Source organism: Shewanella fidelis ATCC BAA-318 (assembly GCF_000518605.1).
Lineage (GTDB): Bacteria > Pseudomonadota > Gammaproteobacteria > Enterobacterales > Shewanellaceae > Shewanella > Shewanella fidelis.
Genome location: NZ_JADX01000005.1, coordinates 403,701 through 461,371, shown reverse-complemented (window position 1 = coordinate 461,371; position 57,671 = coordinate 403,701). Strand labels below are relative to the sequence as shown.

The window sequence follows — 57,671 nt, the reverse complement described above, 5'->3', positions numbered from 1 at the left end:
GCAAGGCCTGTTTTAAGATATTGTCACAGCTTGCAGGGTGGCCTAATCAGTCGCTACTTGGTTTACCGCTACTGAATGAACACTACGTGATTTTCGACCGCTCCGCCCATCAAACCGGCGTGATCCACTTCGCTAAACAACGTTAATTAGAGAGACACCATGGCTAGCTCAGCACACCAATTTGAAACCGAACGACTATCCATGCGCTTACTCGATGAGCGAGATAAAGACTTGTATTGCTCCTTGTATACCGATCCGGTTGTAATGAAAAACATCAGTCAGCCATTGAGCCCAGCAAAGGCAGAAAAATGCTTTCACACAACACTAAAACTCACTCAAAAGCCCATACCATTGCTATTTGTTTGGGTAATTTCAGAACTGGACACAGGTGAGCTATTAGGCATACAAAACATCAGCAAAGATAAACAAAACACTCAACAAGCAGAGTTTGGAATAATGCTTAGCCCTAAGGCTTATAGAAAGCACATTGCATTTGAGTCAATTGGTGCGCTTACTGAATACGGCTTACGACACCTAAAACTCAATAAAATGTATTCAATGTTTCTACCAGAGAACAAAGCAATTTTAAGAATTGCCCAGAAACTCAATTACTGCATAGATATAAATAACTTAGATCCAGCTACAGGCCAAGCTAGTTGCTATAAACAAAGTGACCATGCCATTGCAACATTCATAAACTCATAGAATAGCCACCAGACCAGAAACATAATATTTAAAATACCGCAACAAGCTGTTATCTTCTCTTTCTGAAAGGCCACTACACATACATAGCCTTGAGCTTTAGAGCGCCAGTTGAATATATAAATAATAAAGGGTAACCATGTCAGGTAGTTTAGCTTGTGTTGGAATAGGAATGACTTTAGGCGCACATATTTGCCCGTTAGCAAAAAGCTATATTGAACAGGCTGATGTGGTATTTTCTGGAATGTCTAACGGCATCGTTGAACTCTGGCTGCAAGAGATGCACCCCGATGTACGCTCGCTACAAGGCTTTTATCATCCCGGAAAATCTCGCCATATTACCTACCGCGAAATGGTCGATTCAATTATGACCGAAGTGCGCGCTGGCAAAAAAGTCGTCGGTGCATTTTATGGTCACCCTGGGGTATTCGCCCACGCACCACATAAATCAATCGAAGTAGCCAAGGCTGAGGGTTTTCAGGCTGTCATGGTACCGGGTATATCGGCAGAAGACTGCCTGATTGCCGATTTAGGCATCGACCCCGGCCAATATGGTTGCCAGCAGTTTGAAGCCAGTCAGTTTATGTTTTACCAGCGCCGCTTTGACCCCTCATGTTACCTAGTGCTGTGGCAAATCGGCCTAGCTGGTGATAAGAGCCTGACCAAGTTTGCTACGGGGGCTGCACACCGCCAAGTACTGATTGAACTGCTGAGTAAAGACTACCCACTTGAGCATCAAGTGATTTTATATGAAGCCGCCGTACTGCCAATAGACACAGTGCGTAAGCAAACCCTCCCCCTAGCAGAACTGGCCGATGCCGATATTTACATGCACACCACACTGGTTATTCCGCCAAGCCAAAAGATGCAACCTAATCAAGCGGTATTAGACCGCCTAGCGCAAGTAGAAGCTCAGCTGCTAGCAGAGCAAAATGATGTGCTTGCTTAAGCAAATAGTGAATGAATTAAATCAACAAGTTGATAAACAAGTAGATAAAGAAACGGATAAACAAAAGCTAAAAGGTCGGTCTCCGTAAGCAGGCAAGTCCTTCCTAAGAAAGAGAAAATAGAAAACCATAAACGACAATCAACAAGGAAATAGTATGTCAAACATCATTCAACTGCTGGAACGTATGGGCCAAGATGCAAGTCTGCAAACAGAAACTAACTTTGAGCAAGCGATAGCCGAATCAGCACTAACTGAATCATTAAAACAAGCGCTAATCAACAAAGATGATATTAGCCTTAAGCGCGAGCTAGATGTCTGCCCAGATGTTGTTTGTATTTTAATTCCTGCTGAAGATGAAGATGAAGAAACTGATGATAAAAAAGAAAAAGACGAAAATAACGAATCCACAACAATAAAATAGCCTAGCATTAAATGAGTGCAGTTAAATTTATTTGCCTATTTATTATCTTGTTTGGGATAATAAACATTACTTCAGCTAAAGAAGCTGACAGTTTCATTCCTAAGCTGATAGCTGCCGAAAAAATAAAAAGTAGTGATAGAGCAAAATTTACCGCCATGATTGAGGCTCTCTCTTTAAAGAGAGCCTCGCTAAGCGGTTACCCAAAAGATTATTTAGATTACCTAATCTCCTATAACCTCACGTTTAAGGGAAACTTTAAAAGCGCATTAACTATTTCAAAAAGATTACTTTCCGCTGAAATTGATAATGAAATTAGATACAAATCTGGTTTATTAATAGTAAATACGTATGCAATATCAAAAAACTGGTCTGAAGGTTTAGATGTTCTTCAGCAAACGTTAAGCCTCACACCAAAAATATCCTCACCTCAACTTATAGACCAAGGATTATTAGTATCTGCTATGTTCTATAATCAACTAGCTGAGTATAAAGTCGGGCTTAATTATTCCAATAGACTATTGGATAGGCCCTTAAATGGCCGCAACCTCTGCATCGCTCACAACTTAAAATTAGAATCCCAATTCAAACTGGGGCAGCTCAGTGAAGACTCACCACAAATAGTTCAAGGCTTACAAGCTTGCCAGCAGAGCAACGAAGTGGTGATGGAAAGCGCTATTTACAGCTATTTAGCTGAACTGCATTTAGATAATAACCAACCACTGCAAGCAATCGCCACGCTAGAAAAGCAGCTAGTTGCAATTGAGCAGACAAAATATGCGCCAGCTCTAGCTCGTTACTATTCATTATTAGCGCATGCTCACCATAAGAATAGTAACCAGCCTGAATCAGAAAGCTATGCGTTAAAAACACTCGAACAGTCTAAGGGAATTGGCTCTAATCGACCGTCTGTCACCGCTTATAACATCCTGTTTCAAATCGCTGAATCTCGTGGTGAGCACCAACAAGCTTTGGCATATCATCAAGAGTATGCCGCTGCCGACAAAGCTTATTTAGATGAAGTTAAAACCAAGCATCTCGCATTTCAGCTAGCGCAGCATCAGGCCACTGAGCAAAAAAACCAGATTAAATTGTTGGATGACCAAAACCGTTTACTGCGCTTGGAGCAAAAACTCAGCCGTAGTGAAACTGAAAATAACCGCTTGTTCATTTCACTGTTAGTGGTGTCGTTAATGTTATTGGTTGGCATGGTGTATAAGTCACGTACCACTCAAAAACGCTTAAAACTATTAGCTGAATATGACGCTCTTACAGGTGTGCATAACCGTGGCCACTTTACCCAATTAGCGCTAAGCGCCATTGACTACTGCAGCAAGAACAAGCAAGTGGCCAGCTGTATCTTGTTTGATTTAGATAAGTTTAAAAGCATTAACGACACCTACGGCCATGCAACGGGTGATTGGGTGTTAAAACAAGTCGCCAATGTGTGCCGGTCGCAATGCCGCAAGAACGACCTGTTTGCCCGCCTAGGCGGTGAAGAGTTTTGTATTTTCTTGCCTAGCTGCGATGTGGGCACCGCTGCACAATTGGCAGAGGAATACCGTAAGCTGATAGCAACTATTGACAGCAAAGACTCAGGCTTTGAGTTTGCGATTAGCGCAAGCTTTGGAGTAACAGACTTTAGCTTATCGGGGACTAACCTAGATAAAATGGTGGCCGACAGTGACCACGCTATGTATGTCTCGAAAAAGACTGGTCGCAATCGAGTGACCATATTCTCAGATGGTATTGCCGAGTTTAAACGCAATAAGCAGGCTAACAGTGCCATAAGCAACCAAGCCACTGAGGTAAGAGTATAACGCTTATCCTAAGACGGAAACGGTTGATAAAACAATAAGCCTGACATGATGTCAGGCTTATTTTTGCTCAACGCTTTAGCGCTATTTCAACTTACTTAGTGCTTCAACTAACGCAGCTTTTAACTCTGGGTTACGTAGCGCTTGTGCTTCCATATCGAAGTTATCGAAAAAGCTCGGAATAGACAGGGTTGCTTTAACATCTGCAGCAAAATAAGGCGCTGAACCTGATGCTGCGGCCAATACTGTTGCCGCACCGCCTGGGCCTGGTGAGGTTGCTAGCAATACCATTGGCTTGTTTTGGAACACTTTCATGTCGATACGCGACGTCCAGTCAAACAAGTTCTTGTAGGCCGCCGTGTATGAGCCATTATGTTCTGCGAATGAGATAATAATGGCATCGGCTTCACCTAATTTGGCAAAAAACTTTTGTGCTTGCTCAGGCTGGCCTAACGCTTCTTCGCGGTCTTGGCTAAAAAGCGGCATTTCGTAATCGTTAATATCGAGCAGTTCAACATCCGCGCCGTCAACAAGTGAGGCGGCATAGGCGGCAAGTTGCTGGTTAATTGATTTTGAGCTGCTGCTGGCTGCAAAGGCTAATAGTTTCATAATGGTCTCTCTTACTGTTATTGGGTGCTATTGCCAAACTCAACTTCAAGTTAAAGATTAACTTTTGAGCGACAACTCGATGTAGAGCAGTGTATATTGATGACGGATAAAGATTAATAACCTAAATAGATAATAACTATTTCCATATAACTGTTAATGGCAGACGGTTTTGACAATGAATACCCTATTTGATGGCATTGTGATTTTTGCACAAGTGGTGAAAAGCGGCGGTTTCTCTGCGGCCGCTGAAAGCTTGGGACACTCGACTTCATATGTGAGTAAAGAGATCAATAAACTTGAGGCTAGGCTTGGCGTGCGCCTACTAAACCGCACTACCCGCTCAATAGGCTTAACCCCTGAGGGCGAGGCTTATTATCAACAATGCTTGCAACTTATTAGCGATGCTGAACTGGCTGTTGGCCTTATAACCCAAGACAATGTCAGCCCTAAAGGGGTATTAAAGCTCAGTTGCCCTGTTGGTTTTGCCCAAAGTCATCTACAACCAATTATTGATGAATACCTAAAACGCTACCCAAATGTAAGCTTAGAGTTAGAACTCAGTGATAAACGTACCGATGTGATAGCCGATGGCTATGACTTAGCCATTCGTGCATCTGCCCATCTCGAAGAGTCGAGCCTAATTTGCCGTAAAATTTACACCAGCAAGGCTTACACTGTCGCGTCAGAAGAATATATCTCGCGCCATGGCAAGCCGCATCATCCCCGCGAATTAGCAACCCATAGCGGCATCTGTTATTCCAATTTAAAACAACCAAGTCGTTGGGAGTATGTCGATCAGCACGGTAAACCTTTCTTTGTCGATGTACGCCAAAAAGTGCTGTGCAATAACGGCGAAATGCAATTAGCTATGGTACTAGCAGGCCATGGTATTGCGCGTTTGCCCGGTTTTTATATGGAGCAAGCAATACAAGATAATCGCTTAGTTGTGTTATTTGAAAACTGCCCGAGTCATGAAATCGACGTGTACGTGGTTTACCCAAGCCGCAAACACTTATCTCCTAAGGTCAGGGCCTTTATTGACTTGGCGGCTGAACGTTTATCCGGCAAAGCCATTAAATAACATACTGAATTTTTGACGATATCAGTTTAAAGTTAACACTTAACAAACCTATAATATTTATACACTCTTGCTGACTCCGATTGATTAATCGCAACGCTTAACCACACTCGATAATTTAGGATGGAACCTGTGTTAAAAAAAGTCCTCGCAATGACCAGCTCAACCCAAATGATCGTCGCCATGTTTGTTGGTTTTGGCGTAGGTCTGTTCTTCGGTGAATCTGTAAGCTGGATGGGTACCATAGGCACCAGTGTGATCTTACTGATGCAGATGACGGTTCTGCCCTATATTGTGGTATCGCTTGTTGGCGGTATTGGTAAACTGGAAAAAAGCACCGCTAAGCTGATTTTTAGCCGCGCAGGTCTCATTATGTTACTGCTATGGCTACTTGCGATGGTGCTGGTTGCTTTAATGCCGTTGTCATTTCCTATTGTTGAATCTGCTTCGTTCTTCAGTACCAGTAGCATAGAGCCTGTTACTCCGATTGATTACTTTAAGCTGTATATTCCTTCCAATCCATTTGAGTCAATGGCCGACGGTTATGTGCCTGCTATGGTGGTATTTAGTATTGCCATGGGACTCGCGCTTATTGGTATGCAAGGCGAGCATAAACAGCAGATCCTCACCTTTATGCATACCAGCTCTGAGATTTTTTCGCGTATTACTCAAGGCTTAGTCAAAATCCTACCTATTGGTATTTTTGCTATGTCAGCTTCTGCCGCTGGCACCATGGGGGTTGATGAGTTTGCCAGCATGCAGGTGTATCTCATTAGCTACTTTGTATTGTGCTTACTACTGACTTTTTGGGTATTACCTTGGATTGTGGCATCACTCACGCCAGTGACATTTGCGCAGGCACTGCGCATTTCAAAGTCTAGCTTAGTGACCGCCTTTGCCACGGGTAATATTTTTATTGTCATTCCGGTAATTGTAGAAGAGTGTAAGCAGGTGATGCGCGAGCATAATGACCTATGTGAAGATGGCGCCACCTTAATTGAAATTTTAGTGCCAATCGCCTTTACCTTCCCCAATATTGGCAAACTCACGGTCATTTTATTTGTGTATTTTGCCGGCTGGTTTAATGGCACGCCGGTGGATATCAGCAATATTCCGTCCCTTTCTATTAGTGGCTTGCTAGCTTTATTTGGCAGCGTATATGTCGCAATTCCATTTATGTTAGATCTGGTAAAACTGCCTGCCGACCTATTCCAGCTATTTGTTATGTCGGGCTTTATTACCGGTAAATTTACCTCTATTGCCGCAGTAATGAACTTATTTGTACTCACTTTACTTACTGCCTCTTTATTTCAAAAATCGCTAAAAATGCGTCCACCGCAACTGCTAAAGATGAGTATTGGTATTGGTGCTAGCGTGGTGGCCACTATCTTGGTTTGTCGCATTGGTATGGGTATGTTTATCCATAGCCCTGAGATCACCAGTGGCGTGATCGCCAATATGCAAGTGGCAGATAAAGTGCCGACAAAAGTGAAAAGGCAGTTCCCTGTACTTGGGAAAACCCCAAGTACCCCAATACGCAGTGTGCAGTCCATTCGCGACGCCGGAACCCTAAGAGTGGGATACATTCCGAGTAACGTACCATTTAGTTACTACAATAATGCCGGCCAGCTAGTGGGGTTTGATACCGCAATGGCTAATAAATTGGCAGAAGATTTAAAAGTTAAGATTGAGTTTATTCCGTTTAAAAAAGACCAGCTGGCGGCATCGCTTAAAGCCGGATTCTTTGATATTGCAATGTCAGGATTGGCGATGGACATAGAGCAAATGGATGCGCTTAGCTATGCCAATCCGGTGCTTGAACTGAACATCGCTATTGCGACCCGCGACCACTTGGTTAACGACTTTAAGAGTAACGATAAGATCAAACAGATGCACAACATGACCGTAGCGTATGTTGAGCACAGTGATGCTATTGAAGATGCGAAAAAGATGGCACCAAATATTAAGTTCGTCAAAATCGAGGGCTATAAAGACTTTTTCAGGCAGAAACAAAATAAGTACGATGCAGTTGTGATTAGCGCTCAAGCTGGATCAGCTTGGACCTTGTTCTTCCCGGGCTATGGTATTGCGCTATTAGAAAATAAATCCCATTACCCAGTTGCCTATGCTGTAGCACAAAGTAACCAATCACTATTGAACTACATCAATAACTGGCAACGCTTGCGTAGGGTCGATGGCACTCAAGAGCAAATTTACGACTATTGGATGTTAGGTAAAGGCGCAGAAAAAGTTGAGCCACGTTGGTCTATTATTCGCGATGTACTGCACTGGGTTGATTAAGCCTAGATACTCATCGATTACTCTACGAGCAACACGCCCGCTATGTTAGCGGGCGTTGTTTATTGCTGGCGTTGGGGTGGCTAACAAGGAAACCTCATCGGCTGTTAAGTGGCGCCACAGCCCCACTTCAACATCTAGCTTTAACCCGCCTATTTGCTCACGGTGCAATCCATTAACTCGGTTACCAATCGCAGCGAACATACGCTTTACTTGATGGTATTTCCCCTCCGTAATGGTTAACAACACCTCCGTTGACGTTACCAACTCAAGCTTAGCCGGCTGAGTTAATGCCTTTTCATTTTGTAGTTGTAAACCACTGGCAAAGCTTGCAATTACATCAGCGGCATTATCAGGCGTGATAGGATCACGTAGCGTTACTCGGTAGGTTTTTTCACACAGTTTATCAGGGCGAATAATATCAAACGACCAGCGACCATCATCAGTTAATAACACTAAACCTGTGGTATCGGCATCGAGCCTGCCGACGATATGCAAGTCTTCGACCCGCTCTAGTTCAATGCAATTAAATAAGCTGGGGTAATCGCCATCCACGTTAGAGCTTAAGGTATGCATGGGTTTATACAGCATAATGTAACGTGACGGCCGCGCAATCAGCTTTTGTCCGTCTAAAGTTATGTGATTGCTTTCATGAACTTGAAAGCTGATATCAGTTACCAGTGCGTCATTAACGCAGATCTTACCAGCGTTAATGCACTCCCTCGCCTCAGCACGATTAAGCGCTGTGCTTTTACAGATAAATTTGTCTAAACGCATTTTTCAACTAACTAATGTAACTAACTAGGCAAAACCGTAAACTGGCTAGCAGCTGTTATTAACAGCTGCAGTTATCAGCACTAATTAACAACCGTCAGTAAAATAAGTCACTGTGTAACGGGTTGCAGATGTTCCACCTGTTCCACCTGGCTCGCTATATCGCAAATAACAAGCTTCTGCGTCTGCTGGGAGCGATTGCCCCGCCTCAAGGTTATAACCAATTTGCACTCGGCTAGAGTTGCTTGAGTTATTACAGCTACTACCAAAACAAACATCGATAGCATCATCAAGGTCAACCATGTCTAAAATGCCTAAACCACTTTCAGGCCAAGCTTCAGGGTAGCCATATTTTAGCTCAAAAATACCGGCTGGGATTTCAACATAAGGTGGGTTTGAATCTGAGCTGCGTGCTTGCTCAGCTGCACCTTCAATTTGCGCTTTCATGTAAGTTTCATCAGCTGCAAAAGTCATTGCTGCGCCAATGCCTTGTAACGCACTGATCTTACTGTCGCGAGACAAATTGATAAACTTAGGCGCTGCGGTAACCGCCAATATACCTAGAATAATAATCACCACCACCAACTCTATAAGGGTGAATCCATATTGTTTTTTCATCCAATTGTCCTTAAATTCTGTGCATACTTACTATCGTCAGCCCACAAAACCTAGCTTTAAACTTAACTAAAAATTGATCATAACGTGAGTCAAAGCCAAGCAACAGAACAAAATAACATGTCCTATGAGTTGATAGCCCAGTTTAAGCAATACAATCTGTTTATTATTCAAGGTTCAGCTATTAAGCGGCAGCGATTTCAGGCACAATAGCGACCTAAGTAAAAGCTTATAAAAAGCTGACGTATTTTGTCGTAAACGCTTAGGAACCTACAATGACGCAAATCACCCTACTAACTCCTGACGATTGGCACCTTCATTTTCGCGATGGCGATATGCTACAAGAAACCGTTCCAGCAACGGCGCGCTTGTTTCAACGCGCAATCGTAATGCCGAACCTGCTACCACCTGTAACTAATGCCCAAATGGTAACTGAGTATCGTGAGCGTATTCTAGCGGCGCGTCCAACAGGCTCTACTTTTGAACCGCTAATGACAATCTTCTTAACTAATAACACCACAGAGCAAGACATCATTGATGCTAAAGCTGCCGGTGTTGTTGCTGCTAAACTTTACCCTGCCGGTGCAACTACAAACTCTGACGCTGCAGTAAAAGCGCTAGATGCACTTTTCCCTGTCTTTGAAGCCATGGCTAAGCACGGTATGTTGTTATTGGTGCATGGTGAAGTGACTGAGTCACACATCGATATTTTCGACCGTGAAGCCATGTTTATCGAGCGCTACCTTGCGCGCATTGTCGCTTCTTTCCCTACCTTAAAAGTGGTGTTTGAACACATCACCACTAAAGATGCCGCAGACTTTGTCATGGATGCACCAGACACAGTTGCAGCGACTATCACTCCACAGCATTTACTGCTTAACCGTAATGACCTATTGGTTGGCGGCGTTCGCCCACATAACTTCTGCTTGCCAGTGCTTAAGCGCAGTACCCATCAAGAAGCACTGCGCGCAGTCGTTGCTACAGGTTCAAGTAAGTTCTTCTTAGGGACTGATTCTGCGCCGCACGAAAAACACCGTAAAGAGTCTGCTTGTGGCTGCGCAGGCTGTTACAGTGCATGGAGTGCATTAGAGCTTTACGCACAAGTATTTGATGACTTAGGCGCATTAGATAAGCTTGAAGGTTTTGCTAGTAAGCATGGTCCAGATTTTTATGGCCTACCGCGCAACACCAGCACCGTGACCCTAGTGAAAGAAAAGTGGACAGTGCCGAGCGAGATCATCTTGCCAAACGGTAACCCTATTGTGCCTTTCTTTGCCGGTGAAGAAGTGAACTGGAAAGTCAAAACAGCTTAAGCCTTAAGCTAAAATAGTTTAACAAGCCCGCTAATGCGGGCTTCTTTTATGGGAAATAGCAAAGCTATTCACGCCCTAGCGCCTCACCTAACGGCTCAAAATAGTTAATCAACGCATCGAAGATCTGCGCTCTATGCTCTAGTGTTGGGTAACCACCAGCATCAAATAGTGGTGACTTTAAGGTTTCATCAACCAAATAGGGATTAGTGATGTCGGCATACGACTCGATACACGACTCAAACGCCCGCGCCATTAACTCAGTTGGCCGAGAAAAGTACTGGCTGTTATGTTGTTTATCCAAGGCGATTGCGCGGTTGACATAATCATGACCATCTTCACCGTTTTCATTGAGCAATGCTACTTCAAAAACTCGCTCTAAGCGCTGATTCAGAGGATGCTTAATTGGCTTCACATCAGCAAGCCAACTGTGGCTGGCAAACGAGATCCCGTTAGGCGAAGTATGAAAAGATTTAGGGGCAATATAGTGATCAAATGCGTGCCAAAACTCATGTGCCAATGCGCCTGCACCCGCATTTTTAGCTAAGGCTAATTCACGTTTATGTGGCGCATAATGAGCTTGCACACCTTTTTGACCGCCACTACCAAAAGCTAAGTTTAAGGTTTCACGCAACCCCAGCGCTTTAGGTGGCAATTTTAAAATAAAGGCTAAGTCGGCTAACGAGTCAAAGATCAGGTTAGCAGCTTTATCGCGCTCTTCGTTTTCAACCCATTTACCCAAACGAATATGCCCAAGACCAAATACTTGCTTGATATCAACAAAACTCACTTGCTCATCAAAACGGTAATCAGGGCCGATGCGGCGATAGGATGTAGATTTTAACACTGATCCTTCCTACAAACTTTGAGGTTGATTAGATTAGTAATTCTTACGGTTCTTGCGCTGATTTGCGCCACTTTAACGGCGAAACACCTACGACTTGCTTAAAGGCTTTACTAAAAGCGCTTACATCGCTGTAGCCTAACACTTCTGACAATAAGGTGATATCGAGCTGACTTGATTGCAAATACCAACAAGCCGTACTCATCCTTACATCAGTTAATAATTGTTTAAAGGTTAAACCTTCGCTTGCTAACCGCCGCTGCAAGGTTCGACGATTCATATTGAGCATAGTCGCGACTTGATCAATATTAGCATCGTGTAACCCCATGGTTTGTAATATTAAAGTCTTAACCTTACGTTCGATATCGCCACCAAATTGGCTGATTAACTGATCTAAATAGAATTTAACCTGTTGCTTGTCTTGATAAGAGTTAGGCAACAATGGCTGTTCAAGATAACTAGAATCTAAAATTAGCCGATCGTTTTCCTGATTAAATACCACTGGGCATTCAAAATATTTACGATAAACGCTGCTATCGGAAATCTGGACGTGGGCAAACTCTAGTCTCTCCAACTGCAGAGGCTGACCTATCAAGGTTTTAACTAGACCTGCACACACTCCAAAAGATAGCTCTTTATACTGCTTCGCATAACTAATATCTTGATAAATCTGATAGCGCTCAATAAATATTGACTGTTCAAATTCTCGCAACATCCAATATTCACCATAACTATGCAACATCATATAACGCTGAGCATTAACCAACGCCTCACGCACAGTATGGCTTGCCTGAATAATTAAGCCTACCGAGCCCAACATTTCAAGACCCTGTTTTGCAGCCAAACGCAGGCCAAAGTCTTGGCAATTAAGCTCGTTAGATGCCAACTCCAATAAATTAATCATGCTGGCAAAAGCGATCATATTGTCCGGGTTACTAAGATCCCGTGGTCGCAACTCACACTGCAATAACAAGTTATGAGTGTCGCCACCAAGTTCGGTAACTAACGAGCTAAATCCCGATAGTGATGCACTACGAATTAAGTAATCTTGTTTCATCTATGCCCTCTCGCCTAGCCAACAACACCTTAACCACCATCAACGTTAGCAATGTTTAAATAATCATCAACTTGTCACCAAATAACAAGAATGAAAATTAGACAAGCCTTAATCTAAAAATATCGAATCGATAAACATAATAAAAACGATTAACAACATGGAGGGAGATTCTATGTCTGCATACGATACCATTATTAAAGGAGGCCGATACTTTGACGGCACGGGCGCGGCATCGTCGATTCAAAATGTCGCTATCAAAAATGGCAAAATAGTAAAAGTCTCAAGCCAAGCTTTAGACGAAACTGGCTGTAATCACATTATTGATGCTCAACAGAAATGGGTAATGCCCGGATTCATTGACACTCATACTCATTATGATGCCGAACTCATTGTTAGCCCTAGCCTGTCGGAATCTGTACGTCATGGCGTAACAACGGTACTTGTTGGCAGCTGCTCATTAAGCATGATCTGCAGTGAATATGAAGATGCCTCTGATATTTTTACCCGAGTAGAAACAGTGCCTCGAGAAAAAGTCCTGCCCATTTTAAAGCAACATAAAACATGGAGTACGCCTAAGCAGTGGGTCGAGTTTGCGCAGCAACATCCTCTAGGGCCTAACGTTGTCAGCATGCTTGGTCACAGTGATTTACGTGTTGGTGTAATGGGGTTAAGCCGCGCAACGGATCTAAATGTCACTCCCACCGAAATGGAAATGCGTAAGATGGAAAGCTTGCTTAAAGAGTCTCTCGATGTCGGCTTTTTGGGCTTATCAACCATGTGCCTAAAGTGGGACAAAATTGATGGCGACCGCGAGTGGTCAAAAAGCTTACCGAGTACCTACGCTAAATGGAAAGAAGTATCACGCCTAAACAACTTAGTTCGCGAGTACGACCGCGTGCATCAAGGTGCACCGAATGCGGCGGCAATACTACAAATAAACCAATATATGCGCGAATGTATGGGCATTTTTAAAAAGCGCCTAAAAACCACTTTGATTAGCCGTATGGATTTAAAAGGCAGTGTCTACTTGAGCAAAATCACCAATCTTGCCGCTAGAGTGACCAACTTCTTTAATGGCGACTTTCGCTGGCAAGTACTACCAACTCCTTTTACCGTGTATGCCGATGGTATTGATGTGGTGTTTTTTGAAGAGTTTGGTGCTGGTGAACTGGCGCTAGACTTAAAAGATAAAATTGCTCGTAATGAACTTTTAAAAGATGAAGCCTACCGCCGTGACTTTAGGAAGTTTTACGGCGAAAAGCTCAGTCCTCGCGTATGGCAGCGCGACTTTGGTGATGCCATTATCCTTGAATGCCCAGATCAATCTATCGTCGGCAAGAACTTCGCAGATGTTGCCGAGAGTAAGCAGATCCATGTAGTCGACTTGTTCCTCGACTTAGTCGTGCAATACGGTACTGATTTACGCTGGTACACCACGGTAGCTAACCACCGCAAGCACGTTCTAAAGAACATGGTTAAAGATAAAAAGTCTTTAATCACCTTCAGCGATGCCGGTGCGCATATACGCAATATGGCTTTTTATAACTTGCCGCTGCGCATGCTAAAACTGGTCAATGAAAGCATTAATGAAAGCCAAAGTCAGCAAGCTAAAAATAGCCAGGCAATCATGACAATGGAACAGGCTGTGTTTCGCATGACTGGCGATCAGGCGCAGTGGTTCAATATTGATGCTGGCCGAATTCGTGTTGGCGACAGAGCCGATGTCGTGGTGCTAAATCCTGCTAAATTTGATCAAAACCTCGAACAAGTCTGCTGGGCTGAAATGGAAAACTTTGGCTTGCAGCGCCTTGTTAATCGTAACCCAGGGCTAATAGAGCAAGTATTTATCAACGGTAAACTCGCCTGTGAACATGATCACGTGTCACCAGAGTTAGGAAGGAGCATGGACTTCGGAACTTATATTCCGGCGCACTAACTTGACCACTCTTAGACAAATTAATGCAGCCAGAAATGAGTAAATCTATTAATAATAGGGATATTTAAGATGATAAAAAAAATAAATAATTTCGTGATAGGGCTCTGTTTAGCCCTTGTTTCAATAAGTGGTTATGCCACCAATAAACCTAATATTGTCGTGATATTTGGTGATGATATTGGCTACGGTAATATCTCTGCTTACAACAACGGCATGCTTGGTTACCAAACACCCAATATCGACAGCATCGCTAATGAGGGAGCAATGCTGACGTCCTATTATGCAGAGCAATCCTGTACCGCTGGGCGCTCAGTATTTATTACCGGACAAATGCCGGTGCGCACAGGCTTAAGCAAAGTAGGATTACCCGGAACTAGCCAAGGCATACAACCACAAGATATAACATTGGCACAAACCCTAAAAGATCTCGGTTACGCAACCGGTCAATTTGGTAAAAATCATCTAGGAGATCGCGATGACATGCTCCCCACTAAACATGGCTTTGATGAATTTATGGGTAATCTTTACCACCTTAATGCCGAAGAGGAACCTGAAAATGCTGATTATCCAAAAGCTGCAGCATTTAAGCAGCGTTTTGGACCACGAGGTGTCATTCGCTCTTTTGCCGATGGAAAAATAGAAGATACCGGGCCACTTACCAGTAAACGTATGGAAACCGTTGATGATGAAACCTTAGCAGCAGCCAACGACTTTATGAGCAGGCAAGTAGATAAAAACAAGCCCTTTTTCTTATGGTATAACACCACTCGTATGCACAACTATACCCATGTCAGTGATAAAAACTCAGGGGTTACCGGTTTAGGAGATTACGCCGATGGCATGATTGAACACGATAACCATATCGGCAAATTACTAGCAAAGCTCAAGCAACTCGATATTGAAGACAATACCGTTGTGGTTTACACCACTGATAATGGCCCAATGAACGCAACATGGCCAGATGCTGCCACTAGTCCCTTTAGAGGTGAGAAAAATACTGGTTGGGAGGGTGGTTTTAGAGTTCCTGCATTTATCAAATGGCCCAACCATATAAAGCCTAACTCAAAGTTTAATGGCATTGTCTCTTCAGCAGACTGGTTTCCCACATTAATGAGTATTGCAGGCAATAACGATATTAAAAGCCAATTGCTATCGGGTTATAAAGCCAGTAATGGCAAGCAATACCGTAATCATCTGGACGGATATAATATGGTGGACTATTTGAGCCATAAAACCGACACAAGTCCAAGGCAACAGTTTTTCTATTGGTCTGATGATGGTGAACTACTCGCTATGCGCGATGGACGCTGGAAATTTCATTTCAAAATCCAAGAAAGCCAAGGCATTGCAGTATGGACTCAACCACAAAAAAACTTGAGGATACCCAAGCTATTTGATTTAACTATTGATCCTTATGAGAAAGGTGACCAAGGTTTTAGCTACGATGATTGGTGGTACAAGCGAGCGTTTGTGGCGATCCCCGCGCAAATTAAGGTCAAGCAAATGTTAGCGACCTTTAAGGAGTTTCCGCCTCGCCAAGTTCCCGGCAGCTTTACTGTGGATATTGACATGCAAGACTTGGTTAATATCTCTAAGCAAGCTAAGTAAACTTTAGCCTATTAAAGAAAAAACCATCAATAGGCTAGCGGTTTAGACACCCTAGCCTATTACTGCTAATAGACGGTATAATCGCAGCAATTAGTTTCAAACAGATTAGGCCTTATTATGGCGCGCACCGCAGCAGCATTACACATTTTAGTTAAGCACCAAACACTAGCTGAAGATATCATCAAGCAGCTCAATAAAGGCGCCAAGTTCGACGTACTTGCCAAGAAACACTCAACCTGCCCTTCGGGTAAAAAAGGCGGCAGCTTAGGTGAATTTAAAAAAGGTCAAATGGTACCGCAGTTTGATAAGGTTTGTTTTACTGGTGAGTTAATCACTCCGCATTTAGTAAAAACCAAGTTCGGCTGGCATGTGGTAAAAGTCCTGTATCGAACTTAGATCCTAGGACGCTACGCTTTAATGAAGGCTTGAGATCCTAGGACACTACGCTTCGAGGGCGGGCTTCGCCCTGCTAGGAAAATCAAAAACGTGACGGGCTAAAGCCCGACCTACAACAAACACTGTTTTCCCGGTTTTTCCTAGAACCTATGACCTTTCTTTTCCCCATCTTTTCCGTAAGCGCAGCGTTCCGTGAGTGACGCAGTCACGTTCGTAAGGCCGCAGGCCGTTCGGCTCTTACCGCCTTAGCTTTAAAAGAAGGCTCAAGATCCTAGGACGCTGCGCTCCGAGAACGGGCTGCGTCCTGCTAGGAAAATCAAAAACGTGACGGACTAAAGCCCGACCTACAACAATCACCGCTTCTCCCTGCTTTTAACTGGTTCTTTCCGTCTCGGCTTTAGTCGTCTTTGCTCTTCCTATGACCTGCTTTTCCTAGAACCTAGGACCTTTCTTTTCCCCATCTTTTCCGTGAGTGACGCAGTCACATTCGTAAGGCCGCAGGCCGTTCGGCTCTTAACGTCTTCGCTTTTCCTAGGTCCTAGAACCTTTCTTAGCTCTTCCTAGGACCTTCTTTTCCTAGGACCTAGGACCTTCTCTTAAACCTAGGAACTATCTTTCCCGTTTAAGCCGATAAAGATTACCGCTGTCGGTACTAAAATAGATATCCCCCTTTGGAGTGACCTCTATATCGCGAATGCGCTCACCCAATTTAGTCATTATGCGCTGCTCGCCAATGGCTTTATCGGTATCAGATAGGCTAACCACATTGATGTGGGTCAGCTTTAATGCCCCAGCCAGTAACTTACCTTTTAGTTCAGGGAATTTATCACCTCGATACAGCACTAAACTGCCAGGAGCAATAGATGGCACATACACTTTCACCGGCGGCTCCACGCCTTCTTTTAATTTACCCTCGCCTACACTTAGCGGCCCCCAATACTCTTTTCCGTGCGAGGTGATAGGCCAGCCATAATTGGCGCCACGCTTAATTAGATTAATTTCATCGCCGCCGCGAGGCCCATGTTCGATTGACCATAGCTTTTGTGTTGGCGCGTCGTAAACCAAACCTTGAGGATTACGGTGACCATAGCTCCAGATCTCATCTAGCACCGCCTTATCTGTAACAAATGGGTTGTCAGAAGGAGTGCTACCGTCAGGGTTGAGGCGTAAAATGGCACCAGCATGGGTAAGCGTATCTTGACCATTGTCGCGTACACCACGGTCGCCGATAGAAAAATAAACATGCTTATCATCGAATGCGATTCGGCTACCAAAGTGACGGCCTGTGTCAGAGCGAGAAGTACTAACAAATAGATCTTGCCAATCAGTTAGCTTGCCATTTTGATAGGTGGCTTTAGCCAGCGTCGTTGCCCCCTCGCCTTCAATGTCTTTGCTATAAGTAAGGTAAAGTGTGCTGGCTGCAAACGGCGATACTGCAATATCGAGTAAACCGCCTTGCCCTTGAGCCCAAACATTGTTGGGTTTAGCAATCACTTGCTGACTACCGGTTTTAAGGTTCACTTGCTTGAGCAATCCAGCTCTTTCACTGACTAACATGGTATTGTCATCAATATAGGCCAGCCCCCAAGGGATATTGAGTTCCGATGCCACTTTCTCTGCCTCAAATGCGTTAGCGCTGCCAACGAGCAACATACTTAATGCTATTAAGCTCATTCGCTTGGTCATTATCATCAGCTTCTCTCCCTAGTTGACTCTTTAAGTGAACATTATTTATACCATGCCCGATCCTATAAGCTAATAATATTCGACATAAAAAAACGCCTTATTCCGTTAAGAATAAGGCGCGTTTATTGTTCGCTTATTGCGGCTTATCGAATCGCCGAAATCAGATAATCAATCACCGCGGTTTCAGGTGTTGATTTATGTTTAAGCTCAAATAACGGTACTGGACGCTCTAACATATTACGCTCGACCATTTCACTGACAACTGGCATGTCTAATATGCCTGCCTTACCTGCCAATAAGTTATCTAGAGGCGTAGTTTTACTTAAGTTAACTATGTCTCTAAAGCCTTTTAAATACAGGAAGTCTTTAGTGAAACCACCGCCGCGATATACACGCGTGGTTAAGGTAAAGGCTTGCTCTGTCGTTTGGCCATATTCACGCTTTAAAGTCTCAAATGTCATCGAGAAGTCGCGCTGCTCTAGCATTAAGTTAACCGCTATCACTCGCATTGCTAGAATTTTCAAACGGTTTAGGGTCAAGTTGCCTGAGCAGTATTCACTGTAAATCGCCACGCCCTCTTGCGTATGGGTATTGCCCACTAAACCAAGTGACATTACGCGTAACTTTTGGCTACGGGCATTAACGGTTGTCAACATGTGCACGCCTAGCTCATGGTAAGCAAAAGCCACTAACTCTTTGCTAGTGAACATGGCATCTTTGTTGATCATCAAGCTACCACGGGCGCTATTGACCATCGCCTTTGCCACGATACGCGATGACTTTTCAACTTTACACTTAAGACCCCAGTCATCGGCATACTTTTGGAATGACTTAACCGCATAAGCTGCATCATAGATAGGCTCTTCATCATCGCCTTCAATGGCTGGTGCACGCAGTAAAAATTCCGCGTTTGCAATATCTTCTTTGTCTGGCTGGCCGTAATATTTCAATGAATTATAAACAAACTCATCTGTGCCTATCGAACAAAGTAGGTCAATTTTAGTCGCTAAGTTATCGATAACATGGCGGTAAAGTTGCTGAATATCGGCATCCATAATATTCGATACCGGTAGCTTATAAAGCTGTTCACGGAATTGATATGGATTAATGTTGAGCTGCTTGTAGCTAAACTCTGGCGCCACCGCGCCTTTACGTGCTAAAAACTTTTTACGCTCACTGGCGATATTAACCGGGTTAATATACTTCAGTGTGGCAACATTGCTGGCAAGCTTATACAAACTCTTATCTAGCGATAAAATCTCAGACGGTAAAGTCGATGACAATAGATCGACATTACGCACTGACTTGCGCTTACCAAAACGGCGCATAAAGTAGGCTGCAGTCTCAGAGATTGCTTGCTTAACTCCGCCTTTAAGTTCTTCTAATACTAATGGATATAGCTCACCCGTGGTTTCATCCATAAATACCTTTTTCACTTCAAGAGGTAATACTAAAGTGTGGTCAAAATGGGCGTTCACATGGGCAATTAAGTAACCTCGGCCTTGAAAAACTTCATCACGTGCAGCACGCACAGCAATGTTTGGTAGCTCAATTTTATTAAGCTGCTTTTCAAAGTTCTGACAAGCTGTTCCCCAACGTTCAATATCAATCTGGCTGGTACCGATATTAAAGGTTGGTGTGTCGGCTTCAATTTGCTGATAGTTAAACGAATGTACATCAAATACGATGCTGTTTTTAAACTGCTTTTCTAAACGCGCCACCAGCGCACTTAACACATTGTAGAACGACTCATGTTTAGCATGACTTTCGTTACGCTGTTTAGCGGTTAGTGGTTTTTTCCATGCTGTTTTATAGTGAGTTGAATGAGATTTAGGTCTATTCAAATCGTATTCATAGCGAGAGTCGTTACCTGTCAGTACGATAGGAAATGATGACAGCATATCGGCAGTAAACGGCGCCTCAGCAAAGCGACGCTCTTCATCAGTTAGGCGACAGTTGTTTTGCAGATCTTCACGTAAACGATGGCCGTTGTGGATAGCGGTACACACAAATGGTGAGTACTCATCAATTTTTACGGTAAATGCCCCGGCTTCCACTTCTGCGTGAAAACACTCGCCTTTATTTATTAATGCTATACATTCTTTTTCAGATAATTTGAGCATCTTCAATCGCCTTTCTAAATTCAGTTTTTCTGGTGCTTAACGCTTCTTTGGCTTGGATTACGCTTTCAATAAAATCGATAACTTTACGTTGTAGCTTTACGTTATTTAATTTATTAATTCGCATAATACCCCCGGGACTTTGCACGTTAACCTCAATCAACTTACCGTTGATCACATCAATACCGACAAAAAATAACCCATCACGCACTAGCTTAGGACCAATGTGCTTACACAGTGCTTTTTCTTGCTTGGTTAATACATGCTTAACCACACTGCCACCAGCATGAATATTGGAACGCACTTCACCGTCTGCAGGTACGCGCTTCATGGCACCAATTGGCTCACCATTTAACATAAGAATACGCACATCGCCTTCATCAGCGCCTTCAACATATTCTTGTAAAATAACGTAGTTTTCGCCTTTGCCACTGTTGATATAAAACTGTAGTAAAGAGTGAAAACTCTTTTGCGCCGCTTTCTCAACCAAGATAACCCCTTGACCACCAAAACCATCAAGCGGCTTCATAATCATCTTGTCTGTTTTTGATTCACGCAGCACTTTTTCTAGATACTCAGGTGTTTTAGACACATGAGTTACTGGAATAAAAGTATTTGCTGGATCGTCAAACGACGCCGTATAAAGCTTGTTGTTGGCGATACGTAAGCCATCAATATCGTTCATGATGAACACTTCATCACGTACAGAATCTAAAAAGTTTAGTGCAATCGGGTCTAACGGCGGGCTCGCACGCATAAAAATGCTATCAAAACCTGCTAAAGGCAGCTGCAGCTTCTTAAACTCAGCTTTTTTATAAAAAGACACGATGTTATTTGGCGTCTGCTGCTCTTTATTAAACACTTGGCAAAATGCACTGGCTTCTGAGTCGCGCATAGTCAAATTGCTAGTGGTTGCTATAGCAACGGTATGTCCCCTTAACACACACTCATGGATCAACCTCAGTGTGGTATCGGTTTCAGGTTTAATACTCGACCACGGGTACATCAAAAATAAAATATTCAATGGGATCTCTTTATCAAACGGAATGCTCTAAAGATCTTGGGCCTAGTGCTGGCTTGGGGAGGTGTAGAGTATTCAAAATAAATAACACAACAGGTTTAGTTCAGGTTATGAACAAACCAACAATGGCATCTATCTATCAATACAAGTTGTACTAGATATGGTTAAGCTAATTTACACCATAATTTGAAATTGGAATATAAAAAAATAACCACAAAATAAAATAATTTTAGTCACTTTAAAACCCGTGCATTAACAACAAACTAGCCTCGTATGTACTGTTTAAATTAGCCTAAACACCGCACTTGATAAAAAAATGCAGCCCTAAGCTGCATTTTTTTATGTTTACTAATAACTTGTGTTAACTAACCGGCTGCAAGCTAAGTGCTTGCTGCGATGGCGACTGACTGAGCTTTCGCACTATGTATAGCCCACTTATGATCATTAACAGCATAGCTATTTCAACGCCAACAATGCCATAAAACCCTTGCCGAGTAAGCTGGATGATTTCACTGGCAAACAAGTACCAATCCGCCGCTATTGTTGCGGTTAACACTAAGCAGCTCAGCATTATCATTTGAGTTAAGTAGCGTCGTTTATTGCTAATGCTATAACTCAACACTATTGCCATCACTAAAGTGAGGATAAAGCTGGCAATTAAGTAATCTGCTCGCGCTTGCATACCTGCGGGCAGCACACGCTCAACAAAGAAAGCCACGGTTGTTGCAACGATTAAACCGCCACAGCCCCCCAAAGTTAACCCTCGAACCAGACTTATCGTCCGTTGCGACACGTTTTGCTGCAATGTGCGTTTATCAAGCCACAACATGTTGCCGACAACGATCATGGCACAAATGGCAATGGAGAGAATAAAGTACACAACACGCACATCGACACCCGCAAAGTCGCCAAAATGTAAGGTCGCAATAATCTCTCTACCTTTACGGAAGACGTTGTAATTTTCAATGTCGGTTTTATTCAGCAATTCACCCGTTTTAACGCGATAGAAAAACTCATCTTTTTGCGAAAAGTGGGCTAAGTCATTACCGCGTAACTGAATAATCGCCGACTCATCTCCGTAATTATAAAAGATGACGTTCCTCAGATAGAAGTCTGGACGCTGCCTAGTTTGCTCAATGATCTCATAAGCCCTCGTCATATCGATACTTTGCTCAATCCTAGGTTCATCAAACAAGGTGAATCCCGCATCTTTAAATAATGTGTCTTGATCGCCTTGATAGATAAACACCACAAAAGCAATTTGGTAGACAATCGCCAAATTAAACACCAAGCCACTGATGGCATACATTAAGGTAAACGGCAGCGTCATCACGCCAACCACATTGTGTAGATCCAGTAACTGGTCGCGGCGGTTTTTATCGTTGCGATATAAGAAAAAGTGTTTGAATAACTTTTTAGCGTGAATGAACACGCCTGACACTAAAGCAAAAAAGAAAAACAGACTGATAATACCAATTAAGTAAGCGCCGCCAGGGAGGTTTAAGTCATAATGCAAACGGTATATGAAGTCTCCTAAGAAGAAATCGTCTCGATTGGCGACGCTAGCACCGCTATTAGGGTCAATAAGCAAAGAGACCACTTCGCCGTGCTCATCTTGTTTACCCTCTTCACGTACTAGATCGAGAAACACCTTATAGTACGGATCATGCTCAGACGGCATTTGCACCATAAGGTGCTCTTCATAATCAAAATCATGCTGTGCCAGCTTATCTTCGACTATTTGCTGTAACGGCACCTGGTTTTGCTCTAATGCTACCGGAAACTGCGGCACTACATCCCATTGTTTTACCTCTTCGTAAAACAGCGTCACTGCGCCTGCCCAAAAGATTAAAAACAACAAAGGTGAAATAATCACGCCTATCCAACTATGAGATTCAGTTAGATTCTTAACCCACTGGCTTTGCGGACTTTTTATTGCTCTTGCAGACATTGATTGTGTATTCATAGTGGTGACTGGTACCAAAAAAGAAGCGAATTGATAGCTACTGACAACAACAGAAATTTGCCACAGCGTAGGGCACTGGTTTTAGGGTTATTAAAACTATAGAAATACACCATTGCGGCAACCCAAATGCTAAAGCCAGCCAATAAACCAATGAGTAATTTAATATCAATCGCCAATGGAATGAGCAGATATAAACTCAGCATCATACTCACTGACAACAGCAAGCCACCGAGAAAAGCTGTGATTGTTTTTGGCCACATAGTTAGTGAATCCCCAACAGAAAAATACTTGGAAAAAACACTGCCCCAAGCGAGAAAACCAATATAGCTCGCTGCCGAATATGCGATGCAACAATCACTAACAACAGCCACATTGCCATCACAAGTAACAGGCTAATTAAGCTAGAAACCAGCCAGCCGTAGTGTTCTGCTAAGCCAGCCACAGCTAGGGAGAGCAATATAGTAATGCAAAAAACAACCGCCCTCTTGGGGTAAGCTGTTTTTACAAGCCTTTGTTTACTTGAGGATAAATAGCTAGCAAAGCATCCGCTCCACAATAAAAAAACACTAACAAAAATCATAAAACGACCAAAGTTAATACAAATGATAATAATTTGTATTAATTATCGTAAATAGGTTATCAGATTACAAGATGATTATGTTAGCATTGCCGCAATTAAAAATAACAACCATTATCATTCGGACGATAAAGCATGCGATCATCTAACTTAACCCCTATTGCCAGCGCAATTCGCTTTGGTTTACTTATTCCAGCCTCATTAACCTGTTTATCTGCTGCAGCAGATAATGCTAGCGATACCAGTGATATCGAACGGATCATGGTTACTGGCCAGAAAATAGCCCGTACAGTGCAAGAGACCACAACCAGTGTTGCAGTACTTACTGAGAAACAGTTAGAACAAGAAAACATTAATGATTTTCGCGATGTAATAATCAATACAGCTAATACTCAAGTGACTGGTAATCGTAGCTTTAGCATTCGTGGTATTGATGGCTTTAATGTGTCAGGTGGTGGCAATAGCTTTTTAGCCAGCGTTTATGTAGATGGGGCTCCTTTACCTGAGCGTATGATTTATGGCGGCGGCTTTTCAACTTGGGATGCTAAGCAAGTTGAAATATTACGCGGTCCACAATCGACGTTACAAGGTCGTAATGCGTTAGCTGGCGCTGTGATTATGACAACCCAAGCACCGACTCAAGATTGGCAAGGAAAGTACCAATTAACTGTCGGCGAATATGGACAACGAGAAATTGGCGTTGCCATAGGTGGTGGCCTTATTGAAGATGAGCTTTCATTCCGCTTTAGCGGTGAAAAGAAAGAGACTGACGGCTACATTGAAAACTTAGTCCGCAATGAGCCCGCCGACTTTCGTGACGACGGCACCTATCGATTAAAACTACTTTACCAACCATCAGCCTTACCTGAGTTTTCTGCTCAGCTTGGCTATACCCGCAGTAACAGTGATTATGGTCATACCGCAGTAGAAATAGCACAAGGTCAAAATCCCTTTGAGCACCGTTATGTTTACAATAACGATGAAAGAAAAGAGACTGTTGATGCCGACATACTGGTGTTGGAGCTAAATTACGACTTAAACGATTATTGGTCGTTAGGCTCATATACAACTTGGTCTAGTGTCGATACTCGCTTTACTTGGGATTCAGACTTTTTAGCGATTGAAGGCAGTCAATTTCCAGAAGATACAGGCAGTATTTCTAACTACAACAACACTACTGACTCACTAAGCCAAGAGCTAAGACTAACTTTTGAATACGATGACTTTAGCGGTGTTATTGGCGCTTATTACTTTAACACTGATGTCGATGACCACTCTAACGGCTTAAGTAACCTGAAACTAAACCGTTTAGGTCTCACCAGCGATATATTGCAAGCAAGGTACGGCCTGAGCCAACCTATTGCTGATTTAGTGGTTAGCCAATATGCCGAGTTTAACCCAGCTCACACAAGTGCGTTAACCTCGTCACAACAGACTATCTCAAGTTATGCGTTATTTGCTGATGCCGTTTGGAATATCACGGAAAAGTGGGATGTTTTTGCTGGTATTCGCTTCGACCATGAAAAGCAAGAAACTCAAAATGATGCGCAATACATCATCTTAAATGCAGATAAAATACCGGATCCAGCCAGCTATATTGGTACCCCTTATGAAGGCATAGCACCACTAATCGCCGGTATTAACCAGCAGTTTTATGATTTAGCTGCCAGCGCATCATCTGCAACACCTAAAATAGAAAATGACTTCAACACTATCCTACCTAAGCTAGGTTTTAGCTATCACTGGACAGAAGACTTAATCACGAGTTTTTCGTATCAAAAAGGCTACCGCTCAGGTGGTGTAGGTATTAACAACGCTCGTGGTGATGTGTTTGAGTACGACCCAGAATACACAGATAACTACGAGCTATCACTGCGTTCGACTTGGCTAGACGGTGATCTCGTTGCCAATGCTAACCTGTTTTATGTCGACTGGCGTGACCAACAAGTGAATGTACAACTCTCTCCTAACCGTTATGACAATGAAACCGTCAATGCAGGTCAATCAACTGTGCAAGGTTTTGAGCTTGAGCTGAACTACCAAGTCACTGACGAACTCACCTTATATGCTGCTGTGGGGCAGTCAAAGACCGAGTTTACTGATTTTATAATCACTATCCCGACGGAAACGACCCCAATCATTAATGACTTATCCGGTCGTCAATTCACTGCTCCAGAATGGACAGGTAATGTGGGTGCCACTTACACCGCTAACAATGGGATTTTTGCCAACGTCAATGCCAACTATGCCCAAAGTGCACCGGTTAAGGTTGATCCATATCGTGAAGGATACAAAGAGGGTGATGAGTTATTTGATCCATACAACGATAGCCGCACACTAGTGAATATGCAGCTTGGTTATGAGTGGCAAACAGTTGGGATTTATCTACAAGGTAACAACTTATTTGATGAAGAGTACATTACCAATAACTTTACCCGCACACCCGCATTAGGCGCGCCAAGACACTTCGCATTAACTTTACGTGGCGAGTTTAGTTTATAGCACTGTTTTTGTTTTAGTTAGCGAATAAAAAAGCCAACATCTGTTGGCTTTTTTATTAATTACCGATATTACCAAATACAAATCATGTATTTACGGCGTTACGATATTAAACCAGAACTCAAAGTTATCCAGCATAGCAAAGAAATCATCAAAGGCTTGCTCATTACCCGTAAGCTTCACTTTGCCCTCTGCAACCGCTTGGTCAAAGCTAAGCTGACCTAATTGAATTTCAGTTAAAGTCGCTTTAGTTAACGTTGCTGTCGCATCAGCTTTTTCAACTTGCTGATCACTATAATTCAGCACTGAGTTTTCCACCGTTAAGGTATAACGCTCATCAGTATCTTCAAAGTTAAGATTAAGTACTAGCTCCTTACCTTCAGCTTTTTCAGGTAAGATCCTCACGCCTAAATAATCAAATAGCATAGTTACTGGCATATTGGCGATAATATCTGGCGACGCAGTTTCTAAAGCTAAGCCTTTAGGTATGCCATTTCTTAACTCATACGCCCCTTGCAAATAAACAGAGCGCCATGGACCTGATTCAGCCTGATAACCTAACTGCTCATAACTATCGGCAAGTAAGTGCTTGGCCGCTTGGTTATTTGGATTAGCAAACACCACATATTTAAGCACTTCTGCTGTCCAGCGATATTCACCTTTATCAAAATCTTGCTGGGCTTTTTTCATTACCTCTGCTTCACCACCCATATAAGCCATCATCTTTTTAGAGACCATCTCTGGTGGTAGGTTATTTAGATCAGACGGATTACCTGTGTACCAGCCCATATAGCGCTGATAAACAGCACGGCTATTGTGTCTTAATGTACCGTAGTAGCCTCTTGTCGCCCAATTCTGCTCTAACGACTCAGGCAAGCTAATCATTTCTGAGATCTCTTCACCTGTGTAACCTTGGTTCATTAAGCGTACTGACTGGTCGTGGATATACTTATAAATATCACGCTGCTTTTTAAGGTAATCGATGATTTTTTCAGAGCCCCAAACCGGCCAATGATGCGACTGAAACTTAACATCGGCATCTTTGCCCCACATCTCAATCGTTTCATTTAAGTAACTAGCCCAAATCAGTGGGTCACGTACTTTAGCTCCACGTAGCGTCAATACGTTATGCATGGTATTAGTTGAGTTTTCAGCCATCCATAAAGCATTCATTGCCGGGAAGTAGGTATTCATTTCTGTCGGCGCTTCGGTTCCTGGGGTAAATTGGAACACCATCTCCACGCCATCAACCGTCATTTTCTGACCCGTTTTAGTGATATAGTCTGTCGGCGCAATTAAGCTACCGGTACCCGCTGAGGTTGTTTGGCCTAAACCACCATTGACCCCTCCCTGAGGATTACGTGGCAACATAGCACCATACATAAACACTGCTCGTCTGCCCATAACATTACCGGCAATGACATTTTCAGAGACTGCATGCTCAATAAAACCTTCAGAAGCAATGATTTTGACTTTGCCAGACTTTACATCTGCTTCATCAACAATACCGCGTACACCACCAAAGTGGTCCAGATGACTGTGACTATAAATCACTGCGGTAACTGGCAACTTTCCAAACTGTTTATCAACTAGCGCTTTAGCTGCGGCGGCAGTCTCTGGGGTGATCAGAGGATCGAATACAATCCAGCCTTTATCCCCGCGTACAAAGGTAATGTTAGATAAATCATATCCTCTAACTTGGTAAATACCGTCTCTAACTTCAAACAGCCCATACTCCATATTGAGCTGGGCATTACGCCATAAACTCGGATTCACTGTATCTGGGGCAGGACTATCGGCTGTGATATAGCGTTTATACTCCTCTAAGTCCCAAACTACATCACCGGCCTCATTTTTTATGGTCAGCACTTCTGGTTTCGCCAAAAAGCCGCGAGTTGCATTATCAAAATCCTCCTTATCTGCGAAAGGAAGCTGCTTGAGCACTTGCTCATTTGCGCTTTTGGTAAACTCAGTAGCAGGTTTTGATGCGACAAGTTCAGTACTGTCAGCAACTGTCGATGCCGCCGAGAGCAACATTCCTCCTAAACACAGTGCTGATAAGGCTGTTTTCCCCATATTTAATATCCTTATTAGAAGTTAATCATTTTATTTTGACGCTATTTAACAATAGTGGGCTTTAGCTATTCGTCAAACTTAGTTCATGGTTTATTAGTCACTTACGTCTTTGGTATGACAGGGAATATTGAATAATGAAAGCAAGCTTTTATAGCAGTGGAATAGCAATCAGCCGTCGCAAAGATGGATGTGGCGAGCATAAAAAAAGGCTGCTCATTGCAGCCCTTTTATTATCACTCGAGTGTGTTACTCGGTAATCGCTTTACGCTTGTTGTGAGCCATAATAAGCCCAACTAAACAAACAATACCTACAGCAATCCCCACTGGCTGGCTAAAGGATTGTGGTAAACCGAGTCCTATACCGGCGGTAACAATATAAGATACCGTGACACAGGTTCCGACAATAGCTGGAAGGCTAACAATCCAATGGAAGCTACCTCTATCAAACAAATACTTAGTTGCTAGCCACAAGACACTGGTCGACAGCAGCATGTTTGAGAATGCGAAATAGCGCCAAATTAATGAGAAATCAATTTTAGTCATAAAGTAAGCAATGATTAAAATTGGAATAGCTAACAATAAACGGTTGCGCAAACTTTGCGGAATTTTAAACGCATCGATAATGGTTAAACGCAGCGAGCGAAACGCAGTATCACCCGAGGTAATAGGGAAAATCGCTACCGCGATAATCGCCATAATGCCACCAGCAACACCTAAATATGTGCTAGCCACCTGATTCACCACCAAGCCCGGGCCACCTGCATCTAAAATACTTTTTAGCTCCACGTAACCACCAGGGAAAGCAGCAATACCCGCAGTTGCCCATACACAAGCAACAATACCTTCAGACATCATTGCCCCGTAATACACTGGACGCACATATTTTTCGTTAGTTAAGCAGCGTGCCATAATCGGCGCTTGAGTAGAATGAAAACCACTAATCGCACCACAAGTAATAGTAACAAACAGTAGCGGCCATACAGGTAACCCATCAGGGTTTGGCGCTAATAAGTCATTGTTGTAATGGCTATGATCAAAGTAGGCAAAGATGTCCCCCATCTCAGGCAATTGTGGCGCACTAATCAACAAAGCAACGGCAATAGATACCGTCATCACTATCATCAGTAAACCAAATAGCGGGTAAAGCTTAGTGATAATTTTATCGATAGGCAGCATAGTCGCTAAAAAGTAATAACCAAGGATAACCAACACCCAAAAGGTGTTGTTTGCCAATATGCTTCCTTCAAAGTAATCAAGGTTACTCAGCAGCCCAGCAGGGCTCATGATGAATACTACACCGACAAAAAACAGTAGCATGGCGGTAAATACCAGCATCACCCCTTTAAAGTAGATATTAAAGTAATGACCAGCAATTTCAGGCAGGCTTTTACCGTCTTCTTTAATGCTCAATACCCCAGAGAAGTAGTCATGCACCGCGCCGCCAATTATGTTACCCAGCACAATCCACACCAGTGCGATTGGGCCGTATAACGCGCCTAAGATTGGCCCGAAAATCGGCCCTACGCCAGCAACATTAAGAAATTGGATCAGATAAGCTCTAACAGGATGGACTTCAACATAGTCAACACCATCTTCAAATCGAGCTTGCGGAGTTTTTGCGTTTGGATCTATTCCAGCTTGACGTTCTACAAAGGGACTGTAGAACTTATATGCGAGCAGTAGTGCCGCGATACAAATTAAGAATATTAGCATTTTTATAATCATCCATATTTGTAGGGTAGATGTTGAGTATCGAGTGTTGTTCAGTTGCCCTTTGGGGTCAAGTAACAACTTGTTATACCAAGGTCGGGCTTGTAACGGGTTTTATCTATATCCGCTATAAACTTAACTCGAGCAGTATCACTTTTTAACCAGCATAAATGTGCGCATTTGGTCACAGCTTTAACACCCAGTAACAAACAAGCCAGCAACAAACCTATAAACTTTAAAACTTAAAAGCAATAAGCCACAAATAGTCACCCTGTATAATCAGCAGATTTCAGTTCGAGCAAAGCAAATAAAAAGCCAGCAATTCGCTGGCTTTTAGTGACTAAATAATTTTTAAGTTAAGGCTCCAACCATTACTGGTAACCACCTCTATTAGCGCTTTATGCAGTTCAGCATTACTAAAACGAACAAGGTTAGCACTGCTATCTAATAAAAACACTTGGCTAGAGACATAACCTGTTTGTGCACTCATATTAAATGAAATGCCCCCCGCACCTATTGCTGAGGCACTAGACACTAAATGGTCTTTAAACCTCACTAGGTGTTTATCTTCATCAAACCACAGCTTCATGTAATAAGCTTTGCTAATGTTTTGTGCCTGAAATAATGAAACAAATTGCGCATCCATATAAGGCGATGTCAGCACTAAACAGTCATCTTGATATTCTGCACTAAACAAACAACCTTTAACCTTTAAATGGGCAACTTGCTTAATGAGATCCGCTTTGGCTATCGATTGCTTATGTTTGGCTGGAAATAAAAACACCTTGCGTGACACAAAAATCATCAAAGGGAAGAAGCCAATGACAAAGACAATAACCAAGCCAATAATCGCAGACTCAGGTAAGAAAAAGATCTCTTTCATTACCAGTGCAATTGGAAAAGGTATGAGTAAATAACTAAAAATAATAGCAAACGAGGTGAAAAACTTCCCTATCATGATAACGCTCCCTGATAACCTATAACGACATCCGTGCTTTGAAGCTTATCGTTAATATAAATTGGTCCGTGAATTAATTTACTTTAAATAAACGGTACTTGGCAGCAAAACTGACTGATACCGGTATTATTGTAAATAGTACCCAATTAACCTGGAGCTAGCCTATACAATTTCCCCATAACAATACCAATGAATGACTACTGCAAACACTACGTAAGCCAAAAGACCTAGCGGATCTATTATCCACACTAAATGACACGGGATATTTACTTTTTCAATTCAACGCCTCGCATGTAAGCTTTATCTGCAAGGGCTAACATGGCGAGATCTTCTTTAGTGTCGCCGTAAGCAAAAATGCTGCTGTAGTCGGCTAACTTAAAGCGCTGAGTTATTTTATTCGCTTTAGCTTGGCAACTGCAGTCTCCTGCCACATAGTAACCACTGTAACGGCTACTGTTACTGGCCATTTCGCTGCAAATTAGTCCAAGCCCCATTGATTGACACCAAGGCTTAAGATAAAGATCCAGTGAAGCTGAAACAACAATGCACCTTGTCCCCTCTGCTTGATGGCGTTTCAGAATCGCTAACATTTCTGGACGCAGATAACGCGGAATCACCTCTTGGGCATACTTAAAACCGAGACCCTCAACCTGCTGTTGGTTTCGACCAACAAAAGCGCAGTAGCTAACTAATGGCCTCAGCTTACGAGCAGGAATAATACCAATCTTATAAAGCAGGTATAATGGTGACAAAAACAGACTACCTAGCACTAAGCGTGCAGGCGTTGCCGAGAAAAGAATAAATCGAGTAAACATGTCTTTATTGGTTAAGGTGCCATCAAAATCAAACAGAGCTAAGTTCACGCTTTTATTCACCTTATACTGCAATTTTAGCGGCCGATACTATAGCCTCTGCCTATCGTCAGGCAATCTCTTCTTCAATAATATCCACCAGCTTTAATTGTTCATCATGACCGAAAGGCGTTTTATCAGCATTAGAAACTAAAAACACATTTTCAGTACTTTCGCCTAAAGTACTTATTTTGGCTGAATGTATACTGAGGTTTTGTTCAGACAATAAATTACAGATCTGCTCTAAATACATAGGGTCATCCAAGGTATTTACTTTTAGCAGCGCGCGATTTTTCTTGGTTGTATGTAGAACGGTCACAACTGGCGGGTTATCGAAGTTCTTAAGTGCACGGTGCGGCAATAGCTTTCTTGGTTTATCTTTTTGGTCAATCGCACGGTAGATCCGTTTCACAATTTGCTCAAGCCTTGGCTCGTCATCGATCGGCTCATCTTTATGATCCAGCACCTTGATGATCTCCAGTACCTGACCGTTTTTAGTTTGCATCATCTGCGCATCTTTAACCTTTAGCTTAGAACTGGCTAAGGTTTTAAATAGATCCACAAATAACTTAGGTCTATCCTCTGTGTACACAAAAATACTGGTAAAACCGTTTTCGCTATTTTTACCAACAAGCACTCTGGTTGTACCCGGTTCCCCTTTCAGAATGCCATCAGTGATCTCAACAATATCTGCAACTGAATTGCCACTAAAGAAGTTATTCGGCAAGCTTTGCCAAAATCGAGAAAGGCGCTCAGGTTCAACCCCAATAGCAATTAGCTCAGCTTTAGCATCTGCTTGGTTTTCTCGAATGACGGTGCGCACCTCAAAGATATTCTCAATACCTTGCTTTAAGGTCTCTCGAATCGCCATATAAAGCTGAGTCAGCTGACTCTCTTGCCAATCATTCCAATAGCTCTCATTGGTTGCCATCATGTCTGCAATCGTAAACAAAAACAGCGCATTCAGCTTACCTTGGGAACCAATCAATTTCGCTAGATGCTTAATAACATCAGGGTCGTTGATATCTTGAGTTTGAATCGCGCTAATTAATACATCTTGATTGGCCACTAACCAATGGATCAAAGCAGTGGTTGAGCCTTTAAGTAAGTGCTCTTCGGCTAACTCTTTAGCTTGAATTGCGCTAAGCTCACTGTTTTCAATCGCTTGTTTACCCGACAAATGATGGCATAAAGTTGCAAACACTAACGCAAAGCGGTTAGCCAAATCTTGATAGACACTATAGGTAAGACTGTTTTTCTTATTCAAAGCAAAGCTATCTATATATTGAATTGCCTTAAAGGTATGCTCATCGACCGTAAACGCATTATGCATATCAAACTGCATCTGCCCTTCAATCGCGTGCCACTGTGAGCAATACGCAGCCAATACCCCATAGCGATGCATTAAACCTAGAGATTTTCGCAAACCTTTAGGATGCGCTAATATCGCCAAAAACTCTTCACGGCAACCTTGGTAATCTTGCAGCTCACCCAACAATCGACGTCGAGTTTGCCTCAGCAGCCTCAGGGTTTGCGGTGCTATTCCTATGATGTCGTCATGTTCAGCAATCAGCCTAAACATACGCATCACTTGGCGCTTATCAATAAAGGCTTGGGTAAACTTAACTTCAATTAAGCCATTACAAACACTGAAATACTTATCGAGCGATAATAGGTTTGCTCGCTCAGTTTCATTGAGGGTGTCGAGTTTAAAGGAGTCACAAATAATCTGATTCAACTCGCGGACTCGGGTCATCGCCCTAAATAGCTGGCGCATCATACGCTCGATTGCGAGCTGACTGTTGTCACCTTGACCAAACTGCATAAATTCGGCCACTGCAGCTTGATGCTCAAACAACAAAACATCTTGCGCAGACTGAGTAACACTGTGCAGCGCCCATCTTACACGACAGATAAAATCATAAGCTTCAAGCAACTCGTACACTTCATCTTGCTGTAAAAAACCAATGGTTTTCAGCGCATTGGCATTAGCCAGTGAGAAGTGTTTTTGCGCTATCCACATGATGGTGTGCACATCACGCAGCCCACCGGGGTTATTTTTTAAATTTGGCTCTAAATAGAGGGCCGTATTCTGCGCTTTATTATGCCTAAGATCTTGCTCTTCAATCTTAGCGTCATAAAAAGATAAACTGGTCCAAAGCTTATTTTGATAAAGCTGCTCTTTGATAGTTTGCGAATGCTTTTTGGCGCCAACAAGGCAACGAATATCAAGCAAGTTTGTGGCGATGGTGATATCGTTTGCTGCTGCGTCAATCGATTCAGATAAGGTTCTAACGGTTTGACCTATATCTAAGCCAAAGTCCCAAAGGCGGGTGAGAAAAAGTGATAGTTGTTCTTGCTGCTGCGGTGTTAATTCATGTTCAATAATAATCGCGAGATCTATATCAGATCTCGGGTGCAACGCCCTGCGACCATAACCGCCAACAGCATTGAGCGACATAGAGGTATTATGTAGTTGATAAGTTTTCCATAACGATACCAACATTTCGTCTATATGCTTAGCTCGCCTTTTTAAAAGTGACTGCACAGGTAAGGTTAAAAACTGTGAGTTAAGCTTATCGTCGAAAGTTTTGATATGAAACTTCAACTCCTCAAGAGAATTCAGTTCCAAGGTATTAGACATAATTAGGGCTCTTTAATCGCTAAACAACGGATTTACACTAGCTCGGTATTCCAATATTAACGTACCTGTTAGTATTAACAGCGGCCAAACTAGACGCTAAAAAAACACACTTGCCACAGACGTTAAGTGACATAACCATAACAATCACAAGACTTTTTTTCAACAAAACACACTATTTCAGCGGGTTGTGCCCGCTTGCTAGCTCAAGGACTTCTCATTATCACACAACAACTTTAGCTCAAGATATTATCCGCAAAATGTAAGTAAGCGTCTTGAATAATAACAAGTTAGCGACATACCTACTCGGTCTCTGCTAGAGTATTATGCAAGAGAAAATTAATGTTGGGGTTGTCGGTTTTAATTTAGCTACAACTAATAAAATCGATATCAAATTCATTACCTGTTTAAGGCCGTTGAATGAATCAAAAAGTTGTGTTTGTAAAAAGCTATTTCGCAAAAATAGCAACCGATAAAGGCGAACAGATGTGGGCTGCTAAGCCAAAAACATCAGAATTTGAGTACTCAACCTGTAAAATAGACAGCGAGCGCTTAAATAACGATTTACAACAAGCGATTACAACCTTAAATCAACAAGGGTTTAAGGTGGTGCAAATTACACCTGTCACCTCAGGAGACTTTGCCTTTAAAGAGCACTTTAGTGATCCACACCTGCTAGGTAATGGAGTCAGTACTGAAGGTGGCTACGGCTATGGCTTTTCCTACACAGACAGCCTAATAGTGTTAGCAGAACAAATTGCTGCACCTTTGTCTGCACCAAGCTCCATCTCAGAGTTGGCAACAAGTCGAGATAACGGCCTTGAGGCTGACACATCTATAGAAATTGATGACAATAAAGCTGATTAAACTGATGCTAAGCCCGCCTGTATTCGCACATAGCAAGCGGGTGTATGTATTATACATTTTGAAATAGCACTTCAAGGGTTAAAGTTAATACCGCTTGGTTAATACGCGCTGAAAACTCATCTTCTTTACTCCAGCGATACTCTGGAGTGATTGCGTAAAATAACCAATCTCGAATGAAACTTTGCCTGTAAGTCGCGCTAATACTGGCGTTTTTTACATAATGATAAGGCTCATCGACACCATAAATACTGGCTTGATAACTTAACGCCTGCTTATTGCTTATGTACTGATAAAGCTTAACACTTGAGCCGAACTCCCAGCCATTACCGCGCGACTCATATTGCGCAACTGCGCTCCAGCGGCCAACAAATGTTTCATTAAAAGCATGTTCGATATCGAACTCTGTCGACTCACCTGTTACCTTTTTTTCTTGGTATAGCTTTTGAGTTAAACGGGTGATGGTGTTGTCAGAAATAGGATAGGTATAACGCCATCTTGCTTCTAACTTGGGCTTTAAATTCGCCTTAATATTAAAGCTGACTCGCCCTTTGGCATACCAGTCGTAGCGCAGTCCAATATCCCTGTCATTGTTATCGTCAGGAGACTTTAAAAACGAGAAAGGATCATCCTCTCCGGTCGAGTCTAAAATTAGCTTTAAACGCTTGGTCGCCCCCGGCAGATGTAATCGGGCGTTTAGATTGGATCTGTACTTAAATCCCTCTTCTGCATAATAGGAAAAGTCGTTATACCAACGCACTATTGTGCCAGCCCGCGCATCATCTTCTATTCTATCGTCAACAAAAAAGCTATCGAACCAAATCGCAGGTTGGCAAAACTTAGTATTAAGATAATTAAACGCTTTATCGATTGCATCATCCATTTGCGAATGACTGAAGCAAGGATCGTCTAATTCAGCAGTTTCTTCGGCGGTTTCAGGAACGTGTTCTTTCTGTGACTTGCCATTATCGACGGGGGCAGAAGCATATGCCATAGAGCATGGCATTATAGTGATAAAGGCAATAATAAAAACACGATAACTAGGTTTAGCCAAGAATTCACTCAATGATAAGCCGTTAATTTAGCAAGAATAATATCACTAATTACATTTAACCAACACTATTAGCAATGCAGAAACAAGCTGCTTAGAAAAGTAGCGCCGCAATAAACGCATAAAAAAAGCAGGAAAAACTCGCGTTTCCTGCTTATAAAAGGGAGTAACGATATGAACCCTAATTCGGGCTTGGTGTACTCAATAAAAACTAACCTTTAATAGTTAGCTTGGAATGTTAACCATAATTTATCGGTATCATTTGAAAAACCATATCCAGCATCGGCGCCACTAAAACTTGCATACTTCACACCCAAGCTGTAATAGTCTGCAAACGGGTAAGTTGCAGCAACGCCCCACTCCTTACCCATATCGATGTCACCATAGTCAGATTCAAACATATGATATTTAGCAAGTAGCTTTAGTCCCGCTAATTTGGCCGTCACAATAAAGTGAGTATCGACTAAGCCGTTCTCCCAGTTACCTTTACCACCAAACAAAAACTTGTCTGTCCAACCGTTAAAAGCATGTAAGGTTGCCAAAGGAGTGATGAATCCAGCTTTGCCGTCATCTGAGCCTAATACTTCGTAACCAACTTTAGCGCCAAAAGCATCAAAATTAACGCCAGCACCTAACTTATAGTAAGAAGCACTATAACTAACTGGGTTATCGCCAGCTTCTGACTGCTGGGCAAACTCAGCTTCATAGCTCAGCTTTAGCGCATCAAGCTTAATATCACCTGTGGCACGGATACCGTAAGTGTCTGTAGAAAAAGCAGCGACATCAATATTATCAATGAGATAAGCGTAGCCAGATAACTTTGCAAACGCTAAGCCTTTATAGTTAATGTTAACTAAGTTGGTTTTATTTTCATGCTCTTCTTTACCCGAGCCTTCAGGGAAAATTCGGTTCACCTCAGCCACATAAGCGTAATAAGCAGTTAATCCCTTAATGGCTGTATTTTTCACAGACACCGCATCATAAGTTTGCTCATTTTGGCGAAAACCTACGCCACCAACAAAACGTTGGTTATCTAACAAAATACGTTGACGACCTAGTAAAGCAAGTGTTTCCGCTGGCGCTCTATAACCAATATAGCCTTGGTTAATCTGGGTATATTTGTAATCAGCAATGAGTGGTTCATCATCAGTTGAACGCACATCATCGACTTCAGCAACTGCAAATAGGTTATACAAATCGCCAGTTTGATAATTTAAACGAGTACGTAAGGTTGTTTGATTTTGTTGATCAACATTTGCAACATCGACATCTTCAAAACGCAAACGAAATTGCACTTTAACTGCAGAGTCATCGATAAATGCTTTTTTCAGCGGATCTGCGCTATTTGCCGTAGCGGTAGTTGAGGCTAAACAGGCTAATACTGCTAATGTGAGGGCATGAACTTTCATCTATTGTAATCCTTTTGTTTCATCATTTTCACATGCAGTTATATTTGCGAAACAAATGCATTAATTTGATCTAGAGCAAAATTACACTTTGATTACAAACTGGTATCAATATCTGTGACAAAGATCATCACCAAGTACTAATTTAGAGGTACACAAAAGTAGGTGTTAAGTTGTTTTTACTAATTTTATGAATACTAACTAAGACTAATAATGCCAATCTTATTGCATAAGATAATTGCTCTACCTCTGAATTAAAGCAGTCATTTCTTACACATTAACTTCACATCATAGCGAGTAAGCTGCATTAAAAATTAGCGCATTATAAGTTGCAACCTTTGCTTTACGGCTCGAGCAACTTCGCCGCTGTTAACCCCATCATCGATTCACATATTAACAACGACAACGTTTAAACTTGGTAATTTCAATATGACTCGCCATTACAGTTCGCTTTTAGCGCAAAGCACAGAACCTAAAAAGTTAACACCTTGGTTACCCCTGTCTATTATATTTATTGCGATTGTAAGCTGTTTTGCTATTGCAGCTACCGCACCTATTCCCGCTGAAAAGCCACAAACCAATAGCAGCATTAACGTTAATGTTATCTCTATTACAGCCAATGATTTTACGCCTAGCTATACCGCTTACGGCAACGTTATTGCAGATAATAAACTCACATTAAGTGCGCAAGTGGACGGTCAGCTGACTTACCTTAACGAAAATATGGTTGAGGGAGGAACCATAGGCTTAGATGAGCTCGTTTTTAAACAAGACGATGCCGATCTCAACGCCGTATTACTGCAAAGGCAAGCACAATGGCAAATAGCCCGAGCTCAACTCGCCCTTGAGCAAGGTGAGCAACGTATCGCCGCAAAAGACTACCAAATGATGCAGCAGGACTTTAAAGACAATGACTGGGAGATCGATCTCGATTTATTGTTACGCCAACCACAATTAAGCCAAGCCAAAGCTGAACTGAATATCGCCTACAATGCCTTAAAAATCGCTGAGCGTGACCTTGAACGCAGCAGCTGGATCAGCAAGCGCCACTATATTGTTGCAACTAAAAACGCGACCCAAGGCGACTACCTCAACAAAGGTGATGAAATTGCCTCATTAGTGGATATGAGCCAGCTTCGAGTGCCTTTGTATCTGCCGCGGGAGCTAACAAACCAACTGAGCTTAGGCCAAAGTATTCGCTTAACTCAACCTGATACCATGCAAAGTTTCGAGGCCACAATCAGTCATATCGTGCCTTTTTTAGATAGCAGCTCACAACTACAAAAAGTGTACGCTCATTATCAACCGAACTCGCACTCAGACTCACAATTCAGAGATGGATTAATAATTGGTGACTTTGTCAAAGCGACCATTGAGTTCCATCCCATAGCAAACACGATAAAGCTACCACTTGCAGCCATAGATAATGACAGTGTCTGGCTAGTAACCGCTGGCAACAACTTAGATAAAAAAGCGGTCAATATTGTTCATCAAGATGCTACGCACGCCATCATTAACAACGTATTTGCTCAAGATGAACGTATCGTCAGTAGCAAAATCCACAGACCGCAAGTCGGCCTTAACGTTAATATCGTGGAGCAGTTTTAATGACTGATTTATCAAAACCCGCTCAAGCTGAAAAAGCGCAACATCCTCGATCTATGTTTCAGCAATTACTCGCTTGGATGATAGACAACCCGGTTGCCGTTAATCTATTAACTTTAGTGCTTATTGTCGCTGGAATTTATCGTTTTAATGATATCGAACAACAAACATCCCCTGCCTTTAAAGTTGATGAAATTGCCATAGAAGCAAGCTTTCCTGGCGCCACGATAAAAGAGATTGAACAAAGCATCATTTTACCTATTGAACATCGTTTACAGCAGCACCCAAGCATTGAACGCATTCACGCGACAGCCATTGCCGGGGCAGCCAGCATCACGCTGAGTCTAAATGACGGCGTTGATGTCAATAGCATGCTTGCCGATATCAAAAATCAGCTCGACAGCATTAGCGGCTTACCCAGCGCGATGGAGCCACTGCAAATTAGCGTCGTTGAAGAATTAGAGCCATTGATTGAACTTGGTCTGTACGGCAATTTAACTGAAACCCAATTAAAAGCTGAAGCGATTAAACTCAAACAAGCCCTGCAGGCCGAGTTCGATATCGCTCAAGTCACTTTTGAGGGAGCCAGAGATAGTGAGGTTGTGATTGAAGTCAGCCAACAAAAGCTAATTCAGCATAAACTGACCTTGGCCCAAATCACCGATAAAGTGTCACAGTCAGTGCAAGACACCTCCGCAGGAAATATTAGCACCAACGCCGGAAATATCGTGATCCGCACCCTAGGTCGTAAACAGCAACTTGAGCAATTTCGTCGCATTAATATCTACTCATCAGCAACAGGTGCATCGCTTACTCTAGGGCAAATAGCCAATGTTCGCTGGGGCTTTTCACAGCAAGAACAACCATTTTTAGTGAATGGTCAACCGGCCATAATGCTAGTGCTTTATCAAAATGCCCAAGTTAAACCGGTGGCGCTAAGTACAGCCATAAAACAGTATTTAAACCAATATCAAGCACAGCTGCCTAACAGCAGCCAACTGATTGTACTGGATGATCAAGCCACAGCCTACCAAGCACGTACTAGTTTGTTATTAAACAATGGCTTAATCGGTATGGTTCTGGTCATTTTGGCACTATCGCTACTACTCGATGCCAGACTCGCTTTTTGGGTATGCATGGGCATACCTGTTACGTTATTGGGCAGCTTGGCGCTCATGCCGACACTGAATATTCCACTCAATATGGTAACCCTATTTGCGTTTATTATTACCCTAGGGATCTTGGTCGATGATGCGGTCATCGTGGCAGAGAATATCTTTCAAAAAGTTCAACAAGGTATGGAGATCACATCAGCACTGAAACTTGGCGTACAACAAATGGCGTTACCCGTATGCTTTTCAGTCATCACCAATATCATTGCCTTTGTGCCACTGTTATTTGTAAGCGGTGAGCTTGGAAATATGTACCAACCTATGGCTCTGCTTATCTTTGCTATTTTTGCAGTGTCACTAATAGAAGCGCTGTTTATTTTACCTTATCACTTAACACAACTTGCTAAACCAAGCAGGCTTACCCGAGTTGCTTTATTACAACAGCGTAGCTTTGCCCTATTTGAAAAACTACGCGATGTTCAATTTAAACAGATGCTCTACGCTGCACTAAAGCAGCCTTGGGTCGTTATTGTCAGCTTTATTGCAATCAATGCGCTGGTGTTTACTTGGGTAGGCTCTGGACGAGTTGATAGCAGCTTCGTGCCCAAAGTGGGATCAGAGCGAATTGATGTTGAAGTGGAATTTGTCGCCGGCAGCTCACTTGCAGACAAAAAACGTATTATGCAGCGCATTGAAATGGCCGGTATTGCTGCTTTTATTCAACTTGGAGAAGGCGGTAACTATAAGCATATTATGTTATCTATTGAAGACTCTGCAGCTTCTAGTACCTTTCAAATTCCAGCAGAAGAACAACGCCAATATAGCGCCAGAGAGTTTGTTGATAGCTGGCGCCAGCAAATAGGCGAAGTTGCCGGAGTTAAATCGCTTTTTTTTGATTTTGAAGTCGGTCCTGGAGGCGGCAAAGAATTAGTAATAGAGCTAGCGTCTGCCAACAAGCAAGCGTTAACTCAAGCCAGCTATGACTTAATGACCAAACTCGCGGCAATACACGGTGTTACCGATATTGACAGCGGTTTAATCGATGCACAGCGCGAATTTGTTCTTGATATTAATCAGCGCGGCTTGCAAATGGGCTTTAGCAGCCAAAGTTTAGGTGAGCTCGTTCGCAGCAGCTTATATGGCACAGAGGTGTACCGCCAAATTCAAAATAGTGAGGAGCTAAAAATCAGAGTCCTCAGGGACAAACAGGAGCAATTCAAAGTTAATCAGTTAGCTAATTTAATCGTTAGCGCACCTACAGGACAACAAGTCTTGCTTGGGCAGGTAGCTACAATTAAACCGCTATATTCTGCGACTAAGATTGAGCGCGTCGACGGTATAGAGCAAGTAGAAGTCAGTGCCAGCGTTATTCGCAGCCAAGCGAATATATCGCTAATAGTCGATAAAATAGCTGATGAGATCTTACCTGAGATCAGCACACGCTACCCCAAGGTGGCACTAGAGCTCGGCGGCAGCGCTCGCACAGAACGTAAGGTCAATGGCAACCTAGTTACAGGGACATTGCTGGCACTATTTCTGGTGTTCGCATTTCTAGCCATCTACTTTAAAAACAGTCTCGATGCTTTGCTGGTACTGAGTGTTATCCCATTATGTTTAGCGGCAGCCATGCTCGGTCATATCCTGCTTGGCTATAGTTTTAGCGTAATGAGCTTATTTGGCATGATTGCACTATCAGGTTTAGTGGTTAATGGCTCGTTTGTACTATTACTCGAAACCAAAAGGAATTTAACTCTCGGCCTGACAAGCTATGATGCCGTAATCCAAGCCAGCCTCGCACGATTTAGGCCAGTAGCAATTACCGCCATCACCACCGCAGTTGGCCTAGCACCTTTGTTATTTGAGACCTCAGTTCAAGCTCAATACCTAATCCCAATGGCGATTAGCTTAAGCTTTGGTACGTTATTTTCTATCGCAACCATATTAGTTTATTGCCCAGCCCTGTTTTATTTGGCTGAGCAATGGCGGGCAAAAAAATCGGTGAAAAATGACATTCAAGCGCTAGTTCTAAATTAAAAGAGCCTTTAAAAAACGAGGCTGTTAATCAATTAAAAATACAGCCTCTCTCATTTACCAAAGCAATATAAATTAGTCAGCATGATATTTTACGTTGGCAGCCCTTTAGATTAAGATCCTGCTGAAATACAGATGTTAATGGATTAATAATCAGTGGCTTCCCAACTATCAAACAACTATTATCTGACAATCGCAGGGGTAATAAGCTTTACCCTAGTAGCACTCAAAGCTGCAACAATATTACTTTTTCCGGAACAACTTTATTTTTTTGGCGTAGGCACGATCCCAACTGACTACGCCAACAATGCTTACCTTCAAGAGCAAAACCTAAGTTTTTGCCTGTTCTTGCTTGTTAGTTACGCCATTTTTGCTAGCTATTGCGTGATAACAGAAGTGACAAATATATCACTGCCTTTTATGGTTTCTGTTTTACTGCTGTTTGTACTGCTATCTATATTTTCTGCCGTGCTAACGCTAAGCACCCCACTAGTAGAACCAATCAGCACAGGTTACCGCCATTGGTCAATATGGATTATCAACTGCCTTGCTGAACTCAGTATCGCTATTTTAGCCCTTATAGGCATTAAAGGTTCATGGAAAAGCTTGACTACAAAAATCAATTACCCAAAAAATATTGTTATGGTTTGCGCCATAATCATTAGCTTTTGTATAACGCTATTCTACGTTCCTGATGGCTACAGTGACTGGAGCTTAGCCTTAATGAAGCAACATAAAGAGCTTCTAACTCAATTACCCTATGAACTGGATGTTCTTATTAGCATGTTTTGGTTTAGCCTCCCTAAATATGTCCTCTTATTTACTATATCAATTGCTCTATTGGCTAAGCTTGGATATGCTCGACACTTTGTTTACGCCCTGCTTTTAAGCTTTATCTTGCTGCAATTTGCCTTCAAACAACTACCGATAATCTCAACATTAGCCGTAGGCTCAACAACGAAAATAGGCCAAATTATTTTGCTTTCAAACAGCTTTGCAATTGGATTGCTTATCGTTATGGTTAGTTGTTTTTCAAAAACTCAAAACAAAAACTTTGCCACAGGAAAATTTAACCGTGAACGTTAAATTTTATTGACCTGTCTACAGGTGTAGGCTTGATACTCCACGCTGTCGTCAAGGTTAGGATGAAATATGTATACCGTTACTCAACTTGCAAAGCGTGCCAACATCTCTCGAACCACTTTGCTCTATTACGAGAAAGAGGGGCTGTTAAAACCAGCACTACGAGCAGAAAATGGCTATCGATATTATGGTGAAGCTGAAGCAAAAAAATTAGCCGCTATCGTATCCTATCGTGCATATGGATTATCGGTTGCCAATATTGCCACCTTGCTTAGTGACGACAATAAACTTGAACAACCATTGCTATTAAAACAGCATTTTAATCAGCTTGAGCAAGAGGTTGCCAAACTAAGACAACAGCAGCGGGCGATTGTTATTTTATTAAAAGCCCCAGAGTTATTGGAGAACGAAATGGTAAACAAGCAGCGTTGGGTAGAGATTATGGTCGAAGCGGGTTTCGATGAACAAGCCATGGTACGCTGGCATCAAACTTTCGAAAAGTTAGAGCCAGAAGAGCATCAAAGGTTTTTAGAATCCTTAAGTATAGAAGCTGACGAAATCAAACGCATTCGCGCTTTATAATGCGTAATCAATTGCAAACGCTTACCGCTGAGTAAGCGTTTTTTAGCTCGCAAATATTCCACAAGCTTGTGCTGTTTGCATTATTCGTTGTTAAGACGAAAATTTCAGCTTGTAATTAACCTAGCATTTAGCTTTACTTAACTCAGCTTAAAATTTGTTCATTCATTATTTAGGGGTAGATATGTTAGGCGAAGATCATTCACTTATTCATGAGTTTCCTGAGTACCAAGATAGCATTACTAAGCTTTGTCAAAATGATGAGGCGTTTGCAAAAGACACTAAACACTACAATGCACTGGATAAAGAGATCCGCATTCTAGAGCTAAAAGGTGCACCGATTGATGATGAAGCTATGCACAAATTAAAACACGATCGAGCGGTACTTAAAGATGCGTTATACCATCGCTTAAGCACTCAAGCGTAATTAATCAAAGTGTAAGCTATAAAAAGGGAGCAAAAGCTCCCTTTTTGTCATATTCAAATTAGCGAATACACTTAATTACCCTGAATAATAGTAGCGCTATTATTACTGCCTAATACATGTACAGAGGCATTATTATTCATGTCATACTGCATAACAGACACTAAATTACTTACTCCCCCTTCAACATATACATCAGCAATTTGCAATTCACCTGACTGCATTAACGAAATATCATTCTCAGAACCTAACCATGATTCTACAGATGCTTGGTTAAAATCACCTTGCTGTGAAATATCTACACTTGACTGCTCTTGCGCCGCATCGGCATACAGCCTATTTCCTTGACCTGTTTGCACTATAGTAAGGTGATTGTCTGCCCCTTTCGTTCCTGCGCCAACTAAACCTCCATAATTACTTGGAGTATTGCCACCTCCCATCACAAGGTTATCGCTGCCTTGCTGGGTAATTTCAACCGAACTTCCACTGCCTAAACGTGTACCTGCTGCTGCAAAGTTGCGCTCACCAGACTGATCAATAGTAATAGCGTTACCAAAGCTACCACTATCTTGATCGACAATCGCCGTATTTAGTTCACCCACCTGAGTAATTACTGCCAAGTCATTTTCACCCACCTGAGCGACAATCGCTTGGTTACCATTATTCAAAGAACTTCCGCTTTGCTCTAATACCAATTTATTCTCAACACCACTTTGATTAATTGTTGCGTTGTTTGATACATCAGCTTGATTTATATCAGCGCTTTGGCCATCACCTAGCTGAACCACAACTGTATTGTTAGCCTCTCCCTGTTGATTAAGTATCACTTGACCCAAATCACTCGTTTGCGTAACTGAAGCAGTTTGGTTTTCACCTTCTTGACTAACCGAAAGTTGGTTTTCATCACCCATTTGCACAGTTGTCACATTACTCAAAGAGCTACTTAACTGTAATACTGTAGCGAGGTTTTCATCCCCTACTTGGCCAATATTAACGCTGTTATCTAAACTATTTAGCGTTTGAGTTATTAATGCTTGATTGTCATCTCCCGACTGGGTAATTTCTGCAACATTGGTTTCGCTTGCCACAGCTGTTACGCTCGAAAAATACATTGCTGTAGAGACAAATACAGCTAACTGAGTATATTTCATATCCCTATTCCCTAACTGGACGGTAATCGGTTAACAACTAACTCTGTTAACCTGCTCAAAGAACATTAGTAATAAAACTTGTGCTCCAAAAAGGTATTCTGCAAGACACTCAATGACATCGATGCCACCTGTTAGTTATCAGAACCCAACCAAGATTATGCTGAGAGAATAGGTTGCTAGAATCCGCCCTAAGTATTAAGCCAATCAAGCCTAAGGTTGTATTGTGACAAGCTAAATAGACTTAACTACTAACCAAGTAGCCTATTTAAGAATAAAGCTAGCCACAAACAACACAAAATCAAATTACCAAGGCAAAAAAAAAGCCCACAAAGAGCAACATCAGCCCAACCTTTTGCAAACAATTATTTCAACAAGATACATTTACTGGTATCGTTGCGGCGCATATTTAGAAAGGACATCAAAATGCTGCAGAAAAATTCAAAGCTCACTCAAATCACTAAATCTTTTTCATTGGTAAAACTATTACCCATTGCCCTGTTAATCATTGCTATCTTTAATTCATATTTTATTGTGATCGAAGGTCATGTTGGGGTGGTAAAACGTTTTGGTGAAGCCAAAGATCAACAAAACCCAGGACTTCACTTTAAAATTCCTTTCATTGAAACCGTTGAAATGATTGAAGTTCGTACCCGCAAAAACGCGGAGAAAATGGCCTCAAGCACTAAAGAGCAGATGCCAGTTACCATTGAAGTCAGTGTCAACTGGACAGTAAATAAAGAAGCGGCGTTGGATCTATTTAAACGCTACGGTGGTCTAACTCAATTTGAGCAACGTATTCTTGACCCACGCTTTCGCTCAGCCACCAAAGACACTATCCCACAATTTGAAGCAGAACAGCTCATTCAAGACCGAGCAAGTGCGATTCAAGGCATCGAGCGCCGTTTAGCTGATGAAATGGAAGGCTTCCCTGTGGTCGTTGATAATATTCAGATTGAAAATATTATCTTGCCACAAAAATACATTAACTCGATTGAGATCAAGCAAACAGAAAAAAACCTCGCCGCCGCGGAGGAGCACAAGCTTGAGCGCCAACGCCTAGAAGCCCTACGTGCAGTAAACACAGCCGATGCACGCGCAAAAGGTATTTTGAAAGTGGCTGAAGCAGAAGCGCAATCAATTTTGCTTAAAGGTAAAGCCGAAGCGCAAGCCATTGAAGCAAAAGCTAAAGCACTTAAAAATAACCCGTTAATTGTAAAGCTAACGGAAGCACAAGCTTGGGACGGTAAATTGCCGACAACCATGATGGGCGACGGAGCAATGCCAATTATGGATCTTCGCGAGACAAGTAAGTAATGCATTGTACGTAATCAAATAAAAATGGAGCCTTTTGGCTCCATTTTTATTTCTCGATATGATCTTTCTCGATCGAGTTCAAGAAATTCAAATGCTTGCCCTACACAACTACAACTTTATGTTAGTTTGCCCGCCTTAACAAATACCAACTAATGATGTTGTTCACTAATAACCGGCACAGGACAAGGACTCAATGAGAGCATTAAAGTTAACTATCGCCATACTTAGCTCAAGCCTATTTAGTTTGGGAGGCTGTACGTTAACACCAGCACCTGAACTTATCAGTGAAGTAACGTTTACTGACCCTCAGTTTGCAAAATGCGTGCAGAAAACCGCGATAAAGAAGCTAGATAAAATCACCGAATTAAACTGCAATAGCCAAGGGATTAGCAATGTAAACGAAATACGCTTTATGCCTGCGCTAACGACATTGATTTTACTCGATAACCAGATAGCCCATATTGATATTAGCAAACTCGAACAATTAGAAAGACTTATAATTGCCGATAATCAGTTAACTGACATCGACCTCTCTAATAACCCCAAGCTTATTGCAATCAACTTATCGGGTAATAAACTCACTGAAATTGATGTCAGTAACAATCCTAAATTGAAGAGCCTATACGCTTATAAGTTACCGTTAACTAATATCGATGTTTCTCAGCAGACACAGCTTAGAGATCTTGGTTTAAGCCGCCATCAGCTAACCAATATTGACCTTTCAAACAACGCTGAATTACAAACATTGAACCTTTCAGTGGGTACGCTAACAGCTATAGACTTATCATATAATTCTAAGCTGAGTCACCTTAGCTTACCGAGTAATCAGCTGACAGAAATTAATCTTAATAATCAACCAGCTCTTAGCACGCTTTCGGTTAGAAATAATCAGCTCACACAACTCAATTTAAGCCATAATCCGCTGCTAACCAAAGTCAAAGCTGATTACAATCAAATCGATGAAATCACATTTGCTCCTAACTCGCCAATGCAAGAACTCGAGCTGAATAGCAATCATATTACCAGCTTAGATATTTCCTCTTTTACTAAGCTTGAAAAGCTCATTGCTTTCAATAACCCATTACAACAACTGAGCGTTAATCAAGCGAACTTACCATCAATCATCTCTATTGAAGGTACACCGGTGGATTTAGCCAACAAAAGCTCCCATAAGAAACAAGCGCTCTCAAACTTAGCCTCACCAAGAGTAAGTGTGATTGAAGCTGGCACCATCACTCAAAACGGCAGTCGATACGATCTTGCCGCAAGTCAGCTAGTCACACCAACCTTAGGGCAATACATCGGCTTTCGTTACTCAGTCACTCAGCCAAAAGACAGTAAAAATAATCAATTAGTTGCCAATCAAAATCAATTTCCAATCACTGTGCGCATGACCCACCCAGAAATAGTCGATCCCAAAAGCGGCAAAGGTTTTACGACTTCAAGTTGGACTGACACCATGTTTACTCATGATCGTAATTTGGCTATGTGGTATTTCGGTGAGCCTCATGAGTTAGTTAGCGGCCGTTGGACTTTAGAGATCCTTTACCGCGACTCAGTCGTCGCTAAAAAGTCGTTTATGCTGGTTAATATGGATAACAACCCTGTGTTAAAGGGTAAGCAACTAAAAGCCACTCAACAGGCACTAACACTGGAAAAACTGATCACTCATGGCGAATATTACCTATGCGAACAAGATAAGTATCAGCAGTGTTTTGGTTTTAACGATGCACAAAGCTGCACAAAGAGCATGCAACCTTTTAAATCTCAATGTTTAAAAGATGCTCTGATTATGATTAAGCAGCGTTCAGCAATACCGATGAATGAGCAACTGAGGGAGTTTTTCAGCCACTACACTGCTTGTATGGGCAGTGAGTACATTGCAACCTCTGAGCTAAACCCACAAGAAGTGGGCCAATGTCTAAGCCAGTAAATACTGCCCCCTTTCAAGCCCGCGAAAAGCGGGCTTGTTATTTAAGCAATTTGTTAACCTCATCACTGCTCTTTACACTTCTTTAATTGCAGTTGATATTGAGATTAATTATCATTCTCGAGGTTTTAAGCCAAGTATAAGCCACCAGCTATAAAGGTTATAAAAATCAATAACATTATAACTATAAGGTTAATCATGGCTTCGATAATTGGAGCAAAGTTAACTGTCTAAATTGCTTTGAGAATGTAAATATGAACGCAGTAGCTGCATTAAAATGGTTCCACAACTGGGTGGGCTTTTTCATTAGCATTACCATGCTAATCGTACTCACCACAGGTGTATATCTGGGCAGTGTCGATATGTATAAGCGCCTCGATGATAAGGGCCAGCAATATGCGCCGCTATCTATTGAGCAAAAAGCTCAGACTGTCGAAACACTATTTGAACGTTACCCAGAAATGAGCACGGTGCGCTTTCCAACAGAGCACACTCCCTATATACAAGCAGCAACTCGGGGTAAAACCATTGCCTTGGACAGTGAGCTCAATGAGCTGTCTGTAAGTTCATTTGGTGACATTCCAGGATACCGCACCATTTTCTGGCTACACCGTAACTTTTTACTTGAAGACTTTGGTGGTAAATACATTAACGCTTGGGCATCACTCCTTGGCGGCGCAGTAACATTAGTGGGTATTTACCTATGGTGGCGTGTACGTAAAGGCTTCAGACTAAAGCAAAGTATCCCAACTAACACCCGCTCTAGCAGCCTAGTAAAAAGCCATATCCAATTAGGTTTGTTTATCTCTGTACCGCTGTTTATCTTATGTATCAGTGGCTTTTTAATCACCTATAAAGGCTTATGGACTGGGGCATTAAAACAGCCTAAATCTGAAATCAGCTATCCAGTAAGCCAAGCTAGTAACTGGCAAAGCCAGCTACAAACGGCTCAAGACATATGGCCCGATGCCAATTTAGTTTCAGTAAGCAAACCACGAGTAAAAAAAGGCCAAGTGGTTACCGAGCTAAATTACAGCATTCGTTTTGATGACCACAGCGGTGTTTGGCTTCGTGAAGCTGACCGCATGACCATGAGCTTTGAAAAAGGCATAATCAAGGATGCCATCAAGCATAGCGATAGACCATTATCAGGTCAGGTAGCCAGCTTTGTTAGACCGCTGCATGATGCACTAAATATGCCATTTAGTTATGCGCTGTTTATTACTTCTGTGTCACTCATCGGCAGTATTATTTTGCTGTTCAGTGCAGTGACCTTCTACCGCAGAATCTTTAACAAGAGCAGCAAAAACCTCAATAAAGCGGCAACGGCTTAAACTGGTTAACTGTCAAAAAATAGCAGCCTTAGGGCTGCTATTTTTTTATCTCACCGCCAGTGCCATTAACGCTGTTTTATAAATAAAACCATTCAAAGTAGTCGTTTCAAACTTATTAACAATTCAAACATTGACATTTTATGCCGTTTCTACAAGATAGATGGGTTAAGAATCATAATAATATTCGTTTATAAACGATAAAAAATTGACAAGGAAGCAACAATAAAAATGAAAAAATCATTAATTGCAATCGCCTTAGCCACCACGTTTTTAGCGGGCTGTGGTACATCAGATGTAAATACAGAATCACAAACAGAAGTCACTAAAACGGCTAACAATAAAGCAGAGCTTGGTAGCTTTGGTATTGATCTCAGTGCCCGTAATGAAGCAATCAAACCTGGTGACGACTTCTTTATGTATGCTAGCGGCACATGGTACGACAACTATGAAATGCCTGCGGATAAAACCCGTTTTGGTGCCTTTACCGCACTCGCTGAACGCAGCGAAAAGCAAGTAAAAGAGATTATCGACGATATCGCTAGTCGTAGCGATCTTAACGAAGAAGAGCAGCTAATTGCTGATTTCTACCAAGCTTATATGGATACAGACACCATCAATAAGCTTGGTATTACGCCAATTCAAGGCATTCTTGATCAAATCAGTGCTATCAAATCAACTGACGATTTAACTAAAGTCTTTGGCTCTGCATGGCTAACCGGCGCTAGCTCACCAATTGCTGGTGGTATGTGGTTTAACCGCTTAGATCCAAACCAATATGAGATGTCTATTGGAGCGAGCGGATTAGGTTTACCAGATCGCTCATACTACCTTGAAGAAGCTGAACGTTTTGTCAAAATTCGTGAAGCCTACGTCGACCACATTAGCAAAATGCTCACTTTTGCAGGAGTTAAAGACGCTAAAGCTCGTGCAACCGCTATCCTTGCACTTGAAACCAAGATGGCAGAAGGTCAGTGGCCACGTGAAAAACGCCGCAACCGCGACTTAACGCTAAACCAAATTAAGCGTGCCGATCTTGCGAAAGAATATCCAGGTTTTGATTGGGATCTGTATTTCGCCCAAACGGGTTATCAAGTTCCACAGCTCAACATTTCTCAGCCAGATCCAGTAAAAGCAATGATTAAGTTAGTCAATACTGAATCATTAAACGTGTGGCAGGACTACCTCACTTTCCATACTGTGAAAAACAATGCAGGTTTACTGTCTGAAGATATCTATGCTGCAAGCTTCGATTTTTATGGCAAAACCTTAAGTGGTCAACAAGAGCCGCGTCCTCGCTGGAAGCGCGCAATCTCAGAAATGTCTGGCACTCAGTCGCTAGGTTTTGCCATTGGTAAAGTCTACGTAGCACGCTACTTCCCTGAGTCGTCTAAGCAGCAGATGGCAGAACTTGTTGAAAACCTACGTACAGCTATGGGTCAACGCATTGATGATCTAGACTGGATGGGCGCAGAAACCAAAGTCAATGCTCACGCTAAACTTGCCGCATTTAATCCAAAAATTGGTTACCCAGATGTATGGCAAGAGTTCGATGGTGTTGAGCTAAGCAATAACGATCTCGTTGGTAATATTCAAAACCTACGTAAGTTCTTTAACGCTGACAGTGTTGCTAAAGAGCTTAAGAAAACAGACCGTAATCGTTGGGGCATGACACCACAGCGCGTGAATGCATACTACAACAGCTCGTTTAACGAGATTGTATTCCCAGCTGCTATCTTGCAACCTCCATTCTTCGATCCTAATGCCGACCCTGCAGTAAACTACGGTGGTATTGGTGCGGTAATTGGCCACGAAATGGGTCACGGTTTTGACGACCAAGGTTCAAAATCTGACGCAAACGGCATCCAGCGTAACTGGTGGACTGATGCAGATCGTGCAGCATTTGAGGCCAAAGCCGACCAGCTTGCAGCTCAGTACAGCAAATATGAGCCGATCCCAGACAACTTCGTGAACGGCCGTAACAGCCTTGGCGAAAACATTGGTGACGTGGGCGGCCTAGCAATGGCATACCACGCATACAAGTTAAGCCTTAACGGTAAAGAAGCACCAGTGATTGACGGTGTGACTGGCGATCAACGTTTCTTCCTAGCCTGGGCACAGGTTTGGAAAGAAAAGCGTACTGAACAAAGCATGCTAAACCAGCTACGTGCAGGTACTCATGCGCCGGGCCGTTACCGTGCACAAGCACCACGTAACCACGATGCTTGGTACAAAGCATTTGACGTTAAGCCGGGTGATGACTTGTATCTTCCAGAAGAAGAGCGCGTGCGTATTTGGTAATAGCGAGACTCAGTTAAGTTCAGCTAACAATGCCAGTCAGATCGCTGACTGGCATTTTTTATTGTTAATCTTATATTTCTAAGCCATCTGAGTCAGATTAAATCGTTATATTCATAAAAAGGCGTAAGGGGTTTTAAAACCGATTTTCGACCCAATACTAATTGGTATTCATTAACAAAACCTAGCCAAGATTGACGCGCTAAAACCAATAGGACATGACATGACAAACCAATACACACCGGCAAAAGTTTGGACCATGGACAATGAAAATGGTGGCCAATGGGCCAGTATCAATCGTCCAGATTCAGGCGCTAGACATCAACAAGTATTACCCCAAGGCAAACAGCCATTACAGCTTCACTCATTAGCCACCCCTAACGGCCAAAAAGTCACGATAATGCTGGAAGAATTGCTCGCTAAAGGTGCCGCAGCAGAATACGACGCCTACACCATCAACATTGGTGAAGGCGATCAATTTGGCTCAGGTTTTGTCGATATTAATCCGAACTCAAAAATCCCCGCATTACTAGACAACTCAACAAATAAGCCAATTCGTGTATTTGAATCTGGCAATATTCTGTTATATCTAGCAGAAAAATTTGGTCATTTTTTACCGATAGAAATTAGCGCCAAAACCGAAGTGATGAACTGGTTATTTTGGCTACAAGGCTCAGCACCCTATCTTGGTGGCGGCTTTGGCCACTTCTATGCCTACGCACCAGAAAAATTTGAGTATCCAATTAATCGCTTTACCATGGAAGCTAAGCGCCAACTCGACGTGCTCGATAAGCAGCTTGCCAACAACCAATACATAGCTGGCGATGAATATAGTATTGCCGATATCGCCATTTGGCCTTGGTATGGCAGCCTAGTGCTAGGGAATTTGTACAATGCTGCAGAGTTCTTAGATGTCACTAGTTATAGCAACCTTTTACGCTGGGCTAAGCAAATCGAACAACGCCAAGCAGTGCAGCGTGGTCGTATCGTAAATCGAGTATGGGGCGAAGAGTGGGAGCAGCTTAGCGAGCGCCATAGTGCTGCAGATATCGATGCTGTATTAAATAAAAAGCCTTAAAACTAAGCCGCATATTAGATAACGCCAGTCTTTACTGGCGTTATGTTTTAAAAATAATCACTTAGCTTGCCCTCATACGGTTGTGAGATCCACAACAAACTTCCCCTGTTCACAATATGTTAATTTTCGCATCAGTGTTGATCTAAATGAAAAGTAACCTTTTTGTTGATTAGCATAAACGCATAAAACCAACCTGCTCAGTAAACTGACAAGGATGTATTCGTGACCACGACAGCCGAAGTAACCCACAGCCTCTCACCTCTTTCGAACGCGATTGTTGATAAAGCCATAGATAACGTCACTCGCAAGCTAATTGGTGGCGCGAGAAATAAAAACAACTCTCAAGCTGGCAGCCATAACCCCAGTCTAAAACGGTCTATATCCGACTCCCTTGCAGCCACCTCAGCAGAGGATGTCATGCAAGTTGCCAACAGAGGTGTAGCGTGGAAAGAGATGATAAGCAAGAGTTTATCCCATGGGATCTCATCGCTTGCTAGTATGCAATATGATGGTCAATTTACCGTAAAAAATGGTATCGCAGAGGGCCTACACCAAGTTCCGGGAAATCCTGGTGTGTATGTGGTATTTGATAAAAACAATACTGCCGTTTATGTAGGCGACAGCACTAACATTCGCAGTCGCTGGCACGCTGGCCACCTCAATGAAAATCGTCAAAAGCTCAATAATGGCCAACAATATAAGCTGTCAGAACAACTGACAGAAGGTTGTACCGTCAAGTTTATTTCCTGCGAGTCTAAAGAAACGGCTGCCGCAATCGAAGCTCACCTTATCAAGCAAGCACAACCAAGCGTTAATGCTCGCGAAGAGTTATTAAATGAACAGGGTACTCGTTCTAATATTGAAGCTAAAAAAATGAAAGACGCATCAGGCAGCACAGCTAGCCTTGCTGCTGGCGCGACTAAAGCCGCAATTGAAAATGCCGGTTGGAGTGTACTAGAAACCTTAATCACCACTTGCATAAAAGCACTTAAAGATGAGCTAGTTGATATTGTTTGCGGTGGGACATCCAAACTTAAACAGCGAATAAAACGCCTTTTTAACAAAATCTGGTCTGCAATTAGCCATATTATAAAAAATCCAGGCTCACTGCTTAAGGGGATCTTTGAGTTTATTGTTAATGCATTTTCAAGTGCAATCCGTAAGATCTACCAATTAGCGCGTAATATTTACGATCTAGGTTACGCTGCATGGCAACTATATAAAGGTAAGCAAGCCTTAAGCAAAGCTGAGCTTATCGAAAAAATATCTGAAACAATAATCACCAGCGGCTGCCTCGTTATTTGGGACGCGCTTGACCCAATCATAGAGGCTCATTTAACCGCCTTAATACCGCCAATGGCGCCTTACTCGCCTTATATAGCTGCAACGATATCTGCAATTGGCTTTGGTGTATCAAGTCATTACTTATCAGGTTTTGTACCACAAATTGTCGAAAAGATAGTTAACTACAACCCTATGCAACTGCAATCTCTTGAGCAGCAAAGAAATGCTTGTGAGCAATTGATCATTAATGCCGAAAAAGAACTCATCATGATAAATGGCCTAGAAGATTATATGCGTTCAACTAAGGCGTTAGTGACTGACTTAGACTGCCAGACCCAGCAATTAACTCAACATAAAACCATTGAAACGTTCAGCATTGAAGACAGATTGAACCGCCTATCTTTAGGAGTAAAAGCGTGACATTAGTAAAAGCCAAACAAGAGCTTATTGAAAGACAAGAGTATCAGGTGTTTTTTCAAGATTTTGAAAAAAATCTCACTCAACTTACCGAAGCTTTAAAAACCACTAAAGATGTGCAATCACTTGCCAACCAAATAAGCGAAAAAGGTTTTTGGAGTAATGCCTTTGGTAGCATTTCAGGCCGTAATGATAAAGATCTCGCTGCCATGGTTGAGAACCTAGGCGCCAGTTTAGAAGTCACGCAGAATATCTTAACCATAGTGCTTAAGGTGCAAAATATTAAAAATGGATTCTTAAAAGAGTTCCATCAAGCTTTAGTTGAAAAGATTGTAAAACTGAGCAAAGACGATCTGACACTTGATAGCAACCAAAAACAAGCAGCATTAGCAATCGTCAACAAAATTGAGCAACAAGTCAGTTATCAGCTTGCGCAGTCTCAACAAATTGAAAACCATGAACGCAAGCTAATGCAGCTTGATGATTTTGTTGAAATTAAAGACATTATCGATTCAGAGCAAAGTGCTAAAATCGCTCATCTAGATAAAACTTCGCAACAGATTATTGAAAGTGGTGATATTCGTCAGCAATTGATCGATGAGCTACAACAAAAAAGCGAAGCCAAACGTAAGAAAGATCTATCTCAAGATGAAAGTATCAGCCAACTGACTAAATTGGCTCAATTACTTAAAGATGATAATGAAGCTAAAAGCCGTAAAGATATCGCTCAAGACCATCTATTAGAAACCCTTACTCATCAAAAAGCACAACTTAGCCAGCAATATGAGCAAACTCGCTTGCAGCTAGCAACACAAGCCGAAACAATAATGGCTCTACAACAATCTACATCAACATTGTCAGAGCAGTTATCGACTAACCAGCAACTAGTTGAACAGCTAACCTCCAAGCTACAACAAGCCACTGAGCAGCTCGAGCAAACACAACAGCAACATATTGATTATGCAGCAATGCAACAATCTACCAGCGAGCGCCTAAAGCGCAGTTTGTTGCCCTTAATCGCCATGATAACTGCTGGTATTGCTATCTATCTGAATAGGTAACCTTAATAGCAAATCTGCTTACCATGAAGGCACAAGCTAAAATTAACTTGTGCCTTTTTAATCTGCTCAAACAATATGTTCAGAATAATATGAACATATTGCCCACTTAGCTATGGGCCTGGCTAAAGCTTTACCCTTTATAATTTCAGAATCAAATAGCCATATGTGAGATGTATAAGCTCTTCAAGTTAGCTGCAAAAGTAGAATTAAGTCGTTCTATTAGCAATAAGCTTGAGCGTATCGGTGGTCAACACCAAGCAAATGGTTATCGATAGAGAAAGGGCTGTGGTAAAGTGCTTGCCACACAAATATTTCCGCAGCGAGTCTAGTTTGCAGGCTTGGCTTAATCTTGAGCCACTACATGCCAAGATAAATAAAACAGAGCTAAACACAAGATGAAGATTAGAACAGAAACAGATAACGATGTTGGTGAAATCGCGGCGCTGACTTACCAAGCTTTTGAAAATCATCCGCATCATGAGCCAGGCGCCAAGCCTACTGAGCACTTAATTGTTGAGCGCTTACGTAACCAACATGCGCTGAGCTTGTCATTAGTCGCTGAAGATGAGAGCGGTATTATAGGTCACATCGCCTTCTCTGCAGTGATGATAAATGGCGAACCATGCAACTGGTTTGGTCTAGGACCTGTTTCGGTACAGCCTAATCGTCAAAATGAAGGTATAGGTAAAGCCCTGATCAATCAGGCTATGGCAATAATGCAGCAGCAAGGTGCTAACGGTGTCGTGTTGTTGGGCGAACCGCAATATTATGGCCGTTTCGGTTTTAAAGCTGACTCCAAGCTAACCTTAGCAGATGTGCCACCGGAGTACTTTTTAGTGAAAAGGCTTAATGACAACTCAGACAACGGCCAAGTGACTTATCACCCAGCCTTTTATGGATAAGCCTAAAACGCTCCAATTCACTAACGTAAAAAGCCTGCAGACGCAGGCTTTTTTACATTTAAGCTTAACTACCAATGCCACAACGGCTTAAACGTTTAATTACCTCTTCATGCTGCGGATATTGTTTAAGTAATGTTTCTTGGCTAAACAACTCAAAGTCATCAAAAGTAAAACCAGGAGACACCATGCAACCGACTAATGAAAAACCTGGCTTATTCATTGTGGAACCAAAAA

Annotated in this window: 45 protein-coding genes (2 of these 45 cut by a window edge); 26 read left to right on the top strand and 19 right to left on the bottom strand. The window is 42.3% G+C overall.

What is annotated here, in order from left to right:
* The 5 genes from L884_RS0104440 to L884_RS0104415 all read left to right on the top strand — a co-directional run.
* Positions 1-146, top strand: partial view of a pepsin/retropepsin-like aspartic protease family protein gene (locus tag L884_RS0104440; RefSeq protein ID WP_028766357.1) — the end only. It extends 1,588 nt beyond the left edge of the window; only the last 146 of its 1,734 coding nucleotides appear in the window; the start codon falls outside the window, past its left edge; the stop codon is at positions 144-146.
* 13 nt (positions 147-159) lie between these two features.
* Complete coding sequence (locus L884_RS0104435) at positions 160-705, top strand: GNAT family N-acetyltransferase (protein WP_028766356.1); 546 nt, start codon at positions 160-162, stop codon at positions 703-705.
* A 136-nt stretch (positions 706-841) separates the two neighbouring features.
* Positions 842-1,651 (top strand): SAM-dependent methyltransferase, encoded by an 810-nt coding sequence (locus L884_RS21740; protein WP_037410318.1) that lies wholly within the window; start codon positions 842-844, stop codon positions 1,649-1,651.
* Positions 1,652-1,805: 154 nt separating this feature from the next.
* Positions 1,806-2,072: a hypothetical protein gene (locus tag L884_RS0104420; RefSeq protein ID WP_028766355.1), complete on the top strand. Its 267-nt coding sequence runs from the start codon at positions 1,806-1,808 to the stop codon at positions 2,070-2,072.
* 518 nt (positions 2,073-2,590) lie between these two features.
* Complete coding sequence (locus L884_RS0104415; RefSeq protein ID WP_211239189.1) at positions 2,591-3,889, top strand: tetratricopeptide repeat-containing diguanylate cyclase; 1,299 nt, start codon at positions 2,591-2,593, stop codon at positions 3,887-3,889.
* 81 nt (positions 3,890-3,970) lie between these two features.
* On the opposite strand, the gene L884_RS0104410 is transcribed toward L884_RS0104415, so the two are convergent.
* Positions 3,971-4,495, bottom strand: coding sequence for an NADPH-dependent FMN reductase (locus tag L884_RS0104410; protein ID WP_028766353.1), 525 nt, complete (start codon positions 4,493-4,495; stop codon positions 3,971-3,973).
* Positions 4,496-4,670: 175 nt separating this feature from the next.
* On the opposite strand from L884_RS0104410, the gene L884_RS0104405 reads away from it, so the two are divergent.
* Together L884_RS0104405 and L884_RS0104400 are read left to right on the top strand one after the other, a co-directional pair.
* A complete protein-coding gene (locus tag L884_RS0104405; RefSeq protein ID WP_037410317.1) occupies positions 4,671-5,576 on the top strand; it encodes a LysR family transcriptional regulator in 906 nt (301 codons plus the stop codon).
* A gap of 120 nt (positions 5,577-5,696) precedes the next feature.
* On the top strand, positions 5,697-7,874 hold the full coding sequence (locus tag L884_RS0104400) for a cation:dicarboxylate symporter family transporter (protein ID WP_245603062.1): 2,178 nt from the start codon (positions 5,697-5,699) through the stop codon (positions 7,872-7,874).
* 45 nt (positions 7,875-7,919) lie between these two features.
* Here the strand turns inward: L884_RS0104400 and L884_RS0104395 are convergent, their stop codons facing one another.
* Entirely contained in the window at positions 7,920-8,648 is a 729-nt protein-coding gene (locus L884_RS0104395) for a pseudouridine synthase (protein ID WP_028766350.1), read from the bottom strand.
* 84 nt (positions 8,649-8,732) lie between these two features.
* Entirely contained in the window at positions 8,733-9,263 is a 531-nt protein-coding gene (locus L884_RS23370; protein ID WP_028766349.1) for a type II secretion system protein, read from the bottom strand.
* Between the two features lie 272 nt (positions 9,264-9,535).
* Between L884_RS23370 and pyrC the strand changes: the two genes are divergently transcribed.
* The gene (gene pyrC / locus L884_RS0104385) at positions 9,536-10,573 is read left to right on the top strand and encodes a dihydroorotase (protein WP_028766348.1); all 1,038 of its coding nucleotides are present in this window, start codon (positions 9,536-9,538) and stop codon (positions 10,571-10,573) included.
* A 64-nt stretch (positions 10,574-10,637) separates the two neighbouring features.
* On the opposite strand, the gene L884_RS0104380 is transcribed toward pyrC, so the two are convergent.
* Positions 10,638-11,417: a CLCA_X family protein gene (locus L884_RS0104380; RefSeq protein ID WP_028766347.1), complete on the bottom strand. Its 780-nt coding sequence runs from the start codon at positions 11,415-11,417 to the stop codon at positions 10,638-10,640.
* A gap of 43 nt (positions 11,418-11,460) precedes the next feature.
* Positions 11,461-12,471, bottom strand: coding sequence for an AraC family transcriptional regulator (locus tag L884_RS0104375; protein WP_028766346.1), 1,011 nt, complete (start codon positions 12,469-12,471; stop codon positions 11,461-11,463).
* Between the two features lie 172 nt (positions 12,472-12,643).
* On the opposite strand from L884_RS0104375, the gene L884_RS0104370 reads away from it, so the two are divergent.
* The 3 genes from L884_RS0104370 (at position 12,644) to ppiC (ending at position 16,411) form a co-directional block, all read left to right on the top strand.
* Positions 12,644-14,407 (top strand): N-acyl-D-amino-acid deacylase family protein, encoded by a 1,764-nt coding sequence (locus tag L884_RS0104370; protein WP_028766345.1) that lies wholly within the window; start codon positions 12,644-12,646, stop codon positions 14,405-14,407.
* Between the two features lie 69 nt (positions 14,408-14,476).
* Positions 14,477-16,015, top strand: coding sequence for an arylsulfatase (locus tag L884_RS0104365; RefSeq protein WP_028766344.1), 1,539 nt, complete (start codon positions 14,477-14,479; stop codon positions 16,013-16,015).
* A 117-nt stretch (positions 16,016-16,132) separates the two neighbouring features.
* On the top strand, positions 16,133-16,411 hold the full coding sequence (ppiC, locus tag L884_RS0104360) for a peptidylprolyl isomerase PpiC (protein ID WP_028766343.1): 279 nt from the start codon (positions 16,133-16,135) through the stop codon (positions 16,409-16,411).
* Positions 16,412-17,020: 609 nt separating this feature from the next.
* Here ppiC and L884_RS0104355 read toward each other — a convergent pair.
* The 5 genes from L884_RS0104355 to L884_RS0104335 form a co-directional block, all read right to left on the bottom strand.
* Complete coding sequence (locus L884_RS0104355) at positions 17,021-18,103, bottom strand: PQQ-dependent sugar dehydrogenase (RefSeq protein ID WP_028766342.1); 1,083 nt, start codon at positions 18,101-18,103, stop codon at positions 17,021-17,023.
* 137 nt (positions 18,104-18,240) lie between these two features.
* Complete coding sequence (locus tag L884_RS0104350; RefSeq protein WP_028766341.1) at positions 18,241-20,220, bottom strand: flavohemoglobin expression-modulating QEGLA motif protein; 1,980 nt, start codon at positions 20,218-20,220, stop codon at positions 18,241-18,243.
* A complete protein-coding gene (gene gshB, locus L884_RS0104345) occupies positions 20,204-21,241 on the bottom strand; it encodes a glutathione synthase (protein WP_028766340.1) in 1,038 nt (345 codons plus the stop codon). The genes L884_RS0104350 and gshB overlap by 17 nt, the downstream gene beginning before the upstream one ends.
* 358 nt (positions 21,242-21,599) lie before the next feature.
* The gene (locus L884_RS21735) at positions 21,600-23,204 is read right to left on the bottom strand and encodes a PepSY-associated TM helix domain-containing protein (protein ID WP_051435534.1); all 1,605 of its coding nucleotides are present in this window, start codon (positions 23,202-23,204) and stop codon (positions 21,600-21,602) included.
* Complete coding sequence (locus L884_RS0104335) at positions 23,201-23,464, bottom strand: hypothetical protein (RefSeq protein ID WP_028766339.1); 264 nt, start codon at positions 23,462-23,464, stop codon at positions 23,201-23,203. Before L884_RS0104335 ends, L884_RS21735 begins: the two co-directional genes overlap by 4 nt.
* Positions 23,465-23,916: 452 nt before the next feature.
* Between L884_RS0104335 and L884_RS21725 the strand changes: the two genes are divergently transcribed.
* Entirely contained in the window at positions 23,917-26,283 is a 2,367-nt protein-coding gene (locus tag L884_RS21725) for a TonB-dependent receptor (protein ID WP_051435533.1), read from the top strand.
* Positions 26,284-26,373: 90 nt separating this feature from the next.
* Here the strand turns inward: L884_RS21725 and L884_RS0104325 are convergent, their stop codons facing one another.
* The 5 genes from L884_RS0104325 to glnD all read right to left on the bottom strand — a co-directional run bounded on the left by L884_RS0104325 (position 26,374) and on the right by glnD (position 34,519).
* Positions 26,374-28,356, bottom strand: coding sequence for an alkyl/aryl-sulfatase (locus L884_RS0104325; protein WP_084221391.1), 1,983 nt, complete (start codon positions 28,354-28,356; stop codon positions 26,374-26,376).
* A 246-nt stretch (positions 28,357-28,602) separates the two neighbouring features.
* Positions 28,603-30,069, bottom strand: a complete 1,467-nt coding sequence (locus L884_RS0104320) for a carbon starvation CstA family protein (RefSeq protein ID WP_028766337.1) — start codon at positions 30,067-30,069, stop codon at positions 28,603-28,605.
* A gap of 337 nt (positions 30,070-30,406) precedes the next feature.
* The gene (locus tag L884_RS0104315) at positions 30,407-31,024 is read right to left on the bottom strand and encodes a hypothetical protein (protein WP_028766336.1); all 618 of its coding nucleotides are present in this window, start codon (positions 31,022-31,024) and stop codon (positions 30,407-30,409) included.
* Between the two features lie 266 nt (positions 31,025-31,290).
* On the bottom strand, positions 31,291-31,887 hold the full coding sequence (locus L884_RS0104310) for an HAD family hydrolase (protein ID WP_028766335.1): 597 nt from the start codon (positions 31,885-31,887) through the stop codon (positions 31,291-31,293).
* A gap of 58 nt (positions 31,888-31,945) precedes the next feature.
* Positions 31,946-34,519 carry a [protein-PII] uridylyltransferase gene (gene glnD / locus L884_RS0104305; protein WP_028766334.1) on the bottom strand — a complete coding sequence of 858 codons (2,574 nt, stop codon included), beginning with the start codon at positions 34,517-34,519 and terminating at the stop codon, positions 31,946-31,948.
* 417 nt (positions 34,520-34,936) lie between these two features.
* Between glnD and L884_RS0104300 the strand changes: the two genes are divergently transcribed.
* Positions 34,937-35,383, top strand: coding sequence for a hypothetical protein (locus L884_RS0104300; protein ID WP_028766333.1), 447 nt, complete (start codon positions 34,937-34,939; stop codon positions 35,381-35,383).
* 49 nt (positions 35,384-35,432) lie between these two features.
* On the opposite strand, the gene L884_RS0104295 is transcribed toward L884_RS0104300, so the two are convergent.
* Complete coding sequence (locus L884_RS0104295) at positions 35,433-36,374, bottom strand: hypothetical protein (protein WP_245603061.1); 942 nt, start codon at positions 36,372-36,374, stop codon at positions 35,433-35,435.
* 275 nt (positions 36,375-36,649) lie between these two features.
* On the bottom strand, positions 36,650-37,840 hold the full coding sequence (locus L884_RS0104290) for an alginate export family protein (protein WP_028766331.1): 1,191 nt from the start codon (positions 37,838-37,840) through the stop codon (positions 36,650-36,652).
* 426 nt (positions 37,841-38,266) lie between these two features.
* Here L884_RS0104290 and L884_RS0104285 point away from each other — a divergent pair, with 426 nt between their 5' ends.
* The 5 genes from L884_RS0104285 (at position 38,267) to L884_RS0104265 (ending at position 44,674) form a co-directional block, all read left to right on the top strand.
* A complete protein-coding gene (locus tag L884_RS0104285; RefSeq protein ID WP_028766330.1) occupies positions 38,267-39,445 on the top strand; it encodes an efflux RND transporter periplasmic adaptor subunit in 1,179 nt (392 codons plus the stop codon).
* The gene (locus tag L884_RS0104280; protein WP_028766329.1) at positions 39,445-42,588 is read left to right on the top strand and encodes an efflux RND transporter permease subunit; all 3,144 of its coding nucleotides are present in this window, start codon (positions 39,445-39,447) and stop codon (positions 42,586-42,588) included. Before L884_RS0104285 ends, L884_RS0104280 begins: the two co-directional genes overlap by 1 nt.
* Positions 42,589-42,969: 381 nt before the next feature.
* Positions 42,970-43,671: a hypothetical protein gene (locus L884_RS0104275; RefSeq protein ID WP_156925648.1), complete on the top strand. Its 702-nt coding sequence runs from the start codon at positions 42,970-42,972 to the stop codon at positions 43,669-43,671.
* Positions 43,672-43,737: 66 nt separating this feature from the next.
* Entirely contained in the window at positions 43,738-44,250 is a 513-nt protein-coding gene (locus tag L884_RS0104270) for a MerR family transcriptional regulator (RefSeq protein WP_028766327.1), read from the top strand.
* Between the two features lie 181 nt (positions 44,251-44,431).
* Positions 44,432-44,674 carry an HP1242/YdcH family protein gene (locus tag L884_RS0104265; RefSeq protein ID WP_028766326.1) on the top strand — a complete coding sequence of 81 codons (243 nt, stop codon included), beginning with the start codon at positions 44,432-44,434 and terminating at the stop codon, positions 44,672-44,674.
* A gap of 71 nt (positions 44,675-44,745) precedes the next feature.
* Here L884_RS0104265 and L884_RS21720 read toward each other — a convergent pair whose 3' ends face one another.
* Positions 44,746-45,822, bottom strand: coding sequence for a hypothetical protein (locus tag L884_RS21720; protein ID WP_051435532.1), 1,077 nt, complete (start codon positions 45,820-45,822; stop codon positions 44,746-44,748).
* Positions 45,823-46,245: 423 nt separating this feature from the next.
* Between L884_RS21720 and L884_RS0104255 the strand changes: the two genes are divergently transcribed.
* The 8 genes from L884_RS0104255 to L884_RS0104215 all read left to right on the top strand — a co-directional run bounded on the left by L884_RS0104255 (position 46,246) and on the right by L884_RS0104215 (position 57,437).
* Entirely contained in the window at positions 46,246-47,136 is an 891-nt protein-coding gene (locus tag L884_RS0104255; protein ID WP_028766325.1) for a prohibitin family protein, read from the top strand.
* 193 nt (positions 47,137-47,329) lie between these two features.
* Entirely contained in the window at positions 47,330-49,069 is a 1,740-nt protein-coding gene (locus L884_RS0104250; protein ID WP_028766324.1) for a DUF3859 domain-containing protein, read from the top strand.
* 251 nt (positions 49,070-49,320) lie between these two features.
* Complete coding sequence (locus tag L884_RS0104245) at positions 49,321-50,400, top strand: PepSY-associated TM helix domain-containing protein (protein ID WP_028766323.1); 1,080 nt, start codon at positions 49,321-49,323, stop codon at positions 50,398-50,400.
* A 228-nt stretch (positions 50,401-50,628) separates the two neighbouring features.
* Positions 50,629-52,698, top strand: a complete 2,070-nt coding sequence (locus tag L884_RS0104240; RefSeq protein ID WP_028766322.1) for a M13 family metallopeptidase — start codon at positions 50,629-50,631, stop codon at positions 52,696-52,698.
* Between the two features lie 220 nt (positions 52,699-52,918).
* A complete protein-coding gene (yghU, locus tag L884_RS0104235) occupies positions 52,919-53,773 on the top strand; it encodes a glutathione-dependent disulfide-bond oxidoreductase (RefSeq protein ID WP_028766321.1) in 855 nt (284 codons plus the stop codon).
* A 222-nt stretch (positions 53,774-53,995) separates the two neighbouring features.
* Positions 53,996-55,477 (top strand): GIY-YIG nuclease family protein, encoded by a 1,482-nt coding sequence (locus L884_RS0104230; protein WP_028766320.1) that lies wholly within the window; start codon positions 53,996-53,998, stop codon positions 55,475-55,477.
* Positions 55,474-56,535, top strand: a complete 1,062-nt coding sequence (locus tag L884_RS0104225; protein ID WP_028766319.1) for a coiled-coil domain-containing protein — start codon at positions 55,474-55,476, stop codon at positions 56,533-56,535. Before L884_RS0104230 ends, L884_RS0104225 begins: the two co-directional genes overlap by 4 nt.
* A 395-nt stretch (positions 56,536-56,930) precedes the next feature.
* On the top strand, positions 56,931-57,437 hold the full coding sequence (locus tag L884_RS0104215) for a GNAT family N-acetyltransferase (RefSeq protein WP_028766318.1): 507 nt from the start codon (positions 56,931-56,933) through the stop codon (positions 57,435-57,437).
* A 64-nt stretch (positions 57,438-57,501) separates the two neighbouring features.
* On the opposite strand, the gene L884_RS0104210 is transcribed toward L884_RS0104215, so the two are convergent.
* Positions 57,502-57,671, bottom strand: partial view of a cupin domain-containing protein gene (locus tag L884_RS0104210; protein WP_028766317.1) — the 3' portion only. The gene runs 316 nt beyond the window's last position; only the last 170 of its 486 coding nucleotides appear in the window; its start codon lies off the right edge, out of view; the stop codon is at positions 57,502-57,504.

What these genes read in the sequence shown, in the direction of transcription:
- L884_RS0104280 (WP_028766329.1), top strand. Translation starts at nt 39,445, where the DNA reads ATGACTGATTTATCAAAACCCGCTCAAGCTGAAAAAGCGCAACATCCT.
- L884_RS0104320 (WP_028766337.1), bottom strand. Translation starts at nt 30,069, where the DNA reads ATGCTAATATTCTTAATTTGTATCGCGGCACTACTGCTCGCATATAAG.
- L884_RS0104315 (WP_028766336.1), bottom strand. Translation starts at nt 31,024, where the DNA reads ATGATAGGGAAGTTTTTCACCTCGTTTGCTATTATTTTTAGTTATTTA.
- L884_RS0104350 (WP_028766341.1), bottom strand. Translation starts at nt 20,220, where the DNA reads ATGCTCAAATTATCTGAAAAAGAATGTATAGCATTAATAAATAAAGGC.
- L884_RS0104420 (WP_028766355.1), top strand. Translation starts at nt 1,806, where the DNA reads ATGTCAAACATCATTCAACTGCTGGAACGTATGGGCCAAGATGCAAGT.
- L884_RS0104290 (WP_028766331.1), bottom strand. Translation starts at nt 37,840, where the DNA reads ATGAAAGTTCATGCCCTCACATTAGCAGTATTAGCCTGTTTAGCCTCA.
- L884_RS21740 (WP_037410318.1), top strand. Translation starts at nt 842, where the DNA reads ATGTCAGGTAGTTTAGCTTGTGTTGGAATAGGAATGACTTTAGGCGCA.
- L884_RS0104240 (WP_028766322.1), top strand. Translation starts at nt 50,629, where the DNA reads ATGAAAAAATCATTAATTGCAATCGCCTTAGCCACCACGTTTTTAGCG.
- L884_RS0104270 (WP_028766327.1), top strand. Translation starts at nt 43,738, where the DNA reads ATGTATACCGTTACTCAACTTGCAAAGCGTGCCAACATCTCTCGAACC.
- L884_RS0104395 (WP_028766350.1), bottom strand. Translation starts at nt 8,648, where the DNA reads ATGCGTTTAGACAAATTTATCTGTAAAAGCACAGCGCTTAATCGTGCT.
- L884_RS0104365 (WP_028766344.1), top strand. Translation starts at nt 14,477, where the DNA reads ATGATAAAAAAAATAAATAATTTCGTGATAGGGCTCTGTTTAGCCCTT.
- L884_RS0104410 (WP_028766353.1), bottom strand. Translation starts at nt 4,495, where the DNA reads ATGAAACTATTAGCCTTTGCAGCCAGCAGCAGCTCAAAATCAATTAAC.
- L884_RS0104405 (WP_037410317.1), top strand. Translation starts at nt 4,671, where the DNA reads ATGAATACCCTATTTGATGGCATTGTGATTTTTGCACAAGTGGTGAAA.
- L884_RS0104215 (WP_028766318.1), top strand. Translation starts at nt 56,931, where the DNA reads ATGAAGATTAGAACAGAAACAGATAACGATGTTGGTGAAATCGCGGCG.
- L884_RS0104250 (WP_028766324.1), top strand. Translation starts at nt 47,330, where the DNA reads ATGAGAGCATTAAAGTTAACTATCGCCATACTTAGCTCAAGCCTATTT.
- L884_RS0104255 (WP_028766325.1), top strand. Translation starts at nt 46,246, where the DNA reads ATGCTGCAGAAAAATTCAAAGCTCACTCAAATCACTAAATCTTTTTCA.
- L884_RS21720 (WP_051435532.1), bottom strand. Translation starts at nt 45,822, where the DNA reads ATGAAATATACTCAGTTAGCTGTATTTGTCTCTACAGCAATGTATTTT.
- L884_RS0104355 (WP_028766342.1), bottom strand. Translation starts at nt 18,103, where the DNA reads ATGATAATGACCAAGCGAATGAGCTTAATAGCATTAAGTATGTTGCTC.
- ppiC (WP_028766343.1), top strand. Translation starts at nt 16,133, where the DNA reads ATGGCGCGCACCGCAGCAGCATTACACATTTTAGTTAAGCACCAAACA.
- L884_RS0104285 (WP_028766330.1), top strand. Translation starts at nt 38,267, where the DNA reads ATGACTCGCCATTACAGTTCGCTTTTAGCGCAAAGCACAGAACCTAAA.
- L884_RS0104265 (WP_028766326.1), top strand. Translation starts at nt 44,432, where the DNA reads ATGTTAGGCGAAGATCATTCACTTATTCATGAGTTTCCTGAGTACCAA.
- L884_RS0104300 (WP_028766333.1), top strand. Translation starts at nt 34,937, where the DNA reads ATGAATCAAAAAGTTGTGTTTGTAAAAAGCTATTTCGCAAAAATAGCA.
- L884_RS0104295 (WP_245603061.1), bottom strand. Translation starts at nt 36,374, where the DNA reads ATGGCATATGCTTCTGCCCCCGTCGATAATGGCAAGTCACAGAAAGAA.
- L884_RS21725 (WP_051435533.1), top strand. Translation starts at nt 23,917, where the DNA reads ATGCGATCATCTAACTTAACCCCTATTGCCAGCGCAATTCGCTTTGGT.
- pyrC (WP_028766348.1), top strand. Translation starts at nt 9,536, where the DNA reads ATGACGCAAATCACCCTACTAACTCCTGACGATTGGCACCTTCATTTT.
- L884_RS0104435 (WP_028766356.1), top strand. Translation starts at nt 160, where the DNA reads ATGGCTAGCTCAGCACACCAATTTGAAACCGAACGACTATCCATGCGC.
- glnD (WP_028766334.1), bottom strand. Translation starts at nt 34,519, where the DNA reads ATGTCTAATACCTTGGAACTGAATTCTCTTGAGGAGTTGAAGTTTCAT.
- L884_RS0104335 (WP_028766339.1), bottom strand. Translation starts at nt 23,464, where the DNA reads ATGTGGCCAAAAACAATCACAGCTTTTCTCGGTGGCTTGCTGTTGTCA.
- L884_RS0104370 (WP_028766345.1), top strand. Translation starts at nt 12,644, where the DNA reads ATGTCTGCATACGATACCATTATTAAAGGAGGCCGATACTTTGACGGC.
- L884_RS0104375 (WP_028766346.1), bottom strand. Translation starts at nt 12,471, where the DNA reads ATGAAACAAGATTACTTAATTCGTAGTGCATCACTATCGGGATTTAGC.
- L884_RS0104245 (WP_028766323.1), top strand. Translation starts at nt 49,321, where the DNA reads ATGAACGCAGTAGCTGCATTAAAATGGTTCCACAACTGGGTGGGCTTT.
- L884_RS0104325 (WP_084221391.1), bottom strand. Translation starts at nt 28,356, where the DNA reads ATGGGGAAAACAGCCTTATCAGCACTGTGTTTAGGAGGAATGTTGCTC.
- L884_RS0104400 (WP_245603062.1), top strand. Translation starts at nt 5,697, where the DNA reads ATGGAACCTGTGTTAAAAAAAGTCCTCGCAATGACCAGCTCAACCCAA.
- yghU (WP_028766321.1), top strand. Translation starts at nt 52,919, where the DNA reads ATGACAAACCAATACACACCGGCAAAAGTTTGGACCATGGACAATGAA.
- L884_RS21735 (WP_051435534.1), bottom strand. Translation starts at nt 23,204, where the DNA reads ATGAATACACAATCAATGTCTGCAAGAGCAATAAAAAGTCCGCAAAGC.
- L884_RS23370 (WP_028766349.1), bottom strand. Translation starts at nt 9,263, where the DNA reads ATGAAAAAACAATATGGATTCACCCTTATAGAGTTGGTGGTGGTGATT.